Annotated in this window: 56 protein-coding genes (1 of these 56 running past the window's edge); 28 read left to right on the top strand and 28 right to left on the bottom strand. The window is 37.7% G+C overall.

Annotated elements, in window-relative coordinates:
• From ZA05_RS14240 to rpsF, 4 genes are all read right to left on the bottom strand, one after another.
• Window positions 1-1,677, bottom strand: partial view of a TonB-dependent receptor domain-containing protein gene (locus ZA05_RS14240; RefSeq protein WP_053992348.1) — the 5' portion only. The gene continues 1,479 nt to the left of window position 1, outside the view; 1,677 of the gene's 3,156 nt are visible here — the first part of the coding sequence; it begins with the start codon at window positions 1,675-1,677; its stop codon lies beyond the left edge, outside the window.
• A 237-nt stretch (window positions 1,678-1,914) separates the two neighbouring features.
• Window positions 1,915-2,364, bottom strand: coding sequence for a 50S ribosomal protein L9 (rplI, locus tag ZA05_RS14235; RefSeq protein ID WP_053992347.1), 450 nt, complete (start codon window positions 2,362-2,364; stop codon window positions 1,915-1,917).
• Between the two features lie 13 nt (window positions 2,365-2,377).
• A complete protein-coding gene (rpsR, locus tag ZA05_RS14230; RefSeq protein WP_053975405.1) occupies window positions 2,378-2,674 on the bottom strand; it encodes a 30S ribosomal protein S18 in 297 nt (98 codons plus the stop codon).
• Between the two features lie 3 nt (window positions 2,675-2,677).
• Window positions 2,678-3,016, bottom strand: coding sequence for a 30S ribosomal protein S6 (gene rpsF / locus ZA05_RS14225; RefSeq protein ID WP_053992346.1), 339 nt, complete (start codon window positions 3,014-3,016; stop codon window positions 2,678-2,680).
• A 197-nt stretch (window positions 3,017-3,213) separates the two neighbouring features.
• Between rpsF and ZA05_RS14220 the strand changes: the two genes are divergently transcribed.
• The gene (locus ZA05_RS14220) at window positions 3,214-3,909 is read left to right on the top strand and encodes a LytTR family DNA-binding domain-containing protein (protein ID WP_053976999.1); all 696 of its coding nucleotides are present in this window, start codon (window positions 3,214-3,216) and stop codon (window positions 3,907-3,909) included.
• A 42-nt stretch (window positions 3,910-3,951) separates the two neighbouring features.
• Here the strand turns inward: ZA05_RS14220 and priA are convergent, their stop codons facing one another.
• The 3 genes from priA to nadC are packed head-to-tail and all read right to left on the bottom strand — an operon-like array spanning window position 3,952 to window position 8,247.
• Complete coding sequence (priA, locus tag ZA05_RS14215) at window positions 3,952-6,405, bottom strand: primosomal protein N' (RefSeq protein WP_053992345.1); 2,454 nt, start codon at window positions 6,403-6,405, stop codon at window positions 3,952-3,954.
• A 1-nt stretch (window position 6,406) separates the two neighbouring features.
• Window positions 6,407-7,348, bottom strand: a complete 942-nt coding sequence (locus tag ZA05_RS14210; RefSeq protein WP_053992344.1) for a YihY/virulence factor BrkB family protein — start codon at window positions 7,346-7,348, stop codon at window positions 6,407-6,409.
• 38 nt (window positions 7,349-7,386) lie between these two features.
• Window positions 7,387-8,247: a carboxylating nicotinate-nucleotide diphosphorylase gene (gene nadC, locus ZA05_RS14205; RefSeq protein ID WP_053992343.1), complete on the bottom strand. Its 861-nt coding sequence runs from the start codon at window positions 8,245-8,247 to the stop codon at window positions 7,387-7,389.
• Window positions 8,248-8,343: 96 nt separating this feature from the next.
• Between nadC and rlmH the strand changes: the two genes are divergently transcribed.
• Window positions 8,344-8,817: a 23S rRNA (pseudouridine(1915)-N(3))-methyltransferase RlmH gene (rlmH, locus tag ZA05_RS14200; protein WP_053992342.1), complete on the top strand. Its 474-nt coding sequence runs from the start codon at window positions 8,344-8,346 to the stop codon at window positions 8,815-8,817.
• A gap of 2 nt (window positions 8,818-8,819) precedes the next feature.
• Here rlmH and ZA05_RS14195 read toward each other — a convergent pair whose 3' ends face one another.
• From ZA05_RS14195 to ZA05_RS14180, 4 genes are all read right to left on the bottom strand, one after another.
• Complete coding sequence (locus ZA05_RS14195; RefSeq protein WP_053992341.1) at window positions 8,820-9,845, bottom strand: DUF481 domain-containing protein; 1,026 nt, start codon at window positions 9,843-9,845, stop codon at window positions 8,820-8,822.
• Window positions 9,846-9,913: 68 nt separating this feature from the next.
• Window positions 9,914-10,213: an HPF/RaiA family ribosome-associated protein gene (locus ZA05_RS14190; protein ID WP_053992340.1), complete on the bottom strand. Its 300-nt coding sequence runs from the start codon at window positions 10,211-10,213 to the stop codon at window positions 9,914-9,916.
• Between the two features lie 83 nt (window positions 10,214-10,296).
• A complete protein-coding gene (locus ZA05_RS14185; RefSeq protein WP_082333785.1) occupies window positions 10,297-12,360 on the bottom strand; it encodes a M3 family metallopeptidase in 2,064 nt (687 codons plus the stop codon).
• A 31-nt stretch (window positions 12,361-12,391) separates the two neighbouring features.
• Entirely contained in the window at window positions 12,392-13,939 is a 1,548-nt protein-coding gene (locus tag ZA05_RS14180) for a hypothetical protein (protein WP_053992338.1), read from the bottom strand.
• Window positions 13,940-14,094: 155 nt separating this feature from the next.
• On the opposite strand from ZA05_RS14180, the gene ZA05_RS14175 reads away from it, so the two are divergent.
• The 3 genes from ZA05_RS14175 (at window position 14,095) to ZA05_RS14165 (ending at window position 17,596) form a co-directional block, all read left to right on the top strand.
• Window positions 14,095-14,670 carry a non-canonical purine NTP diphosphatase gene (locus tag ZA05_RS14175; RefSeq protein ID WP_053992337.1) on the top strand — a complete coding sequence of 192 codons (576 nt, stop codon included), beginning with the start codon at window positions 14,095-14,097 and terminating at the stop codon, window positions 14,668-14,670.
• A gap of 196 nt (window positions 14,671-14,866) precedes the next feature.
• The gene (locus ZA05_RS14170) at window positions 14,867-16,651 is read left to right on the top strand and encodes a DEAD/DEAH box helicase (RefSeq protein ID WP_053992336.1); all 1,785 of its coding nucleotides are present in this window, start codon (window positions 14,867-14,869) and stop codon (window positions 16,649-16,651) included.
• A 162-nt stretch (window positions 16,652-16,813) separates the two neighbouring features.
• Window positions 16,814-17,596: a carboxypeptidase-like regulatory domain-containing protein gene (locus ZA05_RS14165; protein ID WP_053992335.1), complete on the top strand. Its 783-nt coding sequence runs from the start codon at window positions 16,814-16,816 to the stop codon at window positions 17,594-17,596.
• A 38-nt stretch (window positions 17,597-17,634) separates the two neighbouring features.
• Here ZA05_RS14165 and ZA05_RS14160 read toward each other — a convergent pair whose 3' ends face one another.
• Entirely contained in the window at window positions 17,635-18,009 is a 375-nt protein-coding gene (locus ZA05_RS14160; protein ID WP_053992334.1) for a VOC family protein, read from the bottom strand.
• Between the two features lie 29 nt (window positions 18,010-18,038).
• Window positions 18,039-18,704 carry an RNA methyltransferase gene (locus ZA05_RS14155; RefSeq protein ID WP_053992333.1) on the bottom strand — a complete coding sequence of 222 codons (666 nt, stop codon included), beginning with the start codon at window positions 18,702-18,704 and terminating at the stop codon, window positions 18,039-18,041.
• A 36-nt stretch (window positions 18,705-18,740) separates the two neighbouring features.
• Here ZA05_RS14155 and ZA05_RS14150 point away from each other — a divergent pair, with 36 nt between their 5' ends.
• Both ZA05_RS14150 and ZA05_RS14145 read left to right on the top strand, forming a co-directional pair.
• Window positions 18,741-19,424 carry an NAD-dependent deacylase gene (locus tag ZA05_RS14150; protein ID WP_053992332.1) on the top strand — a complete coding sequence of 228 codons (684 nt, stop codon included), beginning with the start codon at window positions 18,741-18,743 and terminating at the stop codon, window positions 19,422-19,424.
• Between the two features lie 159 nt (window positions 19,425-19,583).
• Complete coding sequence (locus tag ZA05_RS14145) at window positions 19,584-20,813, top strand: LamG domain-containing protein (protein WP_053992331.1); 1,230 nt, start codon at window positions 19,584-19,586, stop codon at window positions 20,811-20,813.
• Between the two features lie 46 nt (window positions 20,814-20,859).
• On the opposite strand, the gene ZA05_RS14140 is transcribed toward ZA05_RS14145, so the two are convergent.
• The gene (locus tag ZA05_RS14140) at window positions 20,860-21,975 is read right to left on the bottom strand and encodes a C1 family peptidase (RefSeq protein WP_053992378.1); all 1,116 of its coding nucleotides are present in this window, start codon (window positions 21,973-21,975) and stop codon (window positions 20,860-20,862) included.
• Between the two features lie 179 nt (window positions 21,976-22,154).
• Here ZA05_RS14140 and ZA05_RS14130 point away from each other — a divergent pair, with 179 nt between their 5' ends.
• From ZA05_RS14130 to ZA05_RS14115, 4 genes are all read left to right on the top strand, one after another.
• Window positions 22,155-23,222 (top strand): BamA/TamA family outer membrane protein, encoded by a 1,068-nt coding sequence (locus tag ZA05_RS14130; protein WP_053992329.1) that lies wholly within the window; start codon window positions 22,155-22,157, stop codon window positions 23,220-23,222.
• A 108-nt stretch (window positions 23,223-23,330) separates the two neighbouring features.
• On the top strand, window positions 23,331-24,029 hold the full coding sequence (locus ZA05_RS14125; RefSeq protein WP_053992328.1) for a lysoplasmalogenase: 699 nt from the start codon (window positions 23,331-23,333) through the stop codon (window positions 24,027-24,029).
• Window positions 24,030-24,162: 133 nt separating this feature from the next.
• Window positions 24,163-24,657: an RNA polymerase sigma factor gene (locus ZA05_RS14120; protein WP_053992327.1), complete on the top strand. Its 495-nt coding sequence runs from the start codon at window positions 24,163-24,165 to the stop codon at window positions 24,655-24,657.
• Window positions 24,658-24,662: 5 nt separating this feature from the next.
• A complete protein-coding gene (locus ZA05_RS14115) occupies window positions 24,663-25,304 on the top strand; it encodes a hypothetical protein (RefSeq protein ID WP_053992326.1) in 642 nt (213 codons plus the stop codon).
• A gap of 14 nt (window positions 25,305-25,318) precedes the next feature.
• Here the strand turns inward: ZA05_RS14115 and ZA05_RS14110 are convergent, their stop codons facing one another.
• Complete coding sequence (locus ZA05_RS14110; protein ID WP_053992325.1) at window positions 25,319-26,116, bottom strand: 1-acyl-sn-glycerol-3-phosphate acyltransferase; 798 nt, start codon at window positions 26,114-26,116, stop codon at window positions 25,319-25,321.
• 46 nt (window positions 26,117-26,162) lie between these two features.
• A complete protein-coding gene (locus tag ZA05_RS14105) occupies window positions 26,163-26,804 on the bottom strand; it encodes a CoA pyrophosphatase (RefSeq protein ID WP_053992324.1) in 642 nt (213 codons plus the stop codon).
• A 57-nt stretch (window positions 26,805-26,861) separates the two neighbouring features.
• Here ZA05_RS14105 and ZA05_RS14100 point away from each other — a divergent pair, with 57 nt between their 5' ends.
• Window positions 26,862-27,596: a peptidylprolyl isomerase gene (locus ZA05_RS14100; protein ID WP_053992323.1), complete on the top strand. Its 735-nt coding sequence runs from the start codon at window positions 26,862-26,864 to the stop codon at window positions 27,594-27,596.
• Between the two features lie 94 nt (window positions 27,597-27,690).
• Window positions 27,691-29,853, top strand: a complete 2,163-nt coding sequence (locus ZA05_RS14095; RefSeq protein WP_053992322.1) for a M3 family metallopeptidase — start codon at window positions 27,691-27,693, stop codon at window positions 29,851-29,853.
• Window positions 29,854-29,922: 69 nt separating this feature from the next.
• Here the strand turns inward: ZA05_RS14095 and ZA05_RS14090 are convergent, their stop codons facing one another.
• Together ZA05_RS14090 and ZA05_RS14085 are read right to left on the bottom strand one after the other, a co-directional pair.
• Entirely contained in the window at window positions 29,923-30,528 is a 606-nt protein-coding gene (locus ZA05_RS14090) for a trimeric intracellular cation channel family protein (RefSeq protein WP_053992321.1), read from the bottom strand.
• Window positions 30,528-31,244 carry an RDD family protein gene (locus ZA05_RS14085; RefSeq protein ID WP_053992320.1) on the bottom strand — a complete coding sequence of 239 codons (717 nt, stop codon included), beginning with the start codon at window positions 31,242-31,244 and terminating at the stop codon, window positions 30,528-30,530. Before ZA05_RS14085 ends, ZA05_RS14090 begins: the two co-directional genes overlap by 1 nt.
• A gap of 32 nt (window positions 31,245-31,276) precedes the next feature.
• Between ZA05_RS14085 and ZA05_RS14080 the strand changes: the two genes are divergently transcribed.
• From ZA05_RS14080 to ZA05_RS14045, 8 genes are read left to right on the top strand one after another with little or no spacing between them, the layout of a single operon-like run.
• Window positions 31,277-32,251, top strand: a complete 975-nt coding sequence (locus ZA05_RS14080) for a stage II sporulation protein M (protein ID WP_053992319.1) — start codon at window positions 31,277-31,279, stop codon at window positions 32,249-32,251.
• Window positions 32,251-33,126 (top strand): hypothetical protein, encoded by an 876-nt coding sequence (locus tag ZA05_RS14075; RefSeq protein ID WP_053992318.1) that lies wholly within the window; start codon window positions 32,251-32,253, stop codon window positions 33,124-33,126. Before ZA05_RS14080 ends, ZA05_RS14075 begins: the two co-directional genes overlap by 1 nt.
• Window positions 33,127-33,876: a DUF4129 domain-containing protein gene (locus tag ZA05_RS14070; RefSeq protein WP_053992317.1), complete on the top strand. Its 750-nt coding sequence runs from the start codon at window positions 33,127-33,129 to the stop codon at window positions 33,874-33,876. It begins immediately after the preceding gene.
• A complete protein-coding gene (locus ZA05_RS14065; RefSeq protein WP_053992316.1) occupies window positions 33,873-35,093 on the top strand; it encodes a DUF4350 domain-containing protein in 1,221 nt (406 codons plus the stop codon). Before ZA05_RS14070 ends, ZA05_RS14065 begins: the two co-directional genes overlap by 4 nt.
• A gap of 24 nt (window positions 35,094-35,117) precedes the next feature.
• Window positions 35,118-36,119 carry a MoxR family ATPase gene (locus tag ZA05_RS14060; protein WP_053992315.1) on the top strand — a complete coding sequence of 334 codons (1,002 nt, stop codon included), beginning with the start codon at window positions 35,118-35,120 and terminating at the stop codon, window positions 36,117-36,119.
• A 3-nt stretch (window positions 36,120-36,122) separates the two neighbouring features.
• A complete protein-coding gene (locus ZA05_RS14055; protein WP_053992314.1) occupies window positions 36,123-37,454 on the top strand; it encodes a DUF58 domain-containing protein in 1,332 nt (443 codons plus the stop codon).
• A gap of 31 nt (window positions 37,455-37,485) precedes the next feature.
• Window positions 37,486-39,411, top strand: coding sequence for a transglutaminase family protein (locus ZA05_RS14050; protein ID WP_053992313.1), 1,926 nt, complete (start codon window positions 37,486-37,488; stop codon window positions 39,409-39,411).
• A gap of 4 nt (window positions 39,412-39,415) precedes the next feature.
• Window positions 39,416-41,584: a DUF3857 domain-containing protein gene (locus ZA05_RS14045; RefSeq protein WP_053992312.1), complete on the top strand. Its 2,169-nt coding sequence runs from the start codon at window positions 39,416-39,418 to the stop codon at window positions 41,582-41,584.
• A gap of 117 nt (window positions 41,585-41,701) precedes the next feature.
• Here the strand turns inward: ZA05_RS14045 and ZA05_RS14040 are convergent, their stop codons facing one another.
• Window positions 41,702-42,181, bottom strand: coding sequence for a Dps family protein (locus tag ZA05_RS14040; RefSeq protein WP_053992311.1), 480 nt, complete (start codon window positions 42,179-42,181; stop codon window positions 41,702-41,704).
• A gap of 106 nt (window positions 42,182-42,287) precedes the next feature.
• On the opposite strand from ZA05_RS14040, the gene ZA05_RS14035 reads away from it, so the two are divergent.
• Window positions 42,288-43,232: a hydrogen peroxide-inducible genes activator gene (locus tag ZA05_RS14035; protein WP_053975439.1), complete on the top strand. Its 945-nt coding sequence runs from the start codon at window positions 42,288-42,290 to the stop codon at window positions 43,230-43,232.
• A gap of 33 nt (window positions 43,233-43,265) precedes the next feature.
• On the opposite strand, the gene ZA05_RS14030 is transcribed toward ZA05_RS14035, so the two are convergent.
• From ZA05_RS14030 to ZA05_RS14000, 7 genes are all read right to left on the bottom strand, one after another.
• Window positions 43,266-44,213, bottom strand: coding sequence for a hypothetical protein (locus ZA05_RS14030; protein ID WP_157514714.1), 948 nt, complete (start codon window positions 44,211-44,213; stop codon window positions 43,266-43,268).
• The gene (locus ZA05_RS14025; RefSeq protein WP_053992309.1) at window positions 44,191-45,234 is read right to left on the bottom strand and encodes a cytochrome-c peroxidase; all 1,044 of its coding nucleotides are present in this window, start codon (window positions 45,232-45,234) and stop codon (window positions 44,191-44,193) included. Before ZA05_RS14025 ends, ZA05_RS14030 begins: the two co-directional genes overlap by 23 nt.
• A 76-nt stretch (window positions 45,235-45,310) precedes the next feature.
• Entirely contained in the window at window positions 45,311-46,111 is an 801-nt protein-coding gene (locus ZA05_RS14020; RefSeq protein ID WP_053992308.1) for an MbnP family protein, read from the bottom strand.
• Between the two features lie 74 nt (window positions 46,112-46,185).
• Complete coding sequence (locus ZA05_RS14015) at window positions 46,186-46,512, bottom strand: hypothetical protein (protein ID WP_053992307.1); 327 nt, start codon at window positions 46,510-46,512, stop codon at window positions 46,186-46,188.
• Window positions 46,513-46,651: 139 nt separating this feature from the next.
• On the bottom strand, window positions 46,652-46,849 hold the full coding sequence (locus ZA05_RS14010; RefSeq protein WP_053975444.1) for a hypothetical protein: 198 nt from the start codon (window positions 46,847-46,849) through the stop codon (window positions 46,652-46,654).
• Between the two features lie 167 nt (window positions 46,850-47,016).
• A complete protein-coding gene (locus ZA05_RS14005) occupies window positions 47,017-47,817 on the bottom strand; it encodes a TIGR00266 family protein (RefSeq protein WP_053975445.1) in 801 nt (266 codons plus the stop codon).
• Between the two features lie 50 nt (window positions 47,818-47,867).
• Window positions 47,868-48,329: a DUF4442 domain-containing protein gene (locus ZA05_RS14000; protein WP_053992377.1), complete on the bottom strand. Its 462-nt coding sequence runs from the start codon at window positions 48,327-48,329 to the stop codon at window positions 47,868-47,870.
• 145 nt (window positions 48,330-48,474) lie between these two features.
• Here ZA05_RS14000 and ZA05_RS13995 point away from each other — a divergent pair, with 145 nt between their 5' ends.
• From ZA05_RS13995 to ZA05_RS13970, 6 genes are all read left to right on the top strand, one after another.
• Window positions 48,475-48,921 (top strand): DUF4870 domain-containing protein, encoded by a 447-nt coding sequence (locus ZA05_RS13995; protein ID WP_053992306.1) that lies wholly within the window; start codon window positions 48,475-48,477, stop codon window positions 48,919-48,921.
• A 126-nt stretch (window positions 48,922-49,047) separates the two neighbouring features.
• Entirely contained in the window at window positions 49,048-49,392 is a 345-nt protein-coding gene (locus ZA05_RS13990) for a PadR family transcriptional regulator (protein ID WP_053975447.1), read from the top strand.
• Window positions 49,385-51,163, top strand: coding sequence for a PspC domain-containing protein (locus ZA05_RS13985; protein WP_053992305.1), 1,779 nt, complete (start codon window positions 49,385-49,387; stop codon window positions 51,161-51,163). The genes ZA05_RS13990 and ZA05_RS13985 overlap by 8 nt, the downstream gene beginning before the upstream one ends.
• Before the next feature lie 106 nt (window positions 51,164-51,269).
• Window positions 51,270-51,995, top strand: coding sequence for a head GIN domain-containing protein (locus tag ZA05_RS13980; protein ID WP_053992304.1), 726 nt, complete (start codon window positions 51,270-51,272; stop codon window positions 51,993-51,995).
• Between the two features lie 111 nt (window positions 51,996-52,106).
• Entirely contained in the window at window positions 52,107-52,946 is an 840-nt protein-coding gene (locus ZA05_RS13975) for a GIN domain-containing protein (protein WP_053992303.1), read from the top strand.
• A 22-nt stretch (window positions 52,947-52,968) separates the two neighbouring features.
• On the top strand, window positions 52,969-54,786 hold the full coding sequence (locus tag ZA05_RS13970) for a M2 family metallopeptidase (RefSeq protein WP_053992302.1): 1,818 nt from the start codon (window positions 52,969-52,971) through the stop codon (window positions 54,784-54,786).
• Between the two features lie 95 nt (window positions 54,787-54,881).
• Here the strand turns inward: ZA05_RS13970 and ZA05_RS13965 are convergent, their stop codons facing one another.
• Both ZA05_RS13965 and trxB read right to left on the bottom strand, forming a co-directional pair.
• Window positions 54,882-56,495: a peptide-N-glycosidase F-related protein gene (locus tag ZA05_RS13965; protein ID WP_197276100.1), complete on the bottom strand. Its 1,614-nt coding sequence runs from the start codon at window positions 56,493-56,495 to the stop codon at window positions 54,882-54,884.
• A gap of 191 nt (window positions 56,496-56,686) precedes the next feature.
• Window positions 56,687-57,649: a thioredoxin-disulfide reductase gene (gene trxB / locus ZA05_RS13960; protein WP_053992301.1), complete on the bottom strand. Its 963-nt coding sequence runs from the start codon at window positions 57,647-57,649 to the stop codon at window positions 56,687-56,689.
• Window positions 57,650-57,671 lie beyond the last annotated feature (22 nt).

Here is a 57,671-nt window from a genome sequence, read left to right as displayed (position 1 = left end):
AAATACACTTTGAGCATATGCAATATTTTGAGCGAGAACACCATTAGGATCGGCAGCATCGGCTAAAAATGTAGCGACATCTGGATACGGATTAAAAGTTCCATAATAGGCAGGAGCTCCAAAATTGTCGTAGGATGCAAGATTGAATGAATTATCAAACATAAACTTTTCAAATGAAGTGCCAATAGTAAACGTATGATCTCCCTTATAGAAGTTCATGTTATCGGTAAATTGAATCACCTTTTGATCCAATCTGTTATGAATAGAAAATGGTTCGTGCCCCCCGATTATATAATTTGAACCAGCCCCATCTTGAATGGTAATTACAGGGGCAGGAGAAGAAAAAGGATTTCTAAAATCGTTGAAATGCGTATACCCCATCTGCAATTTATTGGCCGTTACATCCGAAATTGTGGAATTCAACTCCACTTGAACGGATTGAATCTCATTGTTTATTTGGTATCCAGAATTCTGAAATTGTAACACAGAGGCACTAGGCCCTCTGAACCCTAATGCTGTAGGGTGCGCCGTATTGTCTTTTGACGCATCGAGGAAATTATATATTACCGCCAAGCGGTTGGCATCATTAATATTCCAATCAATTTTAAAAATTCCTTTAGTAGACTTCGTTTTGAAAACAAAACCTTCATATGCCCCAGGATTATAGCCTAAATTCAACAAGGCATTTTGAACATTTATTAAATCCTGCTCATCAACCCTAGACTCATTAACAGCACCTGTTCCACTATCCGGCAACCAACTTTGCCCCAAGTCTTCCCGATCGTCACTTTCAAAATTGGCAAAAAAGAACAGTTTATTTTTTATGATAGGACCTCCTAAACTTACCCCAATCTGACTCTGTCTTAATTTAGGTACAAATATGTCATCGCCCTTTACCTTACTTCCAGTCATATCCTGATTTCTGTAAAAACTGTAAACCGTACCGTAAAACTCGTTGGTCCCACTTTTGGTTACTGCATTTACAGAAGCCCCAGTAAATCCAGATTGTGTAACATCATAAGGCGCTGTAGACACTTGTATTTGATCTATAGCATCAAGTGAAATAGGTTGTGAATCTGTTTGCCCCCCAGGAGTGGCTGCATCCAATCCAAAAGGATTATTAAAAATTGCTCCATCCAATGAGAAATTATTGTACTGGTCGTTTCGTCCTCCAAAAGAGCCATTACTAGCGGTAGGTTCCAATCGCGTAAAATCTGCAGCGGATCTAGAAATTGTTGGCAGTCTTGTTAGTTCTCTTCTACCAACACTAGTTTCTGCTCCCGTACGATCACTCCCAAAGGTTCCAGCACCACCCGTTCCCTGTATAACCACAGTTTCGAGTTGGGCACTATCAATTTCCATAGTGACATCTATATTCTTGGTTATCCCCAACGAAAGGAAAACATCTTCGTAAACCTGTCCCTTGTACCCAACATAACTTATGGTAATAGTATACGGTCCGCCGACCCTAAGATTAAGCAGATTGAAACGGCCGTCAAAGTTCGTAGCTGCCCCATACTTAGTCCCTGTGGGATTATGTATAGCTACAACATTTGCTCCGGGAAGCGGCGTTAAATTTTCATCTAACACCAACCCTTTGATGTTTGAAGTCGTTACCTGCGCAACTGTTGCAAAACAGGCAAAAAGCATCAAAATTGAGAAAAAAGTAGTTTTCATTTCACTGTCTAATAATTAGTTAGTTTTGAATTAATGTAATTAAATATACACAAAAATCGCTACTTGCTTACAGCTCTATTGTATTTTACTCTACCAAACCTTCCAAAATTAATGGGAAAAATTCCTTAATTTTAAAATTGGAATCTTCAGTAATACCGAATAATTAAGGACCAAAAACAGCAAAAAAAAAGGCCTCAACATTTGTTGAGGCCTTTTTAATAAATATGATGTTGCGAATTATGCTTCAGCAATAACTTCAAATGGTAAATCAACAGTCACTTCACGGTGCAACCTTACAACTGCCTCGTATTTTCCTAATCTCTTAACAGAACCACCAATTACATTGATGAATTTCTTCTCGATAGTGTGACCTTCCTTCTGTAAAGCATCTGCCAAGTCCATGTTGGTTACAGAACCAAACAATTTATCTCCAGCACCAGCCTTAGAAGCAATCTTGATTTCCAAAGCTTTCAAAGCCTCAGCAATTTTAGTAGCCTCGTCAACAATTTTCTTTTCTTTAAATGCTCTTTGCTTTAAAGTCTCTGCCAATACTTTTTTAGCAGAAGCTGTAGCCATTACAGCAAACCCTTGAGGGATCAAAAAGTTTCTACCATAACCGTTCTTAACTGTTACAATATCGTCTTTAAATCCTAAATTTTCAACGTCTTGTCTTAATATAAGTTCCATAGTTATTGGTATTTTATTTTAATAAATCTGCTACATATGGCATCAACGCAAGGTGACGCGCTCTCTTTACAGCTACAGATACTTTTCTTTGGTATTTCAAAGAAGTTCCTGTTAAACGTCTTGGTAACAATTTACCTTGCTCGTTTACAAACTTCAATAAGAAATCTGGATCTTTGTAATCTACATACTTGATTCCAGACTTTTTAAAACGACAATATTTCTTCGTTTTGCTAGTATCGATGTTTAATGGAGTAAGATATCTAATCTCTCCATCTTTCTTTCCTTTTGCTTGTTGTTCAATTGAAGACATAATTTACGCTTTTTGTTTGTTTCTAGTTCTTCTCTTCTCAGCCCAAGCAATTGCATGCTTGTCTAATTTCACGGTTAAGTAACGCATAAAACGCTCATCACGTCTGAACTCCAATTCTAGTGGAGAAATAACCTCACCTTCTACGGTGTACTCAAACAAGTGATAGAAACCACTTTTTTTGTTTTGAATTGGGTAAGCCAATTTTTTAAGCCCCCAATCTTCCTTGGCTATCATCTTTGCCCCTCTAGAAACAAGAAAATCTTCGTATTTCTCTACTGTTTCCTTTACCTGAGTCTCAGATAAAACGGGATTTAAGATGAAAACAGTTTCATAATGATTCATATAAAAATGTATTTATAATTAAAAATGGGTGCAAAAATAACCATTATTTCCAATACAAACAACATTTTTTCAATTAAAAGCCCTTCTTTTTCCTTCAATAAATTTTTGTTAAAATTAACGTTTTACCGATGTTTTTTGGTTTTTATCCGAATTTTTCGTACTATTGTCGATATCTTAACCTAAAACACAACAATGTTATGACTTTAAACTGTGTAGTAGTTGATGATTCCGCGATCCAACGCTTATCCATCGTAAAGTTAATAGAGAACCATCCTTCTCTTAACCTAATTGCAGAATATAGTAGTGCTTTGGAAACCAAAAATGGTTTAAACACGCACAAAGTAGATTTAATCTTTTTAGACATTGAAATGCCCGTTTTGAATGGGTTTGAGTTATTGGACGTATTAAATAATAAGCCCCAAATTATTTTTGTGACCGGTAAAACTGAATATGCCTTTAAAGCATTTAATTACGACGCTACCGACTACCTTCAAAAACCAATCACAAGAGAACGCTTTAATATTTCAGTAGACAAAGCCATTGAACAGCACAAGCTAAAAATGGACTTTAACGAAACTGATGGCGAGCATATCTTTGTAAAGAGCAACCTTAAAAAACGTAAAGTATATATAAAGGACATAAAATGGATTGAAGCTCTTGGTGACTACGTAAAACTGGTAACCGAGGAAAACAGCCTTGTAGTACTTTCTACAATGAAAGCCTTTGAAAAAGAGCTTCCAGAAGGCAAGTTTTTAAGAATCCACAAATCCTATATCGTTAACCTTGACAAGGTAGACAGATTTAACAGTAAAAATGTAGAAGTTGGCGCTTACGAGATTCCGTTAAGTAGAAACAAAAAGACCCAACTTGTAGACGCTTTAAATAATATTTAATAGACCACTCCCCTAAAGCTTAGGTAAGGATCAAGTCATTATTTAATAATTGTCAACATTAAGAACTACTCTTACAGCCCTAAAATCTTTAACACTATTGAAGCTATTGTTTATTCTAACGATAGCTTCTTTTGTTTTAGCCAATGACTGTTTCTGTGGAATTTTCACCAAAATGTTTTTATTGTAATTATTCCGAATTCTAGCCACCGGCGGAAACTCCGGACCCAAGACGTATTCTCCAAAAAATTGACGTAACGACTTCGCATACCAATCAGCCGCCAAGTTGACACGGTTATAATCTTTATGCCTTAAAGTAATTTTAATCAGTCTATAAATAGGTGGGTATTTAAAGTTGTAGCGCTCGTCCAATTGCTCTTTGAACATATCCAAATAACTATTGGTTGATACCTGTTGAAGAATTCGATGATGCGGATCGTAGGTTTGAATCAATACTTTCCCCCTAATATCTGTACGCCCTGCCCTACCCGAAACTTGCACCATGAGCTGATAACTGCGTTCATGCGCTCTAAAGTCTGGGAAGTTCAATAAATTATCGGCATTCATCACGCCTACCAATTTCACATTTCTAAAATCAAGACCTTTGGTGAGCATTTGGGTTCCCACCAAAATATCGATTTCCTGTTGCTCAAACGCCGTGATGATTTTTTCATATCCAAATTTCCCTCTAGTGGTATCCAAATCCATCCGGCCCACCTTATGATTTGGAAACAAGGCCTTCGCCTCCTCTTCCACTTGTTCGGTTCCAAATCCTTTACTGTCCAATTCGGCACTTCCACAGGCTTGGCAACTTTGCAGCATGGCCATATGATAACTACAATAATGACAACGCAACTCTCTTATATATTGGTGATAGGTTAAACTCACATCGCAATTGGGGCATTGCGGGGAATGACCACAGGTATTGCATTCCACAATGGGTGAAAAGCCTCGACGGTTCTGAAACAGGATCACTTGATGCCCTTCGGATAAGGTTTCGGTAATTTCTTCAATCAAGCGATCGCTGAAATGACCATTCATCCGTTTTCGTTTATGCTTGTCCTTGATATCGATCAATTCAATATCTGGCATCAACACATTATTAAAACGATGTGTCAACTCCACAAAACCATATTTGCCCTGTTGCGCATTGAAATAACTTTCCAAACTTGGTGTCGCCGAACCCAACAAAGTTTTCGCCCTAAACAAACTGGCCAAAACAATAGCCGTATCCCGAGCATGGTAACGCGGTGAAGGGTCAAACTGTTTAAAGGACAATTCATGTTCTTCATCAACAATCACCAATCCCAAATCATGGAACGGCAACATCACCGATGACCGCGCTCCCAAAATAATTTGTGCTTTGGGTTCATTGTTCAACACATTGTTCCACACCTCAACCCGTTCATGAGAAGAATATTTGGAATGGAATACCGCTACTTTCTCACCAAAATAATCCTGAAGTCTGTTGACCAACTGCGTGGTCAAGGCAATTTCCGGCAGGAGATACAGCACTTGTTTCCCTTGGTTCACCATTTCCTCAATAAGCTTTACATAAATCTCCGTCTTCCCCGAAGAGGTCACCCCATGAAGCAAGGTGATATTTTGGGTCTCGAAAGCATCCTTAATTTCCTTTAGGGCGGTTTCCTGATAAAAATTAAGATTTTTTGAAGCTACATTTTCTTCTCCATCATATTGTACTCGGTCCGTTTGAATATGGTATTCCTCAAAAATCCCTTTATCAATCAACGCTTTTATAATGGTAGACGAGGCACCACTTTCCTCAGCCAATTCTGTTACTTTTACAGCTTTTTGGGTTTTAGCCGAAAGCATGAACAAACTCATCACCACCTCTCTTTGCTTTGGCGCTCTGGACAATTGTTCCAAAAGTTCTTTAAGCCTATCTTCCGAAGTATAGGAAGCTCCCAATTTTACATAACGCACCAATTTGGGCTTGTACTTTTCGTAAACTTCCTCCTCTACCGAAATGATATTTTTTTCCAGTAATCTTTTAATCACTGGAAGGACATTCTTTCGGTCCAAGATGCTCTCCAGGTCCTGAATTTTTAAAGACGATTGATACTGAAGAGCTTCATAAACCAAGAATTCATCATCCCGTAAATCACTTTCATCCTCAATAATAGCCTCTCCCTTTGTAATTACAGTTTCACTTTCCAAGATAAATGCATTGGGAAGCGCCGAACGCATCACTTCACCCAAAGTGGATAAATAATACTTGGCAATCCATTGCCAGTGCTGAATTTGCGTCGCTGTTACAATAGGTTCTTCATCCAAAATTTGATGAATATCCTTGGCCTCATACACCAAAGGCTTTTTGGTATGGACACTCAACACAATGGCCGTATAAATTTTACTCTTCCCAAAAGGCACCGATACACGCATACCGGGTTTTAGGAATTCAGATTCTGCCTCCGTAATGTGATAGGTAAACTGTTTTTCCAGAGGAATTGGTAATATAACATCGATAAAATGCGGCATTCTAAACGCTTTTCTTTAAACGGTTGATCGTGGCATTAAGCTCATAGCCCAACAACAAGATATTTGAATTCAACCACAGATAAAACAAAAGAATCAACAAAGCCCCAATAGATCCATAGAGCTCATTATATTGCGAAAAGTTTTCTATATAAATACCAAACAAATAAGAATTTAAAATGATGAGCAAGGTTGTAAACAAAGCTCCCACTGAAAAAAACTTGGACGACTTTCCTTCTTTGGTTCCAAAATAATAGAGCACAGCTGTAGCGATATACACCATCAAAACAAAAAAGACATACTTGGCCACAATAAGCCAAGTGACATTGGTTTCCTTGGCCGCGAGTCCCTGTTCCTGCAAACTATCCAATAATGGCTGAATGATATAAATCTCGAAATATCCAAAAATTGCCACTGTAATAATCAACAACAAGGCCAAAATTAAAGCGACTCCCATAGCTAACAAATATTGCCTAAAGACACTCCTTGTAAGCTGCTCATGATACGAACTTTCAAAACCAGAAAACACAGCGCTTACTCCATTGGCCATAAGCAGGATAGACAATAAAAATACCGAAGACAACAACCCTCCGCGCTCCGTGTTCTCAATATTTCCAAAGATATTGGTAAAGAAGAAATCGGAAGTTTTTGGCGGTAAAAAAGATTCCAGAAACATGAGGAATTCATCCCTAAAACCATCGATTGGGATATGCGGTATCAGAATTAAAATAAAGAGTAAAAAGGGAAAGATCGCCGTAAAGAAACTAAATGCAATGGCACTGGCCCGTGAGGTCACTGCTCCTTTTACAATACCGGTAATATAGAGTTTTAGTAAATCGTATAATGTCAATCCCTCTAGGGCTGGAAGCTGGATTTTTTTCAATAACCGCATAAACATACTTATCACAGGTATTGATTCTAGCTTTTCTTCTAAGGGTTTGGTCATTGACTATCTTGTTTAGCTAATCATTGAAAAATACACAGTTACTCTACAGCCTTTAAGCTAAGATCCATATTGTTGACAGAATGCGTAATGGCTCCAGACGAAATATAATCCACACCACATAAGGCATATTCCTTAATTGTAGCTTCAGTGATCCCTCCAGAGGACTCCGTCAAGCATTTATCTCCAATCATTTGAACCGCTTTTCGAGTATCTTCGTAATTAAAGTTATCGATTAAAATTCTATAAACGCCATCGTTTTCCAGAATTTCCTTAATTTCTTTTAAATCTCTAGCCTCCACAATGATTTTCAAATCCCTATCGGTATCTTCCAAATATTGTTTTGTCTTGGTAATAGCTTTGGTGATACCTCCAGCAAAATCAATATGGTTGTCCTTGAGCATGATCATATCATATAGTGCGAAGCGGTGATTTTCTCCTCCTCCAATCTTAACCGCCCATTTCTCCAATGCTCGAATTCCAGGAGTCGTCTTTCTGGTATCCAACAATTTAGTATTGGTACCCTCCAATAAATCTACATACTTTTTGGTCTTTGTAGCAATAGCACTCATACGCTGCATGGCATTAAGCACTAAACGTTCCGCTTTTAATATGGATTGAGAAGAACCTTCAACATAGAACACAACATCTCCGTTTCTAACCGAACGGCCGTCCTTAATAAAAGTTTTTACCGCTAAATTTTTATCTACTTTTTTGAAGACCATTTTTGCAAATTCCACACCCGCAATAATCCCACTGTCTTTCACCAAAAGTTTTGCTTTCCCCCTTGATGTTAGCGGAATACAAGCCATCGAACTATGATCTCCATCCCCAACATCTTCACGTATGGCATTGGTAATGATTAATTCTAATTCTTTATTAAATTGTGCCTTGGAAATCATGATTGCAATATTTTATGCTAAAATAAGAATAGATTTCCGATAATTGAATTCCATATACAGATTTCAATTCACAATCTTAAGTTGTAATTTTGCCACATGACCATAAAACTTTTAGCCATAGGGAAAACCGATTCCAAGGACCTGCAATCCCTAATCAGCGATTATGAAAAACGTCTAGGATTCTACATCAAATTCGATTTGGATATCATCCCCGACCTAAAAAAGGTAAAGCACCTCAGCGAAGCACAACAAAAACAAAAAGAAGGCGAGCTCATTTTAAACAAACTCCAGCCTACCGATGTTTTGGTTTTGTTGGATGAAAATGGCAAACAAATGGACTCCGTGAACTTTTCGGAATACCTGCAAAAACATATGAATTCAGGCATTAAGCAATTGGTGTTTGTCATTGGCGGTCCTTACGGATTTTCACCAGAAGTGTATCAAAAAGCCCAAGGAAAGGTGTCTTTGTCCAAAATGACCTTTTCACACCAAATGGTACGTTTGTTTATGATTGAACAACTCTACAGAGCCTTTACCATATTGAAAAACGAACCGTATCACCATCGATAGGCTTAATCGGTGTCCCAACCAAAAGTTGTTTGGAAAACGTAATCGTTGGTAGAAGCACCTTCTACAGGTTTATTGTCGTAATTATAGGTGAGTCCAATTTTTATAAAAAGATTAAAAGGCAAATCGTATTTACCTGTGATGTTCAAATCTGTACGGAATCGATTTTTTTCCGTTAAACTGGGATACCCTGTCACATTAGTGTACAGATCAAAATCCTCAAAATCGAACAAATTGGCCTCCACTGCCAAAAAGGCTTCCAAACTATTTCTATTGTTAATGTCTGGATCCGTATATCGTTCGTTGTTCCATGCCAATCCTGCTCCCGAGGCCAAATACATTTTATTGGAGTGAATAATATACTTCCCAATACCACCTTGAACAGCGGTACGAAGTTTTAATTTCTGTTCGTCATTAGAAAGAAAGTTTGCCGAAGCCAATGCAAACCAGTCGTGTTTGAGAAAGTAACGGGAACCTAAATTGGCATCGGTACGGATGGTGGACTCCACATTGTCCTGGCTACTACTCACCCTATTGTAACCTCCAGTAAAAAACCATTTGCTGCCTGTATAGGAAATTTTACTGTTAATGGCCAATTGTGCCAAATTATTCACTTTGGTAAAGTTAAACCCCACCGAAACCTCAGCATCTACCCTTGAGATAAAATCGGATTCTACTTCCTTGAAATAAACGATCTCCTCTACCTTTACCTCCAAACTTTCCTCTTCATTCACCAAGAGTACTGTATCTGCTTGCTCTTCAGACATTTTGATGGAACCATTAAAACGTCTTCCGTTGGATAGATTGATTAAAAAAAGCTGCATGCTTTTTACTTGTTTCACATGCAGCCATTTTATTCTAAAATCGTCTTTACTATAATCAGTTTCTATGGTCAATACCCCATTGTTCATTTCTTTCATGGTTCCAACAAGGGTATTGTTGTTTTTCAAAACAATGGTATCATTTTGCGCCTTGGTTTGTAACACGGCCAACAAAAACACCACAAAAAAGCAGAGAACTTTTTGTTTCATAAGAGGCTTTGGATTTTAACTAATTAATAACTTACTCTAATATAGAAAAAATCACTTACCCCACGAAATCAATACGTTGCAAACACTTGCTTTCTTTTTTTCAACTGTTTTTCCAAATCACCAATAGTTTCTTTAACCGCCATTTCAAAATTCCTTTCGGTTGAAGAGGCAAAAATTCTTGGACCAGGCAGACTCAATTCCATATTACAAATTTTCCAATTTTTTTGATAATTGTTATCTTCTTTAAAAGAAACACTGCAATTGATTACCCAATCATATTTTTTTGCTAATCCTTCAAGTTTTTTAATGGTGTAAGTAGATAAAGAATTACTGTTATCTAGGTTTACGTATTGAATTTTGATTTTCATGATTGTGGCTTTTAAGGGTTAAACATATTGCAATTTACAGCCCTTAACCCAAACAAAATATGACCACCATCATAGTTACCAAATTACTCCAACCCTAAACTTTTTATATACGCTTCGTTGTTGGAAGGTCTTCCCAAAAACTCTTCCACAGCACTTACCACATCACGTTGACTACCATTGGATAAGATCAACTTTCTGTAGCGTACTCCCGTTTCTTGATCTGTCAAACCATTTTTCTCAAAAAGGGTAAACATGTCTTGAGCGTATACTTCAGACCATAAATATCCGTAATAGTAAGTTGGGTGGGTGTTCACGTGAATCCAACTTCCTTGCGGATGTGTTCCGTCAACATACCAATCCATAACCCCCATTTGTTTGTCGATATTCTTCCAAATCTCATCTGTATTTACAGGGTTGGCAGGATCGTATTTGTCATAAAGGTTCATATCGTAGATACACTTTCTCAACATAGACTGTGCATTCAAACCAGACGACACATTTTGAGAGGCTTTCATGTTATCGAACAACTCCTTAGGAAATACTTCTCCTGTTTTGTAATGTTTCGCAAAAGAACTCAACATCTCATAGTTTCCAATCCAATTTTCAAAGATTTGCGACATGGCTTCCACAAAATCTGAATTGGCCTGAGCCTGCACATTGAATTCTCCATCGTAAGACATGCTGTTTACAATATGTCCAAACTCATGGAAAAGCGTGTTCAATTCTTTATAGGTCAACAAGGAAGGCATATCTTCGGTTGGCTTGGTAAAATTCCCCAACAACATCGCTACCGGTACTTCATAACCTTCGGCTGTCTGTCTACCATAAGTTAATGGCACTCCATAAAACCAAGTCTCTTTAAATGGTCTTGGATATAAATCCAAATAGAAACGCCCTTTCAACTTATTGTTCTCGAACACCTCGTAAGCTTCCACTTCTTCAGACCAAACAGTAGCATTTTCAGCCTTACGGAATTCTAAGCCCAATAATTGCTGATAGATGGTAAACAAACCTTCCAAACAAGCGTCCATAGGCAAATATTCTCTAATCTTTTCGTGGTCTACATTGTATTCGTTCTTTAAGATTTGATCTTTATAATATCCCAAATCCCAAGCGTTTACTGTTTGACCTCTCTTAGCCGCAACAGCTTCCAACACTTTTAAATCTTCAACAGCCTTACCTTTTGATTCCGCTACCAAGCCGTCTATAAAGTTCCATACGGTTTCCGGAGTCTTGGCCATTTTCAATTTCAAATTATACTCTGCATAGGATCTGGCTCCAAACAACTGCGCCAATTGGTAACGCTTGCTCACCAAAGAGTCTAAAATCTCTAAATTCTTATCGGCTCCACGATTGTCATACTTAATAGTGTAGGCCTTTCTTACCTCAGAGCTATTTGGGTTGTTCAACATGGTTACTCGAGTAGCGTTGATTACAGGAATATCATATGAACCATCTTCTTGTTTGTACTGAGCTTTGAAAGATTCTGGCAAACCATCGGTTTCTGCTTCTGTTAAGGTCAACACTTCATTAGCTGTATTCATATTTGTTGAATACTGTGAAGACAAATCGCTGATTTCCGCTGTAAGCGTTTTAAACTTCTCAAGGTTTTCAGGACTTAAATTAACCCCAGACTGCTTAAATCCTGCAATCACGTCATCCACCATTTTCTTTCTATTCCCTTGCAGTGTATTGTAAGCTTCTGAAGCAGCAAAAGTTTCAAACTTTTCAAACAATAATTTATCAGACCCAATTACAGTTCCTAAAGAATCCACTTTCTGATTGCCTTTCAAACCTTCAGCACGTACAATAGAATCTGTAGATACCCAATACAACATAAAGGCATTATTACTGGCTTTGCTCAATTGGTTGTTAATTCTGTCGTATGCCACAAAGGTGTTTTCAAACGTAGGTGTTTCCTGCGCTTTGATTTCTTCTACCTCAGTCACCACATTATCAATGGTGGTTGCCACATATTCTTCTATGGCAGCATCATCCACAGATGCGTAATCTATTGGCACATTTAGTTTAACATTGAAAGGATTGTTTTCTGAGAGTGTTTTTAGTTGCACTTGTTCAGATTCAGTTTTGTCGGCACATCCCATTAGCAATAAGAGTGTAAAAAGTGAATAAAAAGTAGTTTTCATTAAAGTATTTTTAAAAATCCGAACAAATATACTATTCCATAACTACTTTGTCTGCCAATAATACCTTAACTTTTTGAATTCCTTGTTCTACCAACTTTCTTTTAGGGCCTCGTTCTAAAGCAAGCTCATATTGTTGTAAGGCTTCATCATAACGTTTTTGCTCTACCAACCATTCCGCGTACAGCTCATGTGTTGGTTTTTGGATGGATGGTGGTCCATAGCTATAAGTCATAGCCTCTTGGGCAGCTACCGAAGCCTTTAACAAGGTTTCTGTTTTTTCAACATCCTCATTCAGCCAAGCCTTTAGGGCTTTGAGTTGGGTCAATATCACTGTTGAACCATCAATACTGCGTTGTGTAGGTGTTTCCCTTGTTACGGAAGCACAAAACGCAGCGCCCTGCGATAGATTGTCTACTAATAAACTTTCCTTTTGAATTTTCCCTTCTAAATCCACAATAAGACTATCCAACAGTTCGGGTTGCTTCTGATAGAAAGCTTTATATCCATCCAAAAACTGATTCATGGCTTTAATTGAAATTCGCAACCCAGACACATCAATAGGAATCTCGGCAATGGCATTGTCCCAATCATCCGTTTCACACAAATAAGTTCCTTTTAAAAATACCATATGCGTTCTGGCGCGTTTGGAAGGCAATTCGTTGGTGTATTTCTGCATGTCCCAAACCATGTCCCTAGCTTTGTTGATACTATCCATTTGCAAATAACCATATTCCAACCAATGATAGGAATGATACCCTCTGGCATCATTATCCAATTCTTTAGTATTCTTTCTGGTAATACTGGCCCCATAAGACGCCACATTGGAACTGACCACCTCATCCCACATGCCCAAAGCCACATATATATGGGATGGCATATGCAAGGCATGACTGGCATCTGGAGCTACTTTGGAATAACGATTGGCGGCGTCCAAAGCCAAATGTGCATGATAAGGATCGTCATAGGAATGTATTAAATAATGTAAAGCTCCTGGATGTTTAGGATTATCCTCCAACACCTGTTTTGCTATCACAGCTCCTTGTCCAAAAATAGAATCGTTCCTGCCTCCTACTACTGAGCCTAATTGAGAAAGCGCATAAAAAGAGGCCACTTCATTATTTTCTGGGTACTTTTGGTACAAACTCCCCATAAAATCCCTGTACTTTACATCGCGTTCATTCTTGGACGTTTTTGGGGTGTACAATATTTCTACAGCTTTTATAAAGTCCTGTTCTACTTCGGATAATTCATCTAAATGCTCCAATTGCTTCAATTTTGCAATAACCGCATTGGCTTCTTCAAAATCTTGCTCTGACCACAAACTATGATTGTAAGTCATCGCCTCTCCCCAATAGGCCATGGCCAAGTCAGGATCTATTTCCTGTGCCTTTTTGAATGCTTCCCTAGCATCAACATATTCAAAACTGTGCAATAACAACAAGCCCTTTTCAAAATAGGGCTGTGCCTGTTCATCGCCTCGCACGGAAAACTCTATACTTCCCAAGGCTGTTTGCTTAGGTGTATGTTCTTTACAAGTAAAAACTAGAAGGGCTAGCAAAGGAAAACAAAACAATCTCATAATAATTCAATTGACAACAGCACTTTAATGCACTATTTATAAGGTTTATACTCAAATATAATCAATTATAAATAGACCTAGATTAATTAAGAAAATCTTCGTGAGTTTTAATTTGAAATACTAAATCGTATTTTTGAAACCTAAAATTTCGAGCTATGAAACTGGTTTTTGCTACCAACAATATGAACAAACTTCAAGAGGTTCAAAAGTTGATTCCCTCAAACATACAATTGCTGAGTCTAAAGGATATTGATTGTTTGGAGGACATTCCAGAAACCCAAGACACCATTGAAGGCAATGCCATTCAAAAAGCCAATTACATCAAGCACAATTATGGCTACGATTGTTTTGCAGACGATACAGGTTTGGAGGTTGAAGCATTGGATAGTGCCCCTGGAGTCTATTCTGCACGGTATGCAGGGCCACAAAGAGATGCCAATGACAATATGGACAAGCTGCTGGAAGCATTGGAAAATCATTCCAACCGAAAGGCACAATTTAAAACCGTCATTGCCCTTTCACTTAATGGAAAACTTCACACTTTCACTGGTATTTGTAAAGGAGAGATCACCCAAGAAAAAGCTGGTTCGGCTGGATTTGGTTACGATCCTGTTTTCAAACCGGAAGGTCATGACTTTACGTTTGCTGAAATTTCGATGGAAGAAAAAAATAGCATTGGCCATCGCGGAAAAGCGGTTACACAACTCGTGGACTTTTTAATCCAACTTTAGACTCTCTTAACAAAATCACAATTATCAGGGAATTCCGCTTCTCTGAAATAAAAAGCGTATATTTGCCGGCTGAAACTCAAAACATTGAGTCATAAACTCCTCAGAGTGAGGATGTGTTACGAGAAGATTTAGGTTAAGTATGTCGATTCGCTTCTTATGTAACACTACAAGAACATAATCGAATACTTACAATCGAATGAACACATTCCAAGATTTAGGTCTTAATGACGACCTATTACATGCTATTAACGATTTAGGATTTGAAACCCCTAGTGATGTCCAAGCACAAGCCATCCCAATTTTATTGGAAGAAGATACCGACTTGGTAGCCTTGGCACAAACGGGAACAGGAAAAACAGCCGCGTTTGGATTTCCAATGTTACAAAAAATTGATGTTGGTAGCAGAACCACACAAGGACTTATCCTATCTCCTACCCGTGAACTTTGTTTGCAAATCACCAACGAACTAAAACTTTACGGAAAGTACTGCAAAGGCTTAAATGTTGTAGCTATCTATGGTGGATCCAGTATTAGCGACCAAGCCAGAGCCATCAAAAAAGGGGCGCAAATTATTGTCGCTACGCCTGGTAGAATGAAGGATATGATCAGCCGAAACATGGTGGATATTTCAAAAATTGAATATTCTGTGTTGGATGAAGCAGATGAAATGTTGAACATGGGATTCTATGAAGACATCACAGACATCCTATCCCACACACCTACAGATAAGAGCACATGGTTATTCTCTGCAACCATGCCAAAAGAAGTAGCGTCTATTGCTAAAGAATTCATGTACGATCCTAAGGAAATTACTGTTGGATCCAAAAACGTTGGTAGTGATCAAGTGTCGCATGAATACTATTTGGTAAACTCAAGAGACCGTTACCTAGCCTTAAAACGTTTGGCCGATGCCAACCCGGATATCTTTTCTGTGGTATTCTGTCGTACCAAGCGCGATACCCAAAAAGTAGCCGAAAACCTTATTGAGGATGGCTATAATGCCGGCGCACTTCACGGAGATTTAAGTCAGAACCAAAGAGATTTGGTGATGAAATCCTTCAGAAACAAACAAATCCAAATGTTGGTAGCTACGGACGTAGCAGCCCGTGGTATTGATGTGGACGATGTTACCCACGTAATCAACTATCAACTTCCGGATGAGGTAGAAACCTACACCCACCGTTCTGGACGTACAGGACGTGCGGGAAAAACAGGGGTTTCTATGGTAATTGTTTCTAAAAGTGAACTTAGAAAAATTAAAAGTATCGAGCGTATCATTAAAAAACGCTTTGAGAAAAAAGACATTCCAAGTGGTATGGAAATTTGCGAAGTGCAATTGTTATCCTTGGCAAACAAAGTCCACAATACAGAAGTTAACCACGAAATTGACAAATACCTCAGCAGTATCAACGAACTGTTTCAGGATACCGACAAGGACGAGCTTATTAAAAAATTCTTCTCTGTAGAGTTCAACCGTTTTTACAACTACTACAAAAAGGCACATTCCTTAAATGTTGAAGAGCCTCGTGGAGACAGAGAGGGCCAACGATCATCCAAGGATGTACGCTACTTTATCAATATTGGTAAAAAGGATGGTTATGACTGGATGAACTTGAAGGATTTCTTAAGAGACCTTCTTGAACTAGGCAAAGATGATGTGTTTAAGGTAGATGTTATGGACAGTTTCTCTTTCTTCAACACAGAACCAGAATTACAGGAGAAAATACTAAGTTTCTTTACAGATTTCAAGCATGAAGGTCGCTATGTTAATGTTGAACTAAGTTCTGACAAAGGCAACCGTGGCGGGAAAAAACGTAAAGGCGGTAAACGTGATGGCGGGGGACGCAGAAGAAGAGGAAATGACGATTTCAAGGGAGGAAGTTCTCGCAAACGCTCTGAAAGTGGTTCCAAACCTAGACGCAGCGGCGCACCAAAAGAAAGTTCTTTTGGCGGATCCAGACCAAGACGGTCCAGACGCTAAGCAATAATTTATTTAGAGGCTATCCTGTTTTTTCACGATAGCCTCTTTGCATTCAAATTATCCTTAATTAGCATAAGCGCTTGTTAATTTTTAGTCAAATTTTTTTGGATGTATGAGTAATATATCTTTAGTTTATTACTTTTATACCTTACAAAGATTGATATGAAATACCTACTTTTACTAATATGTACTTTTTTTATAACCACCTCTGTGGTCTCTCAAGAAGATGACACCAGAGTAAAAGGTATTGTGGTAAGTTCAAGTACAGGAGAAACTTTGGAAAAAGTAAACATTGTCAATCTCAACCAAGTTATTGGAACCTCAACAGATGACAAAGGCGCTTTTGAGATTAAGGCCAAAGCTAACGACACCCTGCATTTCTCATACCTAGGATACAAGTCGATAAAAGTTAGGGTCACCAACGATTGGATTAAATTTGGTGAAACACAAATTGAATTGACAGAATCTGCATTGGCCTTGGAAGAAGTCGTGGTAAACCAGTTACGTCTTACAGGATATTTAGAGGTTGATGTTAAGCAAGTACCTATTAAAACCAATTACCGTTACAGTATTTCGGGATTGTCCAATACAGGTTACGAAGCTGGGAACAACTCCCCTAATGCCGTGAATAAAGTATTGGGAGCTATTTTTAACCCAGCAGACTTCCTATACAATGCCTTTGGAAGAAAGCCTAACGAGATGAAAAAACTGCGCCAAATGAAGGAGGATGATGAAATCCGAAACCTTTTGGCAACTAAATTCGACAGGGAAATGCTGACGGTACTATTGCAGGTAGACCGTTACGATTTGGATGAAATTGTAAGTCACTGCAACTACTCCAAAGACTTTATTGAAACGGCCAATGACCTTCAAATTTTGGATGCTATAAGCGAGTGCTACGAAGAATACAAAGTACTCAACAGAAATAGACCTAGTAGGTTTTAAATACTAAAGAAAAAGTCGAAACTAAGTTTCGATTTTTTTTATACTCTTGAATGAAGTGCTATCCTGTTTCCTTCAGAATCTATAAAGGCTGCCATATAGCCATGTTCCGGTGATATTTGAGTCTTGGGCTGGTAAATCTGTCCACCTGCGGCTTCTATCCTATCCAATTCATTTTGCACATTTTCACTGATAAAATAAATCAAAGTCCCTTCTTGACTTGGAATATAGGAATCCTGTTTGATCAAGGTGCCTTGCGCTCCTGGCACTTCGCCTCTATCTGGAAACCATCCCATTAGCAAACCTCCAAAATCGTGCAGCGAAATTTCTACTTGAAAAACGGTTTCATAGAACGCCTTGGCTCGTGCCATATCAGACACGGGGATTTCAAACCAACCTACCATATTATGTGCCATAGCTCGTGAATTTACAATTATAACTAAAATTACAAATTCTCCTTGGTTTCGTAATAATGGGCCACTATTTTATCATAACTTTTAATGGACTTTTTAAGCCAATCCATGCGTTTTTCCAAAATTTCCTCTTCGGAAAGTCTCCAGTCCAATTCACTCAGTCTCATTTTTGAAGTCACATGCTGCAAAACTATGGCAGCAGAAACCGAGATATTCAAGCTTTCTGTAAAGCCCACCATAGGAATCTTTAAATAGCAATCAGCCTCCTTCAGGACATCTTCCGAAAGCCCTTCGGTCTCTCTTCCAAAGAAGAAACATGACTTTTTAGTGAAATCGAATTCATGCAATTCGCAGTCGTTGGTATGCGGCGTTGTGGCCACAATTTGATAACCTTTCTTTTTTAAATCAGCTACACATGATTTTACACTATGATATCGATTTATATCTACCCATTTTTGGGCTCCCATGGCAATTTCCCGATCAATACGTCTACTATTGCGTTCCTCTACAATATGCACTTCCTGTATGCCAAAAACGTCACAGCTTCTAATAACTGCACTAGTATTATGTAACTGAAAAACGTCTTCTGTAGCAACTGTAAAATGTTTGGTACGTTGGGCCAATACTTCTTTAAATCGTTGTTTTCTGCTATCCGTGAGATAGGTCTCTAGGTATTCTAAAAGTTTGAGATCTGTCATGGGCCAAATATAATTTATAAATAGTAATTTTGACTCATGAAACACCTCGTAGTACTCACAGGAGCAGGAATGAGCGCCGAAAGTGGCATTAAAACCTTTAGGGACGCCGATGGCCTTTGGGAAGGACATGATGTTATGGAAGTGGCTTCTCCGGAAGGCTTTAGAGCCAACCCTGAATTGGTTTTGGACTTTTACAACCAAAGGCGCCGTCAACTATTTGAAGTATTACCCAATGCTGCTCATTTGGCTTTGGCGGAGCTTGAAAAGGAATATAAAGTAAGTATTATCACCCAAAATGTCGATGACCTTCATGAGCGTGCAGGAAGTAAAGATGTTTTGCACCTACATGGAGAATTATTGAAAGCTAGAAGCACTTTTGACGATACAGATGTTGTGGAATGGACTACCGATATAGTAATGGGAGACCAGTGTAAAAAAGGGCATCAAATGCGGCCTCATATTGTATGGTTTGGAGAATCCGTTCCCATGATAGAGCCTGCGATTTCAATTTGCAATACCGCCGATATTCTTCTTATCATTGGCACCTCACTACAGGTGTATCCAGCGGCTAGTTTAATGCATTATGTACCAACCAATATTCCTGGGTTTTACATAGACCCAAAACCGGCTGTTTCAAACTCCAATAACATTACTGTTATTGAAGAAAGTGCGACCAAAGGGATAGAAATTTTCAAACAACATCTTCAATCTTTAAGCTAGTTTCTAGTTCCAAACAATCAGTATTATTTTTCAACAAACAACTAAGACACAGTAAGTAAAGGCACACCTCTTGCAGGTTAAATTAAGGTTAACGCAAAGACCTTCATTCTATTAAATAAAAAAGCTGACTAATTTTAACTTACTAGCTGATTTATGATTATGACAAAATTTTTACCAATAAAAATTCAATTACTATTTATTTTAATAGGTTTAAATTACACCACTCATGCTCAAAATGCCTTGCGATTTGACGGAATTGACGATTATATTCAAACGGACTACAAAGGGATTGAAGGTGATGGAGCTAGAACCGTAGAAGCATGGATAAAAGTAAAACCCAGTAATACTTGGCGATTTATTGTCGATATGGGGTCAACAGGACCTGGACAACGATTTTCTTTTAAAATTAACAACAATGCACGCTTCATTAGAATTGAAGTTGGGGGCGGCGGTATTTATGGCAGTACGCCAATTACGGACAACAAATGGCATCATGTAGCAGCAACCTACGATCCAGACCTATCAGAAAATCAATTTAAACTCTATGTAGACGGCAATTTGGACAAGGAAGGAGATCTAGATTTGGACGTTAACACCTCTAAAGAAAAACCGGTGAGAATAGGGTATAGCAATTATAATTTAGGACCTTTTGAAGGCCTACTTGACGAAGTAAGGGTTTGGTCCGTGGCAAGAACAGCCGAAGAGATCAAGGACCATATGAATACCGAAATCTGCCAACAATCCAATTTAGAACTTTACTATAGGTTTAACCAAGGTATTCCCAATGGAAACAATAAAGGGATGGACAGTGCTTTAGAGTATACCGGCAGCCCGCAAAACAGTACACTTATTGGCTTTGATCTAATAGGCACAAACTCCAATTGGGTTGAAGGTAGCCCAATAACTCCTATAGATTTGGACAACACAGTAAGTGTAAAGAATACTACCTTAACGGCAAATTTAAAAGGAGCCACTTACCAATGGATAGATTGTTCCAACCGCAATGCACAAATAAAAGGAGCGACTTCACCTGCTTTTACACCGAGCACAATAGGTAATTACGCCGTAAAAATCACCAATGAGGGTGGGTGCATGGAATTTTCAAAATGCATTACAATTTCTTCTTTAGAAGCAATTGACAATTCTTTAGGTGAGCATATGTCCCTTATCAAAAATGAACTTGAAAGTGGCGTGTCAATTGATTTGGGCTCTTCATTTACAGAAATACAGACAAAACTTATCAATATAAACGGTCATATTATTTCAGAAAAGCGTTTTTGGGATGTTGAAGAATTTGAGGTAGACATCGATCAAAATCCTGGTTTGTATTTTATTCACATTACAACCAACTCTGGTGATTCAGGAATTCTTACCGTTGTAAAACAATAACACATCAAAAAAGGCGACCATGATTTGGCCGCCTTTTCTTTTGGGTTTATAATTTCAAATTACTTTTTACTGAGGGCTGCAATGCATCCTTATGTACCATAATGGAGATGGTTTTCAATTTAAAATAAGCTTCACTCATATAAATGAATCCCTCATTTGGAACCTTCTTAGTGTGCTTTCCCCATGAATTTTTCACTTTATAGTAAATGGTTCCGTTTTGATCTTCTACCATCCCTACAATATGCATTAAATGATCATCTGTAGTATTAAAGTTTTCAAATTCCTGTTGCCTGTATTCTGTAGTAATATCCTTTTCCTTGGTAACCTTTTTCAAAGCAAGCTCACCTAAAGTTTCATCTTCAGGTATTACCGCGAGGCCATATTTAGAAGAAAATGTTGTTTCGGTGACATCACAATCCAGTTCAATGGAAAATCCAGCCTTTAATGCTTCATTTGCAATTTCGACCAGTTCATCCAATGCCACATTATAGTAACTCCCATTTGAAAAATTATCAGGAATCTCCAATATAAAATTGCTGTTATAAGGATGATGGGCAAAAGACGTAATACTAATATAATCTTCTGCTTTCAACCCGGTCATTTCCAAAAATGATTGCGGTGTATAGGTCTTTCCTTCATAAACAAAAGTATCAATCGGTTTTCCTAGGGCTGCATCCAAAATGGTTTCAACTTCATTTTTCCAAGCACCTTCATAAGCACTGGGGGCTTTGATATACGCATCCAAAATTGGTTTTATAGCATCTACTATTTCTGAGTGATCGTGTTCTTTTTGTGAGCCTTGCAATCCAGTATACACATCAGAGGGAACCACACCGTATTGGGACATGCTGTTGATAACGTCGTGCGCTAACCCACCCTCACTTAACTGCGCCATACCTTGGCGCATGACATAATTCCATGCTTTTTGGGGATAGGTCTGTCTGACATTATACATTTCAGACAAATCGATACGTTTCCCCGAAAGCCGCATAATTTCGCTTTCCAAAAAGGAAGAGGTTGAAAAACTCCAACAAGTACCTGTTTTTCCCTGACTGATCACATCTGTGGCCTCAAGGTCTACCAAGGTTTTAAATTTATAGGATTGAGTGAATGCAATTGTAGAACTTGCTAAAAGCAAGCCACAAATGAGGGATTTTTTAATGTTCATTATAGGGCTTTTATTTTTGGAGTGCTAAAATAAGAAAAATGATAAGGCACTCTGCCAAAATCACTAAAATACATTCCCAAAACCACCCAAAGGAAACTTTACAAAAAAACATAACTAACTCATTGTAAGAACTATCGGAAATCTTTGTATATTTAAATACAACTATTTCAATTATGAAAAACCTATTCTTACTGTTCATACTTTTTTGTAGTATTACTCCTAGTTGGGCCCAACAAAAAGCCACTTCAGAATCCAAAGATTCTATTGTCCAAAAGCCTCATGAATTTACGGTGATGCCTTATGTAAGTTACAATAGGAACCTCGAATTCATGTTTGGAGTTACCCCGATGTATATGTTCAGAATGAATAGGGACGATTTGAAATCCCCAAGGTCCATGGTAGGATTGGCTGGAGTATATACAACCAACAAATCCTATTTTATTGCCGTTTTCTCCCAAATGTATTTTAAAGAAGATTCTTGGCGGCTTCAGGTTTTTGGAGTAACGGGAGATCACCTTTCCCAATTCTATGCCGGTGATATTGACGAACCAGGCTTTTATGATTACGCCACGAATACCACCATTATAAATGTAGGGATCAAAAGAAAAATCGTGGAGCATTTATACGGCGGACTTGCCTATACCTACTCTCATTACGAAACAGATTTTTACGATTTACAACCGGCTACCACAACGACAACCCAGAGTCTTGAAATCAACTTTATGATAGATAAAAGAAGTAATATTTACTATCCCACCAATGGCTACCAAACCAAACTCCGATTGAAAATGTACCCGTTATGGATGGGCAATGATGAAAGAGCTAATCGCATTTTAACTTCACACAACCATTATTTCCCGTTTAGAAAAGACAAGGATGTACTGGCAGCACGTTTTTCTGGACAATTTGGTCTTGGCAGTATTCCCTTTGAACAACAGGTTACCATAGGCGGAAAAGATATCCGTGGTTACTCTGAAGGGAAATACCGAGGCGATGGTTTGATGTCGCTACAAAGCGAATACCGTTGGAATTTTCACAGAAAAATGGGAGTAGTTGGCTTTGCAGGCCTAGCCACCATTTATGGTTCTGACACCTCCAGTTTTGATTGGAAACTATACCCCGGCGCAGGCGTTGGATACCGATACCAAGCTTTTAAAGCCTTTAAATTCAACGTGGGCCTAGACGCTGCTGTTGGTAAGGATGATTGGGGAATTTACTTCAGGATTGGGGAAGCATTTTAACAGTTTTTCAGTGTTGAAATTATCTTAGACCGTTTTTTGTTACGATTAAAAACAATATCTTTAAGGGAACCTTTATTTAGGTTACCCTTAAACGAATACATCTCATTAATGCTTACCAAAACAGAAAAGTCCTTTAGCCTCATCTACTTCATTATTGTCCTAGCCGAACTGGTTTTTGGAAATTCTGAACGCCTATATACTTTGCATTATGTAAGTAAACCTGCCATTTTAACAACCTTGATCATCTTTTTTGTAGCCAGAAGCAATCATCTCAACAAAACATTGCGCTTAATGACCTTATTCGCCCTTTTGTTTTCGCTTTTGGGAGATATTGAGCTTATGTACGCCCATAGGGACGAGCTTTATTTTATCTTTGGCCTTGTTGCTTTTTTGGCTTCCCATGTTATGTATACCCTGGTGTTCTTAAAAAATCGGGATCCCGAAAAAAAACCACTCCCCTTTATTGGGATCCTTCTGCTTTTTGCCTTTGGATTGTTATTTGTGATTTATGAAGGTTTAGGTAGTTTAACCGTAGCCGTTATTGCCTATATGTTGGTGATTTTAACCATGGTCACAAGTGCTTACCTAAGAAAAGAAACTGGAACGCGGAACAGCTATTACCTAGTGTTTTCCGGAGCCTTGTTATTTATGCTTTCCGATAGTATTTTGGCCATCGACAAATTTCACGAACCATTGCCTTATTCCCATATCAGCATAATGTTTACTTATGCATTGGCACAGTATTGTATTATTCTAGGACTTCTAAAATCGAGGGATAAAAGTAAAATTCTTCAGAAAGCAGCCTAACTTTTAATCCGTTAGTTTTCAGAAGCAAAAACCAAATACATGTTAAAAATTTGAAAATTTTCATTACAAAAAGCACTCAAAGTGTAACATCTTTACATTAACAACTACAAATAGGCAGCTAACTACTAAAAACTTGGATAAAGAACTAGAACATAGTTTTGTAAAACTACTTGAAGAGCACCAAAATATTGTGCACAAGGTGTGTAGGCTATATACCAACAGCAGGGATGCCCACAATGATTTGTTTCAGGAAATTACAATTCAACTATGGAAAGCCTATCCTAAATTTAGGGGTGATGCTAAGTTTAGTACCTGGATGTACCGCGTGGGGTTAAATACCGCCATTACCCTGTACAGAAAGTCTAAACGTAGAATTGCCACACAGGAGTTTGATGCCGTTCAATTTAAAATAAAATCTGAAGAGTACGACGATACCGAAGAACAACAGCTTAAACTCCTATACAATGCGGTTTACCAGTTGAACGACATTGAGAAAGCTTTGGTGTTTTTGTACTTAGAAGACAAAAACTACAAAGAAATAAGTGAGACCTTAGGGATTACAGAAGTGAATGCACGCGTGAAAATGAATCGGGTGAAAACGAAATTAAAAACCATCTTAAATCCGTAAGCCATATGGATGAATTAGAATTATTAAAGAAAGACTGGAATAAAAGCGGGACTACCTATCCCAAATTATCCTACAACGACATTTACAAGATGATCCTTAAAAAATCTTCTTCTATCGTTAAATGGATCTTTATTCTCAGTATGCTGGAATTTGTGTTCTGGCTGGGGATTTCATTTTTATTGAAAGACTCCAAAAATCTAAAATCCTTCAATGAATTGGATGGAAGCTATCTTTTGATTCCCCTGAGCGTCATTGGATATGTAGTATTGGCCTACTTCTTCTTTTTGTTCTACAAAAACTACCGGAAAATTTCGGTTACCGACAGTGCAAAACAACTTATGGAGAACATCCTGAAGACCAGAAGAACAGTTAAACAATACGTTGCCTTCAACTTAATTTACATGTTAATTTCCAGCTTTGTGTTGCTCTTTATAGAATTTGACCAGAACCAAGATTTAATCGCCAAGGTACAGGAAGCTTCTGCCAACGGTCACCTTTTAATGTTCTACACCAAAGTTATCCTTACTTTTACAGTGGTATTTGGATTGGTCATCTTAATTCTTTTGGGCTTTTATTGGTTGGTTTATGGAATTTTACTGCGCAAGCTCAATAGAAATTACCACGAACTTAAAAAACTGGAAATCTAAAAAACCTAAGCCTTTTAATATTCCCTCTGCTTATTGAGCTCTTCCAACTCCATAAGTTCTTTTTGAGAGATTACCTTTAAAAATGAAGGATGCTGTTCTATGGCATACTCTATTTTTTCAACAATCTCTGCTACTGAATCATTGTCGTAATCAATTTCTAAAGGTTCCTTAATTTCAAAAGATTGAAGTACATTTTTCTTTTTTACCCGTAGTCCCTTTTTGTCAAACGAACGTCTGAACCCGTCAATCACAATAGGCACAACCACTGGTCTGTATTTTTTAATGATATGTGCCGTTCCTTTTCGAATGGGTTTAAAAGGTGTCGTGGTTCCTTGAGGAAAGGTAATTACCCAACCATCATCCAAGGCCTTCCCTATATTGGAAATGTCACTCATTTTTACTTGGCGCTTCACATCTTTACCTTCTGCCCTCCATGTGCGCTCAATACTTACAGACCCCACATAAGCTAAGATTTTAGGCAACAATCCAGCTTTCATTGTCTCTTTGGCGGCTACGTAATAAATATTCAATTTAGGGTTCCATAAATACCCCACATTTTTAATGGAATCTATACGTCCACTTAAACTGGCGTTAAACACATGGAACATTGCCACCACATCGGCAAAATAGGTTTGATGATTAGAAATAAATAGAACATTTCTGTCGGGAAGGTTCTTAATAATCTCAGAACCTTCTATTTGAAGCTCATTAAAGCCTCTAAAACGCCTATGGGTAATAGCCCCCAAGATGCGTATTAACCATTTCTTAATAAACAATATATGTCCAAAAGGATTTTTTTTAAACAATCCCATACCCTTCAATTTTTTACAAAGCTACAAAAGTAACAAAACTATAATTTTATGTAGCCTGTTTTAACAAGTCTTTTAACTCACTAAGCATCATAGCAGTAGCTCCCCAAACAATATGATTGTTCAATTTATAGGCCGGAACTTCTATGTTCATTTTGTAAGAAGTGTTCACTACAGCGCTAGTTAGACAACCATCATCGATAAAATGTCCAAAAGGAACTTCAATGACATCTTCTACTTCATCTTCCTGTTTGATAAACCTAGGAGTTTTGTTGGTAACTCCCAAAAATGGGTGTACGGTAAAGTTACTGGGCGGAATATATAAGCGGGTTAAGGGCTTTATCACACTGATATCTGTCTTGGGCACCCCTATTTCTTCATAGGTTTCCCGTAAAGCTGTGACCTCCAGATCGCGGTCCTCATTTTCATAGCGACCACCTGGAAATCCCACTTGGGCCGAATGGACACCTCTATATGTTTTTCTTAAAATGAGTACCAGCTTGGTGTATAATTTTTCATCTGGGTAAAACAAGGCCATAACACCGGCATTTTTGGAATGCTTCATAGCCTGCTCCTGTTGCTTCATCAATTCTAAACGGAACGGAGGCGACATTTTAATCTGCGAGGCTTCTCCCGGAAGTGGCAGATTTTTTATTTTTGAAACCAATTTAATGAATGCATCAAATTCCATACCCCAAATTATTTGCCCTATCACTTAGGAAATTAACAAATCCATAAATATACACAGATGTCCAAAATTTTTAAGACTCTAAAAACAACTTTACTGATATTGCTTTCTTTTTCTGTCCTTATCAATTGTGAAGGTACGCAATCCAAGAAAAAAAACACAACTTCCAAGACAGATTCCCCTGCCGTAAGCTTGGAGAAACCTATTGCAAAGGACACTATTACTACGCCTAAGCGAAAATTCCCACGACTAACAGATGATAATGTCATGGAATTCTTTTTGGAATACGAACAAGAACACAAAGAAAATAAGGTACGTATCACAACGGACTTTGGAGAAATTGATATTTTATTGTTTGACGAAACAAAATTTCATCGTGCCAATTTTATATACCTCACCAAGCAACACTATTTTGACAATACCCAATTTTATAGGGTAGTCAACAATTTCATCATACAAGGCGGTAGTTCCGATGATTACGAAATCACAAAAAAAAGAAGCAAAATTGGCAAATACCTATTACCACCAGACACCAAAAAAGGCTTTAAACACGACCGCGGAGTGGTAAGTATGCCAAGTAGTGAAATTGAAAACGCCTATAAATTAGCCTCGCCTTACGAATTTTTCATCGTTCAAAAGCAAGGGGGCGCCCATCATTTGGATGGTGCTTACACCGCTTTTGGAAAAGTCATTAAAGGCATGGACGTGGTGGATAAAATTTCGGCTCAAAAAACAGATAAAGCTGAATGGCCTCTTCACAACATTTATATAAGAAAAGTAGAAATTATCGATTAAAACCACACTACACGCTAAGGTTTTAACGAAAAATTCACGCAAAATTCAACAGAGATTTAATACCTTCGAGGCCGTTAATAAAAACTAATTCTAAATGAAACAAAAAAATATCACTAAACACATCCAAGCTTTTGGATTATGTGCTTTAGTTGCATTTACTTCTTGCAAAGATGTCCCTAACCAAACTGAAGACATTGCTATGGCAGACAATACCGAAAACATTTTACTACAAGAATGGACAGGGCCTTACGGAGGTGTTCCTGCCTTTGATAAAATGAAGGTAACCGATATCAAACAAGCCATGGAAACGGCTATGGAATCACACCTTCAAGAAATTGAAAAAATTGCCAACAATCCAGAACCGGCTACCTTTGAAAATACCATTGTAGCCATGGAAAGCTCTGGAAAAACCTTGGATCGTGTGTATGCCTATTACGGCATTATGAGCAGTAACGTATCAACTCCAGAATTTAGAACCATTCAAGCTGAATTGGCGCCAAAACTGTCCGAGTACAGCTCTAAGATTTCACAAAACGAAAAGTTATTCCAACGCATCAAAACAGTTTACGGCGCCTCTCAAACAATACCTTTGGAAGCAGATCAACAACGTGTCGTTGACTTGACTTTCAAAAGTTTTGAGATGAAGGGTGCCAACCTTGATGCTGAGAAAAAAGCCCGTTATGCTGAAATCGACAAGGAATTATCTAGCCTTTACAACAAGTTTTCAGATAACTTATTACACGACGAAGAAAACTATGTAACCTACCTTAACAAAGAGCAATTAGGAGGGCTTTCAGAAGGTTTTATCAAATCTGCAGCTAAAATTGCTGCCGATAAAGGTCACGAAGGTGAATATGCTATCACCAACACCCGTTCTTCAATGGATCCGTTCCTTACCTATTCTACCGAGCGTGAATTGCGCAAGCAGGTTTGGACCAACTACTATGCTAGAGGAGACAACGGCGATGAATATGACAACAACGCTTTAATTGCCCAAATTTTGAAACTTCGTAAAGAGCGTGTTGGACTAATGGGTTACGACAACTATGCACAATGGCGTTTACAAGACCGTATGGCTAAAAATCCTGAAAATGCAATGGATTTAATGATGGCAGTTTGGCCAGCGGCTATTGGTAGAGTTGCCGAAGAAGTTGCTGACATGCAAGCTATTGCCGATGCTAATGGGGACAACATTACAATCGAGCCTTGGGATTACAGATACTACGCAGAAAAAGTGCGTCAGAAGAAATATGACTTAGACAGTGACGAAGTAAAACAATACTTGCAATTGGATAAATTAACCCAAGCATTATTCTATGTTGCAGGAGAATTGTTCAACTATGAATTTACACCTGTTAAAGAAGGAAGTGTTCCTGTATTCCACGAAGATGTAAAAGTTTGGGAAGTAACCGATAAAGATTCAGGAAAATTAGTAGGGCTTTGGTACTTGGATCCTTATGCCCGTGAAGGAAAACGTTCAGGTGCTTGGGCTACTACCTATAGAAGCTATACGTCTTTTGAAGGAGAGAAAACGGTATTGGCTTCCAACAACTCTAACTTCGTAAAACCTGCTCCAGGTGAAGCTGTTCTGGTATCTTGGGATGATGCTAACACCTTCTTCCACGAATTTGGTCACGCGTTGCACTTCTTCTCTGCCAACGTAAAATATCCAACATTGAACAGCGGTGTTAGAGATTATACTGAATTCCAATCACAATTATTGGAGCGTTGGTTATCTACAGACAAAGTAATCAACCAGTTTTTGGTGCACTACAAAACAGGAGAGCCTATTCCTGCTGAATTGGTAGCTAAAATCAAAAAAGCTGCTACCTTCAACCAAGGATTTGCAACTACAGAATATTTGGCATCTGCGTTAATCGACATGAAATTGCACTTGGCAGATCCAACTAACATCGATATCGACAAATTTGAGCGTGAAACTTTAGCTGAATTGAACATGCCTAAGGAATTGCCAATGCGTCACAGAACACCACAATTTGGTCACGTATTCTCTGGAGAAGGATATGCCACTGCCTACTACGGATATATGTGGGCCGATGTATTGACAAGTGATGCTTCTGAAGCCTTTGCTGAGGCTCCAGGAGGATTCTACGATAAAGAAGTTGCCGCTAAATTGGTAAAATACTTATTCGCTCCAAGAAACGCCATGGACCCAGCTGAAGCTTATCGCTTATTTAGAGGTCGTGATGCTAAAATTGAAGCATTGATGAGAGACCGCGGGTTTCCAGTTCAATAAGTAAAAACTTCATTATAGAAAAAGAAAACCACGCTAGAAGCGTGGTTTTTTTATGTTAATAATTGATGTTTATTCTCTATATAAACTCGGCAAACTAATCTTAAACCTAACAGCCAAAAGCCTGATGACAATGACCACTACTGCTGCAATAACAAAAATGAAATTCTCAGCAATAGGCAGTTCTCTTAACACAAAATAGGTGCTTCCTCCCAAAATACAGGCCGTTGCATAGATTTCTTTTCTAAAGATGACAGGAATCTCATTACACAGAATATCTCGAATCACCCCTCCAAAACAGGCAGTCATTGTTCCTAAAGCAATACATATTAAAGGATGTAGAGAAGCTACCAATCCCTTCTCAATGCCAACAACCGTGTAAAGACCAATCCCAATGGTATCGAACAACAATAAAGAAGTTCTTAGGTAGTTGAGTTTACTTTTAAACAAAACCGCAAATAAGGTGGCTCCAAAAATAACATACACATAGGTCATATTGGTCATCCAAGCAACCGGTGTTTGTCCAATCAACACATCCCGAAGGGTCCCTCCACCTACCGCCGTTACAAAGGCAATGATGAAAACTCCAAAAGGATCCATCTTTTTGCTCAGTGCCACCAAAACTCCCGAAATGGCAAAAGCAATAGTTCCCAGTATATCAATGATTTGAAAAAACATTACATCTGTTGTGTGTAGTAATTGTAGTCCTTAATCACAGTATCTACAAAATCTATTGGCTTTTCCTTGGGTTCAATGCCAATCACTTTAACAATTTGGTCATGCAACATCACAATAACATTGTGCTGTCCATTTCTCTTGGCGTCTTGATATAAGCCTTTTATGGTTTGCATATCGCTATCCTTAAACAAGGTTACCTGGGCATATGTAGGCACATAATCAGTAGGTAAATCCTTTAGAACCATATCATTTACAGAAACCAGATCCTTTTCACTAATTACTGTAGTTCCCGCCGCCATATCACCTAAACGCTGCCCATTTCCTTTGAATAAAATAGTCAATATGGCTACTCCTCCACTTGAAAGACTTACATCAATAATCCTTAAAATCCACCTCACAAAATAATTGGCAAAAGTTGGCTTAGACCCATCCAATTTTACCACTCTAATTTTTAATGCAGACTTTCCAATGGTTTGCCCATTCCAAAAAGCTTCCAACAATAAATAATACAAAAAAGCAGGTAGCGTAATCAACAAATACAAGGCCCATTGATCTCCCATGCCCAAATCCAAAGCCCCCAAAAGCATGAACGACAATATTATATAACACCCTACAACCAAAGAGTCCAACAAATATGCCAATATCCTATCTCCAATACCGGCAACATTTTGATGGATGCCTACATTTTGCGCAGTTTCTATTTGAAATTTTTCCATATTTTCTTTTCTTTGAAAGCAAATAGCTACTTATGCGTGAAGCTGCTTTCGCCAAGCAAAATAAAAATAAATGGTTACAATTTGAAAACATTCTTTCAAATAAAACAACGGTAAACCCAAACGAGCTTTCCGATCTCTATATTGAAATTACCGACCATTTAAGCTACGTAAAAACTTTTTATCCCAACAGCAATACCGAACGCTATTTAAACCAACTGGCATCCAAGGCCCATTTAAAGATTTACACTACTAAAAAGGAATCCAAAAACAGACTTATTTCTTTTTTCAAAACCGAATTTCCAACACAGTTCTATCATCATCAACGAGAATTACTTATTGCATTTTTGGTATTTGCACTTTTTTGTATCGTTGGAGCCTATTCGGCGGCCCATGAAGGAGACTTTGTAAGAGCGATTCTAGGCGACGGCTATGTAAACATGACGCTTGAAAACATAGAAAACAACGACCCTATGGCCGTTTACAAAAAGATGGGAGAAGTGAATATGTTTTTAGGAATTACTATAAACAATATCAAGGTAGCATTGATGGCCTTCGTCTACGGAATTCTATTTGGTGTGGGCTCCCTATTCGTCATGATGCAAAACGGCATTATGTTGGGAAGCTTTCAATATTTCTTTTACGACAAGGGATTGTTTTGGGAATCGGCTAGAACCATTTGGATTCATGGAACCTTTGAAATTTCTGTCATCATCATTGCCGGCTGCTCCGGTTTAGTAGTTGGAAATGGTATCCTATTCCCTGGCACATACACCCGATTGGAATCTTTTAAACGAGGTATTGTCAACGGACTAAAAATATTGCTCAGCACCATTCCATTTTTTGTGGTGGCAGGCTTTTTGGAAGGTTTTGTAACCCGTCACACCGAAATGCCCGATTGGCTTGCCATATTCATCATTGGCAGCTCTCTATCTTGTATCGTATTTTATTACATAATATATCCTAATCAATTACATAAAAAACTAACCAAAACCCTTACCCCAAACTAATGAAATCCTTTATAGAATTTAAACAACAGCGTGAATTTGGAGCCATCTTAACTGATACTTTTGCCTACTTTAGAATGGAATTCAAACCTCTATTTAAGTCTATTTTAAAAATTGCCGGTCCTTACATTGCATTTTTTTTGGTGACACTTATTTTTTATGTCTATACCGTAGGTGAAATATTTTTTTCTTTTGACTTAGGAAAAGGGTTTAATTCCCAAAGTTTTATGTTATCACGGTTAGCCAATTTCTTGTATATGATTGGTGCTATTTTGGCGTATACTGTAACCACATCAACCGTTCTACACTATATTAAATCCTATATAAACAATAATGGAAAAACTGACATTTTAGAGATCAAACAAAATGTCAAACAAAGCTTTTGGAAATTTTTAGGACTAATACTTTTAAAGGGGCTCACTTTAATTATCGCTACAATGCTTTGCTGCGTACCTATATTTTACTTTATTGTTCCCATGGCAATGGTACTTCCGATATTAGTTTTTCGACAAATGAATACTGGTGACTCATACAGTTATGGGTTTACCTTAATAAAAGATGAATTTTGGATTACTTTGGCAACCTTGATTGTACTTATGATTATAGTAATACTAGCATCGTTTGTTTTCGCAATACCAATGGCAATTTATATGTGGATTAAAATGGGGGTTTTTAGTGGAGCCATAGACCCTGCCGATATGACCTCGTTTGTAGACCCTATATATATTTTTTTAAGTGTTTTAAGTTCCCTCTTTCAATATTGTCTTAACATATTGATTACTATTGGAACAGCCTTTCTGTATTTCAATTTAAACGAACGCAAAAATCTTACAGGAACCATAGCAAGAATTAAAGCTATTGGAAACACAGAGGAATAAATGCGGCTTCAATATTTCATAGCAACATTCCTATTTTTGATAGCTCCTTTGGTCAATGCCCAGCAGGACTCATTGACTGTTCGCACTGACGACAGTCCTTTAACTGTGAAGCATATCAGTGCCGAAGACCTAGTAAAATATAGTGAAGATAGCGATTTCAGTTATGTTGAAACTCCCGAAGAAGAGAATGCAGTTGGTGACTTTTTACAAAGCATCCAATCATTCTTTATCGACATGCTTAGATCTATTTTAGAAGCTATTTTTGGTGTTGGTCAAGCCACAGGGATTCTAAACTTCATACTGCAAGCATTTCCTTATCTAGTTTTTGCTACGATTGTTTTTTTATTCTCGAAATTCTTTTTAAAAGTCAAATCAAATAACATTATTTCGGGGCAGTCCAACCCGCCTACCGTCAAGTTTTCGGAGGATGAACATATCATTAAAAATGAAGACATTCAAGTCTTGATACAAAAAGCCATTTCCCAGAACAATTATAGATTGGCCATCAGATACCACTATTTGCAATCCCTAAAAAACCTTTCGGAACAACAAATCATTGATTGGAAACAACAAAAAACCAATGAAGATTATATCAAGGAAATCTCGCAAGATCAGTTAAAAAATGAATTCACAACCATTACCCGAATCTATGACTATGTCTGGTATGGAGAATTCCCTATAGATGACATAAAATTTGGAACCCTAAGTACCGTTTTTGAAAAACTTAACCTAAGCCTTAAAACCAATTGAATAAGAAAGGAAAAATATATATCGTCTTAGCGGTTTTTACTTTGTTGAGTATTGTGGCACTGGAAGCTACAAAACCCAAAGAGCTCAATTGGTTCCCATCCTATGCCAAACACCATAAAATTCCGTTGGGCACCTACGTGTTTTATGAACAATTGGAGAGGTTATTTTCAGAATCCCAACTTATCAATGTCGACAGACCTCCGTTTGAATATTTAGAAAACACTCCTGACTCCATTGGCTCCTACGTTTTTATAAACAATGAGATTAATTTTGGCCAAAGTGAGTTGGATAGACTATTGGATTGGACTTCCAAGGGCAACACGCTTTTTGTGGCAGCTTCTGTTTTGGAACAACAATTATTAGACACCCTAAAATTAGAAACTTCCCATTTAAGCCAATTTGATGGTTTTGGATTTGACTATGAATTACAGCTAAAAAATAAAGTACTTGACACGAGCAAAGTAAGCTTCAATAATGAAGACGCCAAAGGACTTTTAGCTTACTTCAGCAGTATTGATACTTTAAACTCGAAGATTGTAGGCGTTATCGGGAAAATGAATAGTTCAGATTCGCTAAGCGTTGCCCACCCAAATATCATCAAAACCCCTTTTGGAGAAGGGACCGTTATTGTAAGCTTATTTCCACAGGCCTTTACCAATTATTTTATGCTTACCCCTCCCAACCAACAATATACCGCCGGTTTGATGTCGTATCTAAATGAGGAACAGCCCATTTACTTGGATGAATATTATAAATCTGGTAAAATATTTTACAGCTCCCCTTTGTATCTCATGCTTAACAACAAGCATTTAAAATGGGCCTATTACATCATGCTTATCGGTGTTCTATTCTATATTGTTTTTGAAAGCAAACGCAAGCAAAGAGCTATTCCTATAGTAACACCATTACGCAACCAAACCCTTGATTTTACAAGGACAATTGCCAATATGTATTTTGAAAAGGGCAACCATCATGATATTGCGTTGCATAAAATTCAGCATTTTATGGATTACATTCGCACCCAACTTTACTTGTCTACCGAAACCGTCAATACTGAATTCATCAATAACCTGGCGGCAAGAAGTAACAACAGTATCGAAGCCACCAAAACCTTATTCAACACCATCGAAAGCATATCCAACACTCCTAACATAACCGCCACGGAATTGGAAACACTAAACAACTCAATTGAAACTTTTAAATCCAAACATGCCTAAGGTGCATGCTTAAAATATTGTAATATGGATGAACAGATAACACCACAACAGGACAATTTGGAATTCAATAACCGCATTCCCCTAGAGGACCTTAAAAATGCAGTAGAACAAATTAAAGCGGAACTACGAAAAGTCATTGTTGGTCAGGACCAATTTGTAGAATTACTTATCGTAGCCCTTTTGGCTGATGGTCATGCCCTTATTGAAGGAGTTCCGGGAATTGCAAAAACGGTTACGGCAAAACTATTTGCCAAGGTGTTGAAAACAGATTTCAACAGAATTCAGTTCACCCCAGATTTAATGCCGAGTGACGTATTGGGAACTTCTGTACTCAACATGAAAAACTCCGATTTTGAATTTAAAAAAGGGCCTATTTTTTCAAACATTGTCTTGATAGACGAAATCAACAGAGCCCCAGCCAAAACACAGGCAGCCCTATTTGAAACCATGGAGGAAAGACAGGCATCCATAGACGGTACCACTTATAAATTTGAAGCCCCTTTTATGGTTTTGGCCACGCAGAACCCAATTGAGCAGGAAGGTACCTATGCCCTTCCCGAGGCACAATTGGACCGTTTTCTGTTCAAAATAAAAGTGGATTACCCATCTTTGGAGGAAGAAATTAAAATTTTGGAAACGCATCACCAACGTCAAGGCAAACAACCACAAACGTTGATTTCTCCAATCTTGGATGCTGAACAATTGGCCGCCTTTAAAGAAAAAACACAAGCCATTTTGGTAGAGGAAAAGATCATAAAATATATTGCTGAATTGGTGTCTAAAACCAGAAATCATCCTCATTTATATTTGGGAGGTTCTCCAAGAGCGTCCATTGCAATTTTGAATACTGCCAAAGCCTTTGCAGCGATTAGTGGTAGAGATTTTGTTATTCCTGAAGACGTTAAAAAGGCCATTGCTCCCGTATTAAACCACAGAATCATTTTAACTCCAGAACGTGAAATGGAAGGCATGACTACAGAACAGGTCATCGATATGGTTGTACAATCTGTTGAAGTGCCTAGATAAGCCATGAAGTTTATTAAATCCCTATACATTCACAGTCGCTTTTTTGTCTACATGGCACTTGTCAGCCTATGCTTCTTGGCATCCTATTGGCTTACTGCTTTATATGCTCTAGCTTGGGCCATGGTTTTGACACTTGGTATTCTGTTTGTCATGGATTTAATATTGCTATATCGCTTTAAAAATGCTATCGAAGGAAGGCGTCTGCTACCCGAAAAATTTTCAAATAGCGATGAAAATGAGGTTCCTATTACCATTTCCAACAAATATCCCTTTAAAACATTTATCCAAGTGATAGATGAACTTCCTGTGCAATTTCAAAAACGGGATTTTTCATATACATCTATTTTAGCTCCAAACGCTACCCATAATTTCAATTATTCAGTTCGTCCGGTGGAACGCGGTGAATATGTGTTTGGTCAATTGAATGTTTTTGCGTCTACGGCCCTTAAAATTGTTAAACGGAAATATCAATTTCAGAACGAGCAAATGGTATCAGTCTATCCGTCGTTCATTCAAATGCAGAAATACGACTTTTTAGCTATTGGCAATAAATTGACTGAATTTGGTCTGAAAAAAATAAGACGTATTGGGCATACTTTGGAATTTGAACAAATAAAGGAATATGTTCCCGGTGATGATTTTAGAACCATCAACTGGAAAGCTACCGCCAAAAGGGCCCAATTGATGGCTAATCAATACCAAGACGAAAAATCGCAGCCCATCTACTCTATTATCGATACGGGTCGTGTTATGAAAATGCCTTTCAATGAACTGAAACTATTGGATTACTCTATCAATTCTACTTTAGCTTTTAGCAATGTTGCTTTAAAAAAACATGACAAGGTAGGACTTATGACCTTTTCAAAAAACATCGAAACCCTCTTGCCGGCCAACCAAAAGTTGACCTATCTCAACAGGATTTTGGAGACGCTATACAATGTCAATACTCAATTTACCGATAGTGATTATAGCCTGCTTTATGCCCAAATAAAACGAAAAATCACCCATAGAAGTTTACTACTGCTATATACCAATTTTGAACATATCAGTGCCTTGAAACGGCAATTGCCTTTTCTTCAGGCTATTTCCAAAACACATATGTTGGTGGTCATTTTCTTTGAAAACACCGAATTAGAATCACTTATTAACACAGATGCCGAAGATTTACAAAGCATCTACCATAAAACCATTGCGGAGAAATTTTCCTATGAAAAACGTTTAATGGTTAAAGAACTGAACAAACATGGCATCCAAACCATATTGACTGCTCCAGAAAACCTAACTATAAATACCATTAACAAATACCTCGAAATAAAAGCTCGAGGGCTCCTATAAATTACTATAACCAATAATTGACCAACTATTTATGAAAAATAAGCTACTACCACTTTTAAGTCTTGTTACCCTATTGGGGTTCAGTCAGAAAAAATTCGACCCAACTCCTGAGCACATCACGCAAGCAAAAGAATTAAGAGAACAGTTCAGCGAAGAAGATGTAATTCTTTTAAATACTAAAGATTATATCACCTTTAATGTCGATAAGCGTAACAGTTTGATAACCGTCGAATATTCAGAAGAACAGCAAATGATGAATATTGGTGACCGTGCAGACATCCAGAAGTACGATTTTTACAATGATCAAGTAGAGATTCTGGAGTTTTACCTTAGTTATAGAAACCGAGATTACGCCCCACTACAAAACTACCGAGAATCGTATACTAGCAACGATCTATTCCACAATGACTCTAAGGTTATTTATACTAATGTAGATTTTCCCGTTCAAGGTTATCAGTACTTTTTTCAAGAAAAGAAACACTACAAAGACATAAAATACTTTACCTCTATTCAATTTACCGATGAATATCCAATCCTAGAAAAGGAAGTAAAGATTAGAGTTCCCCAATGGTTGGAAATTGAGTTCAAGGAAATGAATTTTGAAGGTTTCGACATTAGCAAAAAAGAAACTAGAGATGAAAAGACGGAGGACAAAATCATCACTTATACCGTAAAAAATCTTGAAGGCCACTATGATGAAAAAATGATGCCTGGACCAAGTTATATTTATCCTCATATTTTAGTCCTCCCAAAATCCTTTACTTATAAGAATGAAAACCATAAACTTTTTGCAGAAACAGCCGATCTATATGCTTGGTATGCTTCCTTAATCGATCAAATGGAGGACAATCCTGCTGAATTTAAAAGTAAAGTAGAAGAGCTAACCGCCAATGCCAGTACTGATGAAGAAAAAATCAAAAATATCTATTACTGGGTTCAGGATAACATAAGATACATAGCATTTGAAGATGGTATCGCAGGATTTAAACCAGACGACTCCCAAAATGTTTTCAACAAACGTTATGGAGATTGTAAAGGAATGGCCAACCTAATCAAACAAATGCTTGTCGAAGCTGGTTTTGATGTGCGCCTTACTTGGATAGGCACCAAGCACATTGCCTATGACTATTCTACTCCCTCCCTATCTGTAGACAATCACATGATTTGCACCCTCTTTAAAGATGGAAAGAAAATCTTTTTAGATGGAACCGAAAAATACAATCCTTTTGGCGAATATGCAGAGCGCATTCAAGGCAAACAAGCTTTGATTGAGGATGGCGACAATTATATATTGGAACCCGTTCCTGTATCGTCTGCCTCCAACAATGCTTCTTCCTTTGTTTATAATGCTAAAATACTTGATGAAGTGATTACGGGAACTGTTCAGAGGAATTTTAAAGGAGAAAGTAGATCTTCATTCCTTTATCATTTCAACAATTTAATGAATGATAAAAAGGACGAAGCGCTAACCTATTATTTGGATGATGGCGATAAAAACATCAAAGTCGAAAATATCAATACTTCCGATTTAGAAAATAGAGAGGCCGATGTAAAAATAGACTATAACCTAACCCTTAAAAATGCAATCTCAAGCTTTGATGGCATTATATATCTTGACCTCGATCCTAATAAAGAATTTGCAAATTACGAACTAGAAGACCGCAAGATTGACTTGGTGTTTAATTATAAATCTCATTATGATTTTCAAATGAACCTGGAAATTCCTACAGGGTACACCATAGAGCATTTACCTGAAAATATTGAAGTAGACAATGAAGATTTTACCATAAAGGTGAATTTGCAACTAAACGGAAACAAATTGCAATACAATAAACTATTTGTGATTAAAAATGCACAAATTAAACAGGCCAACTTTCAACTTTGGAATGATACTATAAAGCAACTTAATGGTATCTATAACGAACAATTAACTTTAACCAAACCTAATAACAACTAACCTAATGACTAAAAAATTATTACTTAGCATCTTTTGTCTGATTACAGTCATAGTTGCAAATGCACAATCGAAAGATCAATTAAAAAAAATTGAAAAAGTCGAACAAAAACTATGGGACGAAACCACGCAATATGACAATAAGGTACCTGAAAAATGGCAAAATGAATCTGCCGTTTACCTTTTGCGTTCTGTAAATTACTACTACATCCGTCCACAAAATAGTATTGAGTACACCAAAGTGGTAAGAAACCGTATTAAATTATTGGACCAAGCTGCGGTAACTGAATATTCCGAATTTAAATACAAAAACGACAACCAATATGGTAAGATTCTAAACACATTTTTCTTAGGCCTTAAAGTAATCAAACCAAATGGAGATGAATTTATTATCGACACCAAAGAGGAAACCATCAAAGAAGAGGAAGAGAAAAAATTAGCCATTCCAAATCTTGAAAAAGGGGATGTTATAGATTATTACTTTTATACAGATATGATTCCCGCAGAAAATGACCTCTATCGCTTCAAACCTGTAGAAAACATCATTGAGGCCAATTACCCTATTTTAAACTACGAATTTAGATTACATACCGAAAAAGATTTCTTTGTAAGTTTTAATACTTACAATGAAGCTCCAGGACTTGAAAAATTTCCTCCTACTGATAAAAAAGGAAAAGAGCGTATTTATGGTTTCAATATGAATGACATAGAGGAAAACACTTATCCAAGATGGTTTTATCCTTATCTAGAACTTCCTTGCTATAAATTTCAAGTTACATTTGCCCGTACCAGAGGAAACCAAAAAAAGGCCTATGCCTTTATCCCTGTTGAAGAAGAAACCATCAAAACGAAAGTAACCAAGGAAGAAGTCTTTGAATTTTATCAGGACAAACTATCTCCTTATGGTGATCTTGGGCAAGTAAAGCGTTTTATTAAAGACAACAATTTTAGCTCCAAAACAGAGATGGTAGAATCGGTTTTCTATTTCATGAGACACCAATTCTACACCAACTACATTGAGGCTTTCGTTATCAACGAATCAAAAATCATGAATCCTTTTGCCTATTATTTGAACGCTATTTTCTTTGATACAGAAGAGCAGTTTGTCCGTTATTTTGCAGCAGTACTAAAAGAAGAGAAAATAGACTATGAAATTCTGGTAGGTACTAAGCGATACAACGGAAGTATTGATGAGCTGTTATTAGAGGCCAACTCTGATTTTATCCTAAAAGTAAATACAGAAACGCCTATTTACATTGATGATTTTGACGCCTACGCCACTGTTAACAACATTTCTCCATTATTGGAGAATTCAGAGGCTTACGCCCTAAAAGTAGCAAAAAGAGTAGACATTGAAGGAATTGACCATACAACTTTACCAAGTACAACCTATCAAGACAACAGATCTGAAGAAACTTTAACCATTTCAATCAACGACGATTTTGAGGGCTTAACAATCGACAGAATTTCATCTCATATTGGACATAATAAATCTTCGGATCAAAAAGATAGGTTGCAATATTATGATTTTGTTTTTGAGGACTATGAAAAATATGGGACGCTATCAGTTTTGGACAGAGTAAGAAAGAAGAAAAATAAAGAACGTTACCAATCTGAATATGATGCACTGTTAAAAAAGTTAAAGGATAAGCAACAGGAAAAATGCAAAAAGTCCACTTCCAACGAATATAGTTTAGAATTAGACGACTATTCGTTTGAATTGGTGGCTACGGGAAGAAAAAGTACTTCAGATCCTCTTGAATTCAAGGAACATTTCACTACTTCTGGAGAATTAATTAAAAAAGCTGGTCCAAATTATATTTTTAATGTTGGAAAACTTATAGGTGGCCAATATGAAATTAATGATAAAAGCAGAGAAAGGACTCATAATGTCTATTTAGGCAATCCACGTTCCTTTGTAAATGAAATGAGCATAACCATTCCAGAAGGTTATAGTGTTTCAGGTATTGAAAAACTAAACTTTAATGTTGAAAACCAAACCGGTGCTTTTATTAGTTCTGCAATTTTGGAAGGGAATAGCCTTATCATTAAAACAGAAAAAATTTATAAAAATTACTACGAACCAAATTCCAATTGGAGCATGATGGTAGAGTTTTTAGAAGCTGCCAACGACTTCGAAGAAGCCAAAATCCTTTTAAAGCGTAACAATAGCTAATACATTTTAGTATCGAAAAAACAAAGCGCCACAATCTACTAATTGTGGCGCTTTTTAATTCCATAAAAAACCACTGCTCTCGCAGTGGTTTCACCAATCACTATCAATTAACACTTGTTAGATGCTTTCATCTAACCAAGCCTTCATCATCCAAACGGTTTTTTCCTGTTCTGTAATAAAATCACTCATCATGGAGTTGGTTCCTTCGTCATTTGCTTCTCCAGAAGCGTCCAAAATTTCTCTTTCTATTTGCAACAATTCCTTTAAGGAATCTACAATCAGGCGGACCGCCTTTTCATCTTGCGAAATATTTTTTCCTACGGGCACTTTGGCACTTTTGGTGTAATCTTCAAAGGTGTGCAACGGAGTGGCTCCTAAAGTTAAGATACGCTCCGCAATTTCATCCACCTTAACATTGGCATCGGTATACAATTCTTCAAATTTCACGTGTAAATCGAAGAAACGCTTTCCTTTAATGTTCCAGTGAATTCCTCTTAAGTTTTGGTAATATATCTGAAAGTTCGCCAACAGCACATTTAAATCTTCTGCAATGGCTTTTGTTTGTTTAGTATCTAATCCAATACTGTTAAATGTCATAACGTTTTGATTTTTAGGTTTAATACAAATTTACGGCATAATTAACACATTGCTCCATAAGTTTTATTAATAGTTTTTATATTTTTATAGCTTAAATTAATAACACATGACCATAACCCAACTTCACTATGTATTAGCCATTGCGGAATATAAAAACTTTACCAAAGCCGCAGAAAAATGCTTCGTAACACAACCTACTTTAAGTACCCAAATACAGAAATTGGAGGACGAATTGGATGTTCTTATTTTCGACAGAAGTAAAAAACCAATTGAATTGACCGATGTAGGTCGAAAAATTGTGCAGCAGGCCCGAAATATTGTCAATGAATCAGACAGAATCCAAGATATTGTAGACCAACAAAAAGGCTATGTTGGAGGTGAATTTAGGTTAGGAATCATCCCAACCGTTATGCCGACTCTATTACCTATGTTCCTAAAAACCTTTATCAAAAGGCATCCAAAAGTAAAATTGATTATTGAGGAACTTACCACCGAAGAAATCATAACCCGTATTAGTGAAGGACACCTAGATGCAGCCATTGCCGCAACTCCATTACAAAATGAGTCAATAAAAGAACGTGTATTGTATTACGAGCCTTTCGTTGCCTACATTCCGGAAAGCCATCGACTTCATGCAAAATCGAAAATTGGCACAGATGACCTTGAAATAGATGACATGCTCCTTTTGGAAGATGGGCATTGCTTTAGGGATGGCGTCATCAACCTCTGTAAAGTATTTAAAAGCCACGTAGACGACAATTTCCAATTGGAAAGCGGTAGTATTGAAACCTTGGTAAAACTCTCAAATGAAGGCCTTGGAATGACTTTATTACCATATCTCCATACTTTGGAATTAAATGATAAACTCCAATCAAATCTACGTCATTTTGAAGAGCCGTCTCCTGCTCGCGAAGTCAGTATCATTTACCACAAAAGTGAGCTAAAGATGCAAATTATCGAGGCCCTTCAAACGGTAATTTCAGGTATCATTAGAGGCGCCATTGCCTTTCAGAATGTAAAAATTATCAGTCCGCTGCCGGCTTCAAAATAAACAGACAAACCTTTATAAATCATTATATCTCAACTACAGACTGTAGTTGAGATATAATGAATACTGTTGTTGGGAATTCACATCGCCACCAAACAAATCTTGGGCAATGGGCAAAGTATATTTTAATCCCAGTATAAATTTGTTCTTTGAAACTTCAGCTCCCAAAGAACCATTAATGATATGGCCATTGGTATCGGCCAATGTTTCGCTGTACTGTTCTATACTTTCGTAAATATCTCCAGACACTCCTAGAAAGGGCCTCAATGTGGTGGTTTTCAAATTCACATCATAAAACACATTTGCAGCACTGCTAAACTGGTTTCCGAACTTATAGTCATTCTTGTTTTCAGTCTTAAGGTAATACGCTAAACTAGCCCCTACTCCCAAGTTCTTCTTTTTATAACTATACAAGACGGTAGCAACCATATCCCAACTTCCAGTGCCAACCTGAAACCCTGGGTTGACCCTATCGGTGAGTTGCTCTTCAAATTCTCCTGTTGGCAATTTCATTCCCAAACCAAAATTCAAGCCATGCCCAGACAGTTCTCTATTGGCAAATACCAAGCTATCCTTTTTCTGCTTTTTATAAAAATTAAGCTGGTACCATCCCATTATATTGATATCTCCCAAACCATGGATATGCTCCGTACGGTCATCAAAATGTCTGTACAAATCCTGATATGGTACAATCGCACTCACATAAACTTTATCCGATAAAGGAATCCTTCCCCACAATTGGTATGTATGAAACGTTTCTTCACTTTTGGGTGAATTTGTAAAAATGCCATCCCTAGATTCAAAATCTTGATGGATATAGCGCACTCCAATAAAATTTGAAGTACTTAGATCTCCAAAACTGGAGCTTCCACTACTAGTGGTACAACCGCACAAATCACAGGCCTGTGTAGCAGTTATAACCCCAAAACACAGTAATAAAGCGGTATAAAACGTCTGTTTTTTAATATTCTGAAAAACGGTCATCAGTCAAAAATTCATTATCGGTTAAAGTTTTCAAAAAGGCAATGATACTTTCCTTTTCATAGGCATTTAAAGAAATGCCATAGGTTTGATCCTCTCTTAATAATATTGGATCTACATTGCCATTGTCTACCATCCCATGGTCATAAAAATCCAACACTGCCTCTAAAGTTTGAAACCTCCCATCATGCATATAAGGATAGGATTTCTCTACATTCCGCAAACTCGGCACCCTAAACTTATAAAGGTCATTGGGGTCTTCAAAAATGTTAAAACGTCCCTTATCATCCAATTGAGGATTGATGGGCAAGCCATTATCACGATAGCTTTGATCGGTAAACAAATCGGTGGCATGACAAGAAGCACATTTGTTTTCAAAAGTTTGTAAGCCATCCAATTCCTTAGCAGATAAGGTAACGCCATCTTCATTACGAACATATTTGTCATATTTTGAATTGGAAGACACCATCATCACCATAAACTGTGACAATGCCTTGAGCATATTGGCTGCGTTCACGGTGCCATCTTCAAAGGCCCTTTCAAACTGCTGTTGGTAATTAGGGTCAGCCTTTAGCTTTTCAACCACATTGCCTATGGTTTCCCCCATTTCCAAATGACTTGTAATAGGAATAATGGGCTGCATATCTAAATGTGTTGCGGCACCATCCCACATAAATTCATTCAAAAAGGCCAAATTTTGAATTGGTAGAGAATTACGCAGGCCAATGGCACCATCAACACCATGACTCAAATTATGCCCATGGTGGGTAAAGGCAAAGGCCTGTTCATGGCAAAAAGCACATGGAATGGCATCATTCACCGAAAGTTTCCCTTCGTAAAACAAGGATTTCCCAAGCTCAAAACCTGCTTCGGTAAGTGGATTATTATCTAAATTATAGGCCAATTCAGGGAAATTGGATGGCGCTTCCAAAGTTAAGGGTACTGGTACATAACCAACTTCCGGATCTTTGGAACAAGACAACACAAACACCTGAAGAAGCATCATTACAATGATCTTTTTCATCACAACGTCATATTAAATGATAGTGCACAGGCTGGAACATCCTTTTGAATGCTCCAGACAAACACTAGCTTATTAATTAGTTATTATGAACGTGATGCACCTGGAACATACCAGGAAGGTTGTTCGCAATTATAGGCGTTGTTTCAGAACTGGTATGCACCTGACCGTAACCATCGGCAAAATTCACAGAGGTTTCTCCATCAAAAACCTTGGCAAAATCAGCCTTGATATGCACTTCAGGGGAAGCCTCTTCTCTTACCCTTACGGTGTTTGGAAATGACAAGGTTACTTCTCTATAGTTATCCAAAGAGGTGCCAACACTTCCCATATGAATGTTCAAAGGTTGGTCAACAAGCTCTCCTGTTGAATACGTACCGTCAAAACGCGTAAACTTATACCCAGTTGCCCAAGACCACATCATTCCTGCCGCTTCGGCCTCTACTAGAAAATCGCCTTGTCCTTCAGCTCCCATCGCAAAACGCTCCTGATCGATTCCTATTCCAAAGGTAATTTCAGTATAGTCGGCTGCATCAACATTGTCCAAGGTTACAAAAATCTCACCGGCATTATTACCGTTGCTCTCATCAATAATAAAAGCGTTGTTTTCCAAAGGGTAAGTAAATGTATTCCCTTCGGCATCCTTTACGCGAATGTTGCTTATGATATATTTAAGGGTTTCCAATTGATAGGATTCTCCGTTGGACTTATTATAGGTCACGCCAAAAATAAAATCTTGGTCACCTACACCGTTATCGAATTTTAAAGCTAGAGTTCCTGTTTGACCTGTTAAGTCTGTTGTATTATTGTCATCATCAGATGAACATGATATAATTGAGGTGCATAGCAATACTGCAAATGCAAATTTGATAATCTTCATTTGTAAAATTTAATATTGGGGTGCTTTTCATGGCAAGCACCATAAGCCTTGTCAAAAAAACTGAATATTAAATTTTAGGCCATTGGAGGCTTGTAGATGGAATGCTCCAATAGATGAGCATACTGCTTGTTGTAGTAGAATTTTGGTTTCTTCTGAAAGCTAAAATTGTTGCTTTTAAAGATTACTTCAGACTGTTGAACCAAAAACACCGGAAAAAAAGCTTCTGCCAAAAATGTAGCATCAGTACTATCTTCTGAAGACATTGAAGTAAGTTGCAATTGTTTTGCCAAATGACATTTTCCATTACATTGCAACTGCGGTTTGTCCTTATTGACACAATATGTTTCAATAATATAGTCAATATTCAACTCATAATAGCCTATCTGGCCCAAGTAGAACATGGGGCGTAATGAAAAGGCAACCAACAATATGAGAAGAAATATCTTTTTCAGAATAAAATTTTCGGCAAAGATAATTCTCTAATCCTTATTATTCTAAAAAAGAGTCATAAAAAAGGCGACCAATTGGTCGCCTTTTTCTTTATGCTTTTAAATAAATTAAACATTGATTTAGTTCTGGGTTTTGCTGTACAAGCGAATCGATAAAGATTCTAAGTTCGTCAATTTCATATGGTAATAATCTATTGACTGCCTTTTGTACCTCTTTGCAAAACAACGTAGCATCAAAACTCACTTTTTTAAGGATTGTTTTGGTGTACTCAAACATTGCTCTTGCCATGCGTTTGTTAGGTTTTTAGGTTTAAAGTAGATTTATGTATAGGCTCTTTTGTTAGATTTTCCATGTTTTAAATGTAGTAAAAAAACCTTTATGTCTGACGAAAATCTTCAAATTTTAACACGAAAAAACAAACATTAATACAGCTTTAAGAAACTATTATTAAAGCCTTAAAAACGGTTGTCGCCATCCAACAAATCGCCCAAACCGCCAAGAATACTGCCTTCTCCTTTACTTCTTCCTCCTGCTTGAGGCGCGTTGGCCAATACCCTTCCTGCTAATCTGCTAAATGGCAAAGATTGAATATAAACAGTTCCCGGGCCCTGTAATCTGGCAAAGAACAATCCTTCGCCTCCAAAGATGGAATTTCTAATGCCTCCAACAAATTCCACATCATAATCTACCTCCTTGGTAAATCCTACAATACAACCAGTATCTACCTTAAGAACTTCTCCTGGTTGCAGTACTTTTTTAGCCAAAGTTCCCCCAGCGTGAACAAACACCATTCCATCACCTTCCAGCTTCTGCATGATAAATCCTTCACCTCCAAAAAGCCCTCTTCCCAAACGTTTACTAAACTCTATACCAACACTCACGCCTTTAGCCGCACAAAGAAAGGCATCCTTTTGGCAAATAAACTTCCCTCCAAATTCGGTCAAATCCAAAGGCACAATTTTTCCAGGGTAAGGCGATGCAAAAGATACATTTCGCTTTCCGGGCAAGGTATTGTAAAACGCTGTCATAAATAGGCTCTCACCTGTTAAAATACGCTTACCAGCTCCTAAAATGGAGTCTAAAAAACCGCCGCTCTTTGTAGAGCCATCTCCAAAGATAGTTTCCATCTTCACACCATCATCCATCATCATAAAACTACCGGCTTCGGCTACAACCCCTTCATTAGGATCGAGTTCAATTTCTACAAATTGCATTTCTTCTCCATAAATTCTATAGTCGATTTCGTGTGCTGTCATCTTTTCATTTTTTTATTAAACACCTATAAGTTGTTCATTTTTACACTTTGTTACAACCGCTCCTTTAATTTAATGGTCCATTCAAAACTAAATGCAGATACCTCTTCCCCGTCACTATTAACCCCTTTGGCATGCAGTACAAAACTTTGACCTTCCTTGGTGACAATTGCCTTTTCTATAGCTTCATCCAATTTAAGACCGTCCACACATTGAAACATAATTTTGCCCACAGCTTTTTTTGAAAAGGTAGAACTGTTGGATGCTACCAACATAGAAATAGGCTTTCCTGATTCCCTAATTTTAGAAAGTACCAAAGCCCCTGTGGTTAATTCGGCCGCCATCCCCTGAACAGCCCAAAACATAGATCGAAATGGGTTTTGATTGATCCAACGATGCCTCACCTTAACCTCACAACGTTCATCATCGATATAGGTAGCACGTACGCCCGTAAAGTAGGCTGCCGGTAATTTGTACATTAAGAAAAGGTTGATTTTTGCTGGAGTAAGCTTCATAATAAGGATTAAAATTTCACTAAAAGTATTGAAAATTAAGGAATTGATTATTGTTAATATTTTGTTAATTTTAAGTACTTTGTATTGCATAATACCTTCTTTTGGATATATATTTGCATAAGAAACTATTATATGTTTTAAAACCATGCTAGACAATCACCAAAAAAATATCGCCACATTTATTCATTTATCCACCTTTTCAAGGTTTGTAATTCCCATGGGGAATTTTATCGGGCCTATTGTTTTGTGGATTGCGAACAAGGATAAATCGGAGTTTGTAGACCAGCACGGCAAACAGGCCATCAATTTTCAAATTAGTATTTTGTTATATGCCTTGATTATTGGAACCCTTACCGTTCCCTTTTTCGTTTTTAAATTCCTTCATGGCATTGACTTTATCGATTTTCATGGGTTGCACGATTTCCATATCAATATCGGCAAACCTTCACCACTTTTATATATAGGTGGTGGATTGGGAGTTTTGGCCTTTATAGGGTTTATCCTGGAATTGGTTTTCATCATCAAGGCCAGTCTTAAGGCTAGAGATGGCGAACCGTTCCACTACCCTTTTACAATAAATTTCATCAAATAATCAATCAAAAAATGAACAGTTTAACTTTTAATTGCCCAGGACCATGACACGAACAGTATCAGGAAGTTTCCACCAAAAAATTAACCCAATGGACCTGTTGGCTCCATTGAAAAACAGCATTGACACATGAAAATAGAAAACACAAAAGCACAGATGCGCAAAGGTGTCCTTGAATACTGCATACTCTCCATTCTAAAAGATGACGATGCTTATGTTGCAGAAATTTTGGATACACTAAAAGACGCAAAAATGCTTGTGGTAGAAGGCACCATATACCCCCTACTAACAAGATTAAAGAATGCCGGGCTTCTCAATTACCGTTGGGAAGAATCCACCTCTGGACCTCCAAGAAAGTACTACGGACTTACCGAAACCGGAAAGCTGTTTTTAAAAGAATTAAACACCACTTGGAGTGAATTGCAACACGCCGTAAACCTAGTAACAAGCCAAAAAAACAAACAAAATGAATAAAACAGTCAACATAAATTTAGCAGGTATATTCTTCCATATCGATGAAGATGCATACTTAAAACTGCAACGCTATCTTGAGGCTATCAAACGTTCATTTACCGACTCCCAAGGTCGCTCAGAAATCATTGCAGACATAGAAGCTCGTATTGCCGAACTGTTCAACGAACGTGTACAGCACGATAAACAAGTCATTGGTAATAAGGAAGTAGAAGAAGTCATCGCCATCATGGGGCAACCAGAGGATTATCTTGTGGATGACGAGATTTTTGAGGACGAACCAAAAACAAGCTACCAAAGCAAGTCTAGAACCTCAAAAAAACTGTATCGCGATACCGACAACTCTTATATAGGAGGTGTGTCTTCCGGTTTGGGACACTACTTAGGAGTGGATGCCATCTGGATTCGTTTGTTGTGGATTTTATTGGCTTTGGGCTCAGGAGGTACTTTCGTGTTCATTTATATCCTGTTTTGGGTATTGGTCCCGGAGGCCGTGACCACTGCTGAGAAACTCACAATGACCGGAGAGCCTGTAAACATCAGCAACATTGAAAAAAAAATTAAAGACGGGTTTGAAAATGTCTCCCAAACGGTATCAGACACCGTAAAAAGTATCGATTTGCCCAAACAAGGCAATAAAATCAAATCGACATCCAAATCGTTTTTTGATACCATTGGGGACATTATCATGTTCTTCCTTAAAATATTTGCCAAGTTTATTGGCATCATTTTAATCATTTTTGGAGCAATTTTGCTCTTCGGGCTTATCATTAGCTTGTTCTCTCTTGGAGGCTCTAGTTTCTACAGCCCTTGGTGGATGGACTATCCTGAAGCACTCAACACTACTGGACTGCCATTATGGGTAGGCTCGGTGCTACTGTTCCTGTTGTTTGGTATTCCATTGTTTTTCATTTTCTACTTAGGATTGAAAATATTGATCAATAATCTCAAGTCTCTAGGAAATGTAGCAAAATTCACCCTATTGGGCCTATGGTTATTGTCTTTGGTAAGCATCATTGTAATAGGAATTAAGGAAGCGTCGCATTTCGCCCTTGAAAATTCAGTAACAGAAACCGAAACTCTAAATCTAAGAAATTCAGATACCCTTAGTATAAAAATGGTCTCCAGCGAATTTGACAAGTACCGGTATGGCATGCACAGAGAAGGTGGTTTTGAAATCAAGTACAATAATGAAGACCAAAAGGTTATTTTCTCAAAGAATGTGATGCTTAACATACGTTCTACTTCAGACAGCACGGCCTATTTGCAAATTGTAAAAGAAGCCAAAGGAAGCGACTATATTGAAGCTCGAGAAACGGCCGAAAAAATAGATTATGAGTTCGAGCTCAAAAACAATCAATTATTATTGAGCAACTATTTGCATACGGATTACAAGAACAAATTTTCTGATCAAAACGTTACCGTCATCCTGTATTTACCAGAAGGCATGGTATTCAGCCTAAATGGCAATACCAGATCCTACTTAAGACACAATAGAAGCAACAACAATATAGCTTCTTACAATGATGCTTCGCATACCTTAAAAGTAATGGAAGACAGCAGTATTTGTTTGGACTGTGACGATGATGAGTTCAAGGTTAAAGTGAATGTCAACGACGAAAATTCAGGACTTAACATTAACGAGGAAGGTGTTCGCTTTAAAAAAGACAGTGTTCAAATTGAAATTAACAACGAAGGCGTAAAAGCTAAAAAGGAAGATGTAAAGGTTAATATTTCTGATGAGGGTATTGAAATTACCTCAGACGACAACTAAGCTACAGTTCATCATTAAAAATCGACAGCCCATACGTTTATAAACCCATTCATCAACAACAAATCATACATTTACAAAACAATTATCAATCAAAAAACAATCAATTATGACAACCATATCCAAAATTATTATTGCAGCCCTGTTGGGAGCACTAGCAAGTTCCTGTAATATGGACTTTAAAATCTCGGGAGTTAAGGGCAATGGAAACGTAACTACTGAACAACGCCAAGTAACAGGCAATTATGACGAGATCAAAATCAGTAGAGGACTTGATGTCTACTTAACCCAAAGTGACATCGCTAGTATTGAAGTAGTAGCCGATGAAAACCTTCAGGACATTATTATGACAGAAGTTGATGGCAATGTTCTAAAAATTTATGCCAATGAGAACATTTCCAGTTCGGCATCTAAAAAGGTAATGGTGAATTTTAACAAGGTATCAAGAATCAAAGCCACAAGCGGAAGCGATGTTCATGGTACCAACACCTTTGAAGGCAATCATTTTGTATTGGAAACTTCAAGCGGCAGCGACATGGAGTTGGACATACAGGCTAAATCCATCGATTGTAGTTCCTCCAGCGGAAGTGACTTGGAGCTCTCCGGAAGTACTTCGGCCCTTATTGCCTCAGCCAGTAGTGGCAGTGATATTAATGCAGAAAACCTAAGCACTGAATCCTCCCACGTAAAAGCGTCCAGCGGTGCGGGAATCAAGGTAAATACTTCCAAAGAACTGATTGCCACAGCTACTAGTGGTGGCGATGTGACCTACTTTGGAAATCCAGAAAAGGTTCAAAAAAGTGATAATGTCTCTGGAAGTATCAAACAGCACTAGACACAGGAATAAACACCAATAAGCCAATCATTTTAAAAACCATTTCAGACTCATTTTAGAGTTTGGGATGGTTTTTGTATATATTTGCTTAACGAACCTTAAATAAACCTGATGAACAAAATCCTTTTAACGTTATGTATCGGCATAGGTTTTATTTTAACGGCCTTTGGCCAAAGTGACGATAAAATAAAAGGTGACAGGAATGTAACCATCAAACAAACCTACATTGATGCCTTCAACAAAATTATCGTTGGTGAAGATTTTTCCATTGAAGTCATCTACAACTCTAAACCTTCCGTAGAAATTGAAACCGATGACAACCTACATGAGGTCATTCTTTTTGAAGTAAAGGACAGCACCTTGGTTTTTAGCACTTCAAAAAAAATCACCTCCAAGAAAAAAATGCACATCACCGTCAATTATAGTCATGACCTGAAATATATTGAAGTGAAGGACGATGGTGAAGTAAGGTCTCTCACTTCTTTGGAATTAAAGAATACCTCACTAAAAACCTCTGGTTCTGCTCGTGCCTATCTCAACATTAATGCAACTAATTTTGAGTTTTCAAGCCATGACAAATCCAAGGTGAAATTGAATGTTTCTGCAGATAGCTCCAAGATTATCTTAAACGACAACAGCAAAACCGAAGCCTTGATCAACTCTAAATATGTAAAATTGGACATGTACCAACGTGCGGATGCCAATATTGAAGGGGCTTCAAAATCCTGCTTGATTCGCACTGATAACTCTTCCAGTTTTGAAGGAAAAGAGTTTACGGTTAAAACCTGTAATCTGGTAAGCGACCTCAGTAGTTATGTGGCCATTGGAGTTGAAGAAAATGTAACTATAGACGCCGCCGGAAATTCTGAAATATACCTGTACCACGAACCGCAAATAACCATCAACAAATTTACGGGAACGGCCAAACTTCAAAAAAAGGAAACTAATTAAATTCTATAATTATACTACACAAATGAGAAAATTAACCCCTTTAGTTTTTCTTCTGCTAGCAATGCTTGCTTGTAAAGAGGAAGACAAAAAACAAGAGGCGTCTTCCAATGTCAAAGAGGAAGCTCAAGCCTTTTTGGATGACTATTCCAAAACCTATAAAAAATTGTACTATGATTCTTCCAAAGCAGAATGGGCTGCCAATACGCACATTGTAGCAGGTGACACCACCAACGCTTACAACGTACAAAAAGCCAATGAAGCTTATGCTAAATTCACAGGAAGCACGGAAGTTATTGAAAAAACAAAACAGTTTTTAGAGCATAAGGACGAATTGGACATCGTACAAGTACGCCAATTGAACACCATTCTTTATGGAGCTGGAAACAACCCTGAAACTGTTTCGGATGTTGTATCCAAAAGAATTGCTGCCCAAAATGCACAAAGTGAAACGCTTTATGGTTTCGATTTTCAAGTGGATGGGAAATCAGTAACTACTGGAGATATCGATAAAGTGTTAAGAGAATCTTCCAACGAAACTGAGCGTCTTAAAAACTGGGAAGCCTCAAAAGCTGTTGGAAAAGATTTGAAGGATGGTTTGGAAAACTTACGCCAATTGCGCAACCAAACGGTACAGGCTTTAGGTTATGACGATTACTTTAGCTACCAAGTTTCTGAATACGGTATGAACCGCCAGGAAATGCTTGCCGAAATGAATAAAATGGTAAAAGAAGTTTGGCCTTTATATCGCGAATTACACACTTGGGCACGTTACGAATTGGCCAAGAAATATAACGCAGAAGTACCTGAGTACATTCCTGCACACTGGTTGCCTAACCGTTGGGGACAAGACTGGAGCCCATTGGTAAATGTTGAAGGTTTGGATATTGACGCTGCCTTGGCAGACAAAGATCCTGAGTGGATTGTAAAAGAAGGAGAAAACTTTTATGTGAGCATTGGTTTCGATCCACTTCCAGCGAGTTTCTACGAAAAGTCAAGCATGTACCCTTTACCTGCCGATGCCGATTACAAAAAGAACAACCATGCCTCTGCATGGCACATGGACCTTGAAAACGATTTGCGTTGTTTGATGAGCGTAGAGCCTACAGCAGATTATTACGAAACCATTCACCACGAATTGGGACATATTTACTACTATCAAGCTTATACCAATCCAAATGTACCACCATTATTACGTGCTGGAGCCAACAGAGGATATCACGAAGCTATTGGAAGTTTATTAGGATTGGCTGCAATGCAAAAGCCTTTCTTGGCCAGTAAAGGTCTAGTTGACGAAAGTGTACAAATTGATGAGACTCAAAACCTATTGAAAGAAGCCTTAAACTATGTTGTGTTTTTACCATTCTCTGCAGGTGTGATGAGTGAGTTTGAAAACGCTTTGTATGCAGAAAACTTACCAAAAGACCAATACAACGCAAAATGGTGGGAATTGGCTAAAAAATACCAAGGTATGGTACCTCCTTCAGAAAGAGGTGAAGAGTTTTGTGATGCTGCTTCAAAAACCCATATCAATGATGATGCAGCACAATATTATGACTACGCCATCTCATACATTTTATTATTCCAATTCCACGATCACATTGCAAAAAACATCTTACACCAAGATCCACATGCTACCAATTACTTTGGAAGCAAGGACGTAGGGACTTTCTTAAGAGGTGTCTTGGAAACTGGAGCTAACAATGATTGGAGAGAGCTTTTAAAATCAAGCGTAGGAAGCGAAATGAGCGCAAAACCTATGTTGAACTACTTTGCGCCTTTAATGGACTACTTAAAAGCTCAGAACGAAGGAAGAACTTATACCCTACCAGAAACGATCTAAGTTTAAAAACAAATAGATATAAAAAAATCCGAAGCAATTACGCTTCGGATTTTTTTTGTTGTAGTTATTGTAGTTTTAGTTGTGGAATAACTTTTTTAGTTAATATCCCCTTGTATGTAAACTGATACTGGAATATATCCTTGTCCGTCTACAAATTCTGCATCTGGAACTTCAATTTTAAATGAATGTGTTCCTTGAGACACCTCTCCCAACTCATAAGTTCTAATTGGAATAACATCTCCAGGACACCAGTTGTTCCAAGACGTCCACCATGACTCTGATTTTGGTGAACTACCGTAGATTCCATTTCCTTGGGTGTTATATTGACGGTAAGGCTCACAAGACTTTCCTCCTGGCATATACATATCCAACTCACTGTTATCAAAATAGATAAAATGCTCTCTTCTTACATACTCCTCTCCGCCTGAGTTAGCTCCATGGTTAGAAGTAATCAAGTGGATTTTGGCATTACTTAAGTTTTCTTCTATATCGAAAGTAAAAGTCTTCGTAGTTTCACCCAAAACATCAGTCCCGTTGGAATTATAGTTGTTCACTCGTACACTAGATGCAATTGGCTCTAAATGTTGTGCCACATGATCATAAGTCTTGTCGCTAGAAACAAATTTTAATGTACCTAGGAAAGTATCAATTCTTCCCGCACATCCTGCAACTTGCTGTTGCGCAGCAGAAGACACACCGAATACGTATAACTCAATCCAAAAATCGTAGGTACTGCTAATTACAGGATCATTGAACAACAATGCTAGGTTGTCTACTTCAAATTCATAAGGCACTTCAGAAGGCTCTACATTTTTATTCATGAAAGGTGTGATAAAACGTCCTATTTCAATACGTTCTTCAACAACATCTGTACTAAATTCCACACCCGTAGGTACTAGGTTCATATACACCCCACCAATTCTATCATAATTGTCACATAAAGCACCAAGTGTTACATGCATGGTTAGTTCATCACTAAACAAATCGATAGCCTCTTGGGACAACTTTGTCACATTTGACGCATTGTTTTTTCTTATAACGCCAGCAGGCACCGGTTCACTTACAGTAGCTTGATAGCCATCGTAAAATACAACCTCATCAAAAACAGTTACCTCAGTTGACTGATATAAAACTTCCAAAGAAAGTACGTCTGTTTCTAAAAGGGTTCCTTCATGCATATAGGTAGCATTTACCTCGAAAGTCCCTGTTTCTTCTGGAGTGTATTCATTAGATGCGATCTCCTCTCCATTAATATAGTAAGTAGCTTCTGAAGTTACATCCGCACCATTGTTACCTATCACATTAAATGTAAAAGCTTCTCCTATTTCAATACTTTCAGATTCAGCACTAATTTCAATAGAAGTCAAAAGCATTTCAGTTACTGTGAAAATAACTGTATTACTTGTTAAGTTCGAACCATTTAACGAATAGGTCGCCTTTGCTGTGTATTGCCCCTCTGCTTCTGGAGTAAATACATTTGATTCTAGGATTGTATTGTTTACCAAATACGTAGCATTTGCAGTCACATTTTGGTTTTCATGAGTCATCACTTCAAAAGTGATGCTCTCTCCCAAAGGAAAGGTCTCTACATTGCTCGATAAGGTAATTGCTGGAGTTACTGATTGGTTGCCATCATCATCGCTACAGGAAAGTGTTATAAAAAACACCGCTAAAAAACTAGCTAAAAGTAATTTTGAGTATTGCTTCATAATAATAATTAGGGTTAATAAAGCCGCTAATTTAGAAAATAATACCTAAGCCCAAAGTTTTAACAAGTCTTTAACCTATAATTAATGTAGAATTGCAAAATTTTAAATATGCCCTAATCAAATTCAAAATTCCACATAAAAAAAATCCGAAGCGCAGACTTCGGATTTTATATTATAAAAGAAAAGTTTCCTTAAGCTTCCACAGGAGCTTCCTTGGCGGCCAAATAACGTTCGGCATCCAAAGCTGCCATACAACCTGTACCGGCCGCTGTAATAGCTTGTCTGTACACATGGTCTGCAGCATCACCGCTTACAAAAACCCCTTCTACATTGGTTTTTGAAGTTCCCGGCTGGTTGATAATGTATCCTGTTTCATCCAACTCTAAATATTCCTTAAAAATATCTGTGTTAGGCTTATGCCCAATGGCTACAAAGAAACCAGTTGCTGGGATGGTTGTAAGCTCACCAGTAACATTATTTTTCACTTTTACACCGGTTACCACTTGGCCATCTCCCAATACTTCTTCCGTTTCTGTATTGAATAAAATCTCTATATTCTTTGTATTCTTAACTCTATTGGCCATGATTTTTGAGGCACGGAATACATCTCTTCTTACCAACATAGTCACTTTAGAACACAATTTGGATAGGTAATGTGCTTCCTCACAAGCTGAATCTCCAGCTCCTACAATCACTACTTCTTGATTTCTGTAGAAGAACCCATCACATACGGCACAGGCAGAAACACCACCACCTAGCTTCAAGTATTTTTGTTCAGAAACCAAGCCCAAATATTTTGCAGAGGCCCCTGTAGAGATAATTACAGTATCACAATGGATTTCCTTATGGTCATTGACCCACACTCTGTGCACATCACCAGAAAAATCAACTCTGGTAATCCAACCATCTCTTACATCGGTTCCAAAACGACTTGCTTGCTTTTGCAACTCCATCATCATTTCTGGTCCTGTGATTCCTTCTGGATATCCTGGAAAATTCTCTACCTCATTGGTGGTTGTTAACTGCCCTCCCGGCTGGGTTCCTTGGTATAAAACTGGAGCCATGTTGGCTCTTGCTGCATATATCGCTGCAGTGTATCCTGCAGGTCCCGAACCTATGATAAGGCATTTTACTTTTTCAATTGTATCTGACATAATTACTCTGATTTAATCTTAA

Source organism: Mangrovimonas sp. TPBH4, from assembly GCF_001280505.1.
Classification (GTDB): domain Bacteria; phylum Bacteroidota; class Bacteroidia; order Flavobacteriales; family Flavobacteriaceae; genus Mangrovimonas_A.
The sequence above is the reverse complement of the archived record's forward strand: the minus strand, read 5'-3'. Positions and strand labels throughout refer to the sequence as shown.

Excerpts from the sequence above, each read along its gene's own strand:
- ZA05_RS14185 (WP_082333785.1), bottom strand. The coding sequence starts at position 12,360 with ATGAAAACTACTTTTTATTCACTTTTTACACTCTTATTGCTAATGGGA.
- trxB (WP_053992301.1), bottom strand. The coding sequence starts at position 57,649 with ATGTCAGATACAATTGAAAAAGTAAAATGCCTTATCATAGGTTCGGGA.
- ZA05_RS13980 (WP_053992304.1), top strand. The coding sequence starts at position 51,270 with ATGACAACCATATCCAAAATTATTATTGCAGCCCTGTTGGGAGCACTA.
- ZA05_RS14070 (WP_053992317.1), top strand. The coding sequence starts at position 33,127 with ATGCGGCTTCAATATTTCATAGCAACATTCCTATTTTTGATAGCTCCT.
- rpsF (WP_053992346.1), bottom strand. The coding sequence starts at position 3,016 with ATGAATCATTATGAAACTGTTTTCATCTTAAATCCCGTTTTATCTGAG.
- ZA05_RS13970 (WP_053992302.1), top strand. The coding sequence starts at position 52,969 with ATGAGAAAATTAACCCCTTTAGTTTTTCTTCTGCTAGCAATGCTTGCT.
- ZA05_RS13975 (WP_053992303.1), top strand. The coding sequence starts at position 52,107 with ATGAACAAAATCCTTTTAACGTTATGTATCGGCATAGGTTTTATTTTA.
- ZA05_RS14180 (WP_053992338.1), bottom strand. The coding sequence starts at position 13,939 with ATGAGATTGTTTTGTTTTCCTTTGCTAGCCCTTCTAGTTTTTACTTGT.
- ZA05_RS14055 (WP_053992314.1), top strand. The coding sequence starts at position 36,123 with ATGAAGTTTATTAAATCCCTATACATTCACAGTCGCTTTTTTGTCTAC.
- ZA05_RS14155 (WP_053992333.1), bottom strand. The coding sequence starts at position 18,704 with ATGACAGATCTCAAACTTTTAGAATACCTAGAGACCTATCTCACGGAT.
- rpsR (WP_053975405.1), bottom strand. The coding sequence starts at position 2,674 with ATGTCTTCAATTGAACAACAAGCAAAAGGAAAGAAAGATGGAGAGATT.
- ZA05_RS14000 (WP_053992377.1), bottom strand. The coding sequence starts at position 48,329 with ATGAAGCTTACTCCAGCAAAAATCAACCTTTTCTTAATGTACAAATTA.
- rlmH (WP_053992342.1), top strand. The coding sequence starts at position 8,344 with ATGACCATAAAACTTTTAGCCATAGGGAAAACCGATTCCAAGGACCTG.
- ZA05_RS14190 (WP_053992340.1), bottom strand. The coding sequence starts at position 10,213 with ATGAAAATCAAAATTCAATACGTAAACCTAGATAACAGTAATTCTTTA.
- ZA05_RS14045 (WP_053992312.1), top strand. The coding sequence starts at position 39,416 with ATGACTAAAAAATTATTACTTAGCATCTTTTGTCTGATTACAGTCATA.
- ZA05_RS14130 (WP_053992329.1), top strand. The coding sequence starts at position 22,155 with ATGAAAAACCTATTCTTACTGTTCATACTTTTTTGTAGTATTACTCCT.
- ZA05_RS14095 (WP_053992322.1), top strand. The coding sequence starts at position 27,691 with ATGAAACAAAAAAATATCACTAAACACATCCAAGCTTTTGGATTATGT.
- ZA05_RS13990 (WP_053975447.1), top strand. The coding sequence starts at position 49,048 with ATGAAAATAGAAAACACAAAAGCACAGATGCGCAAAGGTGTCCTTGAA.
- ZA05_RS14115 (WP_053992326.1), top strand. The coding sequence starts at position 24,663 with ATGGATGAATTAGAATTATTAAAGAAAGACTGGAATAAAAGCGGGACT.
- ZA05_RS14195 (WP_053992341.1), bottom strand. The coding sequence starts at position 9,845 with ATGAAACAAAAAGTTCTCTGCTTTTTTGTGGTGTTTTTGTTGGCCGTG.
- priA (WP_053992345.1), bottom strand. The coding sequence starts at position 6,405 with ATGCCGCATTTTATCGATGTTATATTACCAATTCCTCTGGAAAAACAG.
- ZA05_RS14005 (WP_053975445.1), bottom strand. The coding sequence starts at position 47,817 with ATGACAGCACACGAAATCGACTATAGAATTTATGGAGAAGAAATGCAA.
- ZA05_RS14110 (WP_053992325.1), bottom strand. The coding sequence starts at position 26,116 with ATGGGATTGTTTAAAAAAAATCCTTTTGGACATATATTGTTTATTAAG.
- ZA05_RS14165 (WP_053992335.1), top strand. The coding sequence starts at position 16,814 with ATGAAATACCTACTTTTACTAATATGTACTTTTTTTATAACCACCTCT.
- ZA05_RS14150 (WP_053992332.1), top strand. The coding sequence starts at position 18,741 with ATGAAACACCTCGTAGTACTCACAGGAGCAGGAATGAGCGCCGAAAGT.
- rplI (WP_053992347.1), bottom strand. The coding sequence starts at position 2,364 with ATGGAACTTATATTAAGACAAGACGTTGAAAATTTAGGATTTAAAGAC.
- ZA05_RS13985 (WP_053992305.1), top strand. The coding sequence starts at position 49,385 with ATGAATAAAACAGTCAACATAAATTTAGCAGGTATATTCTTCCATATC.
- ZA05_RS14125 (WP_053992328.1), top strand. The coding sequence starts at position 23,331 with ATGCTTACCAAAACAGAAAAGTCCTTTAGCCTCATCTACTTCATTATT.
- ZA05_RS14085 (WP_053992320.1), bottom strand. The coding sequence starts at position 31,244 with ATGGAAAAATTTCAAATAGAAACTGCGCAAAATGTAGGCATCCATCAA.
- ZA05_RS13965 (WP_197276100.1), bottom strand. The coding sequence starts at position 56,495 with ATGAAGCAATACTCAAAATTACTTTTAGCTAGTTTTTTAGCGGTGTTT.
- ZA05_RS14090 (WP_053992321.1), bottom strand. The coding sequence starts at position 30,528 with ATGTTTTTTCAAATCATTGATATACTGGGAACTATTGCTTTTGCCATT.
- ZA05_RS14080 (WP_053992319.1), top strand. The coding sequence starts at position 31,277 with ATGCGTGAAGCTGCTTTCGCCAAGCAAAATAAAAATAAATGGTTACAA.
- ZA05_RS14030 (WP_157514714.1), bottom strand. The coding sequence starts at position 44,213 with ATGACCGTTTTTCAGAATATTAAAAAACAGACGTTTTATACCGCTTTA.
- ZA05_RS14170 (WP_053992336.1), top strand. The coding sequence starts at position 14,867 with ATGAACACATTCCAAGATTTAGGTCTTAATGACGACCTATTACATGCT.
- ZA05_RS14105 (WP_053992324.1), bottom strand. The coding sequence starts at position 26,804 with ATGGAATTTGATGCATTCATTAAATTGGTTTCAAAAATAAAAAATCTG.
- ZA05_RS14175 (WP_053992337.1), top strand. The coding sequence starts at position 14,095 with ATGAAACTGGTTTTTGCTACCAACAATATGAACAAACTTCAAGAGGTT.
- ZA05_RS14220 (WP_053976999.1), top strand. The coding sequence starts at position 3,214 with ATGACTTTAAACTGTGTAGTAGTTGATGATTCCGCGATCCAACGCTTA.
- ZA05_RS14020 (WP_053992308.1), bottom strand. The coding sequence starts at position 46,111 with ATGAAGATTATCAAATTTGCATTTGCAGTATTGCTATGCACCTCAATT.
- ZA05_RS13995 (WP_053992306.1), top strand. The coding sequence starts at position 48,475 with ATGCTAGACAATCACCAAAAAAATATCGCCACATTTATTCATTTATCC.
- ZA05_RS14025 (WP_053992309.1), bottom strand. The coding sequence starts at position 45,234 with ATGAAAAAGATCATTGTAATGATGCTTCTTCAGGTGTTTGTGTTGTCT.
- ZA05_RS14145 (WP_053992331.1), top strand. The coding sequence starts at position 19,584 with ATGACAAAATTTTTACCAATAAAAATTCAATTACTATTTATTTTAATA.
- ZA05_RS14160 (WP_053992334.1), bottom strand. The coding sequence starts at position 18,009 with ATGGCACATAATATGGTAGGTTGGTTTGAAATCCCCGTGTCTGATATG.
- ZA05_RS14015 (WP_053992307.1), bottom strand. The coding sequence starts at position 46,512 with ATGTTCTACTTGGGCCAGATAGGCTATTATGAGTTGAATATTGACTAT.
- ZA05_RS14035 (WP_053975439.1), top strand. The coding sequence starts at position 42,288 with ATGACCATAACCCAACTTCACTATGTATTAGCCATTGCGGAATATAAA.
- ZA05_RS14210 (WP_053992344.1), bottom strand. The coding sequence starts at position 7,348 with ATGACCAAACCCTTAGAAGAAAAGCTAGAATCAATACCTGTGATAAGT.
- ZA05_RS14060 (WP_053992315.1), top strand. The coding sequence starts at position 35,118 with ATGGATGAACAGATAACACCACAACAGGACAATTTGGAATTCAATAAC.
- ZA05_RS14040 (WP_053992311.1), bottom strand. The coding sequence starts at position 42,181 with ATGACATTTAACAGTATTGGATTAGATACTAAACAAACAAAAGCCATT.
- ZA05_RS14075 (WP_053992318.1), top strand. The coding sequence starts at position 32,251 with ATGAAATCCTTTATAGAATTTAAACAACAGCGTGAATTTGGAGCCATC.
- ZA05_RS14100 (WP_053992323.1), top strand. The coding sequence starts at position 26,862 with ATGTCCAAAATTTTTAAGACTCTAAAAACAACTTTACTGATATTGCTT.
- ZA05_RS14050 (WP_053992313.1), top strand. The coding sequence starts at position 37,486 with ATGAAAAATAAGCTACTACCACTTTTAAGTCTTGTTACCCTATTGGGG.
- ZA05_RS14010 (WP_053975444.1), bottom strand. The coding sequence starts at position 46,849 with ATGGCAAGAGCAATGTTTGAGTACACCAAAACAATCCTTAAAAAAGTG.
- nadC (WP_053992343.1), bottom strand. The coding sequence starts at position 8,247 with ATGATTTCCAAGGCACAATTTAATAAAGAATTAGAATTAATCATTACC.